Consider the following 57671-nt stretch of genomic DNA (forward strand, 5'->3'; position numbering starts at 1 on the left):
CACCGTTTCCGTCGAGAGACTGTCACCCCACCCCGTCTCATATTTCGCTGCGCTTCATATGAGCCGACCCACGGGCGAGCCACGCTCGTCCCGGACCCCTCCAGGGGAGGGTAAGAACAAAAAAATGTCCCCCGACCTCCACTTCATCCTCTTCCTTCTCTTGCGCATGGCGATCGCGGCGGCGTTCGTCGTGACGGCGTCTGTTATCACCGAGCGTTCGGGCCCCGTGATCGGTGCGCTGATCGCGACCTTGCCGGTGTCGGCCGGTCCCTCCTACGTCTTCCTCGCGATCGACCACGGCGCCGCCTTCATCGCGCAGGGCGCGCTGGCGAGCCTGCCGATCAACGCGGCGACGATTTTCATGTGTCTCACCTATGTCTTGCTGGCGCAGCGGCGCGGCATGCTGATGAGTTGCGCGAGCGCGTTTGCGGTCTGGATCGTTCTGGCCTCGATCATCCGCCAGTTCGACTGGTCGCTCACCGCCGGGCTCGCGGTCAATCTGATCGCGTTCGGCATCTGCATTCCGCTGCTCTCGGGCTATCGCCACGTCAAGATGCCGCTGGTGACACGCCGCTGGTACGACGTCCCGATGCGGGCCGTGCTGGTCGCAACGCTCGTCGCCATCGTGGTCTCGACCTCCAGCTGGGTCGGCCCCCGCATCAGCGGCATCATCGCGATCTTTCCGGTCGTGTTCTCCAGCATCATGGTGATCCTGCATCCGCGCATCGGCGGTCCACCGACGGCCGCCGTGCTCGCCAACTCCGCCTGGGGCCTGCTCGGATTCGGCATGGCGATTGCGGTGATGCACGCTGCGGTCGTGTGCTTCGGCTCCGTTATCGGGCTCTGGCTTGCGCTTGGCACTTGCGTGACCTGGAATCTGACGCTGTGGTGGATGGGCCGACGGAGGCCTAGAGGCAACGTGGCCTGACAGCATCGTCGCGCAAACTTTTCGCGGCGAGCCGCAGTACTACGGTGGTGCGCTCACGTGCGGCAGCGATGCGTCCGGCAGTGCACTTTTCGTCCTTGCCAGGCATGTTGCCCCGCTAAGTCATTGAATGATCATTCATCTGCGGATGCGTCGTCGCTGCGGTGCAGGTTGTTTCGAGCGTTTTTCGATCACTCGCGCATGCCGTTTATCGATAGTTTAGTTAGCGGTTTGTTTCTGCTTGCGCCTTATCTTTGGGCTCGTTGGCTTCCAGTTTAGCGTTCAACGCCATTTTTCGCGGCTATCGGTTCATGGCACCGAGCACAACCCAGATCAATTTGGAGAGACCATGTTCAAGCGCAAGTCGAATAGCGGTGCACTGGTTCTGACGGCAACCAAGGCTGTGAGCGCCAACCTGATGGTGGCCGACAACGACCTGAACATCGTCTATATGAATGACGCGGTGACAGACCTGCTGCGCGCGGCTGAGTCCGACCTCAAGAAGGAGCTGCCCCACTTCAACGTGGCTACGCTCGTTGGAACCAACATCGATGTGTTTCATAAAAATCCCCAGCATCAGCGCCAGATGCTGGCGAGCCTCAGCGCGGTGCATCGCGCGATGATCCAGGTTGGTGGCCACAAATTCGACCTCGTTGCGACACCGCTGAAGAACGAAGACGGCAGCCGCGCCGGAACCGTCGTGGAATGGTCCAATGCCTCGGTCCGCCTTCAGAACCTCGACTTCGGGGGGCAGGTTGCCGCTGCGAACCGTTCACAAGCGGTCATCGAATTCGCGATGAATGGCACGGTCCTCACCGCCAACGAAAATTTCTTGCGAACGCTCGACTACGCGTTGAATGAAATCCAGGGCAAGCATCACAGCATGTTCGTGCCACCAGCGGAACGCGACAGTGCGGCCTATCGCGATTTCTGGGCCGCGCTGAACCGCGGTGAATATCAAGCCGCGGAATACAAGCGCATCGGCAAGGCCGGCAAGGAAGTCTGGATCCAAGCCTCCTACAATCCTGTCTTCGACGAGAAGGGCAGGCCCAGCAAGGTAGTGAAGTTCGCAACTGACGTCACCGCACAGAAGCTCAGGAACGCCGACCTCGCCGGCCAGATCGCGGCGATCGACAAGGCGCAGGCCGTGATCGAGTTCAACATGGACGGCACCATCATCACCGCCAACGCGAATTTCCTCAGCGCGCTCGGCTATTCGCTGGCCGAGATCAAGGGCCATCATCACAGCATGTTCGTCGAGCCGTCGGAGCGCGACGGCGCCGGCTATCGCGAGTTCTGGGCGGCCCTCAATCGCGGCCAGTATCAGGCAGCCGAATACAAGCGCATCGGCAAGGGTGGCAAGGAGGTCTATATCCAGGCCTCCTACAACCCGATCATGGATCTGAACGGCAAGCCGTACAAGGTGGTGAAATACGCCACCGATGTCACGAGGCAGGTGCTGGTGCGCATGGGCAACGAGCGCGTCCGCGCGATGATGGAATCGGTCGCCGCCGGATCGGAGGAGCTGAACGCCTCGGTGCGGGAGATCTCCGAAGCCATGACCAAGTCGCGCCAGACCGCCAGCAGTGCGGTGGATCAGGTCGCGTCCGCCGACTCGCAGGCCCAGCGCCTCACGGAAGCGGCACTGGCCATGAGCGGGATCGTCGAGCTCATCAACAACATCACTGGGCAGATCAACCTGCTGGCACTTAACGCCACGATCGAATCGGCGCGCGCGGGCGAAGCCGGTCGCGGCTTTGCGGTGGTCGCCTCCGAGGTCAAGAGCCTTGCCAACCAGGCCAAGCAGGCCACCGACAAGATCGGCGCGGAGATCGCCAGTCTCAACGGCATCTCCGGTGACGTCGTCACCGCCCTGGCTTCGATCAAGACGGCCATCAACAACGTCAGCGAATATGTGACGTCGACGGCCGCCGCGATCGAGGAGCAGAGCACGGTGACCAACGAGATGTCGACGAGCATGCAGCGCGCGGCCGCCGAAGCCGCCGCCATGGCCGCTAGCGCGTAGCAACCCGCGCAGAAGCGTAGGGTGGGTTAGCGCCAGCGTAACCCACCAGCTTCGACATCGCGGCAAAAGAAGTGGTGGGTTACGCCTTCGGCCAACCCGCCCTACTGCACGGTCACGGCTTCGGCAGCTTGGCCCTTAACGCATACAGCGCATCAAGTGCCTCGCGCGGGGACATCTCGTCGGGGTGCAGCGCCTTCACCGCTTCCATCAACAGTTCGGCCTCGCTCGGCGGCGCAGCTTCGGCGGCCGCGCGCGAGGGGACGGCGAACAGCGGCAGGTCGTCGGCCAGCGCGCGTGCGGTCTGGCCGCGGTCCTGGGCCTCCAGTTTTGCCAACACTGATTTGGCGCGCGTGATCACGGCCGGCGGCAGGCCCGCGAGTTTGGCCACTTGAATGCCGTAAGAGCGATCCGCCGAGCCCGGCAGCACCTCGTGCAGGAACACGACATTGCCCTGCCATTCCTTCACCCGCACCGTCGCGTTGAACATCCGCGGCAGTTTTGCCGAGAGCGCGGTCAGCTCGTGATAATGCGTCGCGAACAGCGTGCGGCAGCGATTGCTTTCGTGCAGATGCTCGATCGCGGCCCAGGCGATCGAGAGGCCGTCAAAGGTCGCGGTGCCGCGGCCGATCTCGTCGAGGATCACCAGCGCGCGCTCGCCGGCCTGGTTGAGGATTGCAGCCGTCTCGACCATCTCCACCATGAAGGTGGAGCGGCCGCGGGCGAGATCGTCGGCGGCGCCGACGCGCGAGAACAGGCGGTCGATGATGCCGATCCGCGCGCGCGTGGCCGGCACGAAACTTCCGATTTGAGCAAGAAGAGCAATCAGCGCGTTCTGGCGCAGGAAGGTCGATTTACCGGCCATGTTCGGACCGGTCAGCAGCCAGAGCTGGCCGGACTTTTGCGCAGGTCCTGGCGACAGGTCGCAAGCATTGGCGATGAACGGTTCGCCGTTGCGCTTGAGCGCCTGCTCGACCACGGGATGGCGGCCAGCCTCGATGGCGAAGCCGAGGGAGTCATCCACGTCCGGCCGCACATAATTGTCGTCGACCGCGAGCTTGGCGAGCGAGGTCGCAACGTCGAGCAGCGCAAAGGCATGGGCGGCGGCGCGCAGATCGTCGCTGATATCAAGCGCCTTCGCGGAAAGCCGCTCGAAGATTTCGAGCTCGAGGCCGAGCGCGCGATCGCCGGCATTGGCGATCTTGGCCTCGATCTCGCCGAGCTCAGAGGTGGTGAAGCGCACCTGCCCCGCGAGCGTCTGGCGATGGATGAAGGTCGCGTTCAGCGGCGCGGACATCAGCTTGTCGCCGTGTTGCGCGGTGACCTCGACGAAATAGCCGAGCACGTTGTTGTGGCGGATCTTGAGGCCCTTGACGCCCGTATTGTCGGCGTAGCGCGCCTGCATCGAGGCGACCACCAGGCGCGAGGCGTCGCGCAGACTCCGCGTTTCGTCGAGCGCGGGCTCGTAGCCCTGGCGAACGAAGCCGCCATCGCGCTTGATCAGCGGCAGTTGCTCGTCGAGGGCGATAGCAAATTCTGCCGCGAGTTCGCGCGACGGTTTTTGCAGCGCCGCCATCACCGTTGTGATCTCGTACGGTGGCTGATCGAGCTCGCCGAGCCGCGCCAGCACCTGGTCGGCGGCGACGATGCCATCGCGTAAGCCCGCAAGGTCGCGCGGTCCGCCGCGGCCGACCGAGAGACGGGCCAGTGCACGCGACATGTCGGGCGCGCCGCGCAAAATGCTGCGGATGTCTTCGCGGGCAGCGGAATCGGCAACAAAGACGCTGACGGCATCGAGCCGCCGCGCGATCGCCGCCGCGTCTGTCAGCGGCGCCGCCAGCCGCTGCGTCAGCAGGCGTGAGCCGGCAGAGGTCACCGTGCAGTCGATGGCATCAAGCAGCGAGCCGCGGCGTTCGCCCGCAAGCGTCCGCGTCAGTTCGAGATTGGCGCGTGTGGCCGGGTCAATCGCCATGGTCGCGCCCGAAGCCTCGCGGGCCGGCGGCGACAGTGGCGGATGCTTGCCGACCTGGGTTCGATCGACATAGGTGACGGCGGCGGCAGCAGCCGTGGCTTCGAGGCGCGTCAGCTGCGCCAGCCCGTCCATGGTCGCAACGGCAAAGTAGTCGCAGAGGCGTTTTTCGGCGGTGGCGCCGTCGAAGACGTCGCGGGTCAGCGGCGTCACCGCCGGCAGCTCGCGCAAGGTCTGTCCGAGCTCGCTGTCGTTATAGAGTGCGTCGGCGACGATGGCTTCGTTCGGATTGATGCGCGCCAGCGTTGCGGCGAGCTCGCCGCTGGAGCATTCCAGCACGGTGAATTCGGCGGTCGAGATGTCGATCCAGGCGAGGCCGAAGCGGTCGCCGCCACCGGAGGCGCGGGCGCGCGCGATCGCCAGCAGATAATTGTTGGCGCGTGCGTCGAGCAGCGTGTCCTCAGTCAGCGTGCCCGGCGTGACCAGCCGCACCACGCCGCGGCGGACCACGCTCTTGTTGCCGCGGGCTTTCGCGGCTGCGGGATCCTCGGTCTGCTCGCACACCGCGACCCGGTGTCCGGCGATGATCAGGCGGTGCAGATAATCCTCGGAGCGCTCGACCGGCACGCCACACATCGGAATGTCGGCGCCCTGGTGCTTGCCGCGCTTGGTCAGGACGATGCCGAGCGTTTTCGAGGCGATCTCGGCGTCTTCGAAGAACAGCTCGTAGAAATCGCCCATCCGGTAGAAAAGCAGCAGGCCCTGATGCGCCGCCTTGATCTCGAGGTACTGTTCCATCATCGGCGTGACGCGCGCGATGGCCTCCGCTGGCTGTGCGGCTACTTCGTCGGGGGGCGGGACAGGTATCGGCTGTTGCATGGTCATGGGCGGCGCAACCTACAAAATTTCGGCACCTGCTCCTATCGCTTTGGCCGGGGAGGGGAGGTTTTCCACGTTGTCCGCACCGCGGCATGCGCCGGCGGTGTGCGCACCCCTCGGAACAGGCAAGAAACCGTCAATTGACCTGCCGCGGGCGCCCTCCTAAAACTCCGCCGACATCGAAGAAATTTGGAAGAATTTTCGCCGAACCGCGGCATTCAGGGAGAACAACGATGCGTGACGTCTTTATCTGCGATGCCGTGCGGACCCCGATCGGCCGTTTCGGCGGCTCGCTCGCCAAGGTGCGCGCCGACGATCTGGCCGCCGCGCCGATCAAGGCGCTGATGGCAAAACACCCCAATCTCGACTGGGCGCAGGTGGACGAAGTCTTCTTCGGCTGCGCCAACCAGGCCGGCGAGGACAACCGCAACGTCGCGCGCATGGCGCTGCTGCTGGCGGGCCTGCCGGATTCGGTTCCCGGCCAGACACTGAACCGGCTCTGCGCCTCCGGCCTCGATGCGGTCGGCGCGGCCGGTCGCGCGATCCGCTCCGGCGAAATCGAGCTTGCGATTGCCGGCGGCGTCGAATCCATGACCCGCGCGCCCTTCGTGATGGGCAAGGCGCAGGAGGCCTTCTCGCGCTCGGCTGAAATCTTCGACACCACGATCGGCTGGCGCTTCATCAATCCGCTGCTCAAGGCGCAGTACGGAGTTGATGCGATGCCCGAGACCGGCGAGAACGTCGCCGAGGAATTCCAGGTCTCGCGTGCCGACCAGGACGCCTTCGCGATCCGCTCGCAGCAGCGCGCCGGTGCGGCGATTGCGGCCGGCTATTTCGCGGAAGAAATCATCGCGATCACAATTCCTGGCGGCAAGGCCGGTCCCATCACGATCGACAAGGATGAGCATCCGCGCCCCGAGACCACGCTGGAAGCCCTCGCTAAGCTGAAGCCGATCGTGCGCAACCCCGGCACGGTCACCGCCGGTAATGCGTCGGGCGTCAATGACGGCGCCGCGGCGATGATCCTGGCGTCGGAAGCCGCGGTGAAGAAGCATGGCCTGACGCCCCGGGCGCGCATCCTTGGACTTGCCTCGGCCGGCGTGCCGCCGCGCATCATGGGCATCGGCCCGGTGCCGGCGACCCGCAAGCTGATGGAGCGGCTCGGCAAGAAGATCAGCGATTTCGACCTGATCGAGCTCAACGAAGCTTTCGCCTCGCAGGGCATCGCCTGCATGCGCCAGCTCGGCGTCGCCGATGATGCCGACTTCGTCAATCCGCACGGCGGCGCCATCGCGCTCGGTCATCCCCTCGGCATGAGCGGCGCGCGTCTCGCGCTCACCGCCGTCCACGGCATGGAAAAGCGCGGCGGCAAGCTGGCGCTGGCCACCATGTGCGTCGGCGTCGGCCAGGGTGTTGCGGTTGCGATCGAGAAGCTGAACTAAGCTCTCTCCCTCTCCTCGCCTGCGGGGAGAGGGCCTTCAGGGGCCGTGCCATGATCATCAAAAGCGAGCAGGACGTCACGGCCGCCGCGTTGGCGGTGATGGAGCAAACCTCCGATCCGCGGATGCGGCAGATCATGATCTCGCTGGTCAAGCATCTGCATGGCTTCGTTCGCGATGTCAGGCTGACCGAGAAGGAGTTTCGCGATGCCACGGCTGTTATCGCCGAGCTTGGGAAGCTCACGACCGACACGCATAACGAAGTCGTGCTGATGGCCGGATCGCTCGGCGTCTCGCCGCTGGTGTGCCTGCTCAACAATGGCGATCAGGGCAACACCGAAACCGATCAGTCGCTGCTCGGCCCGTTCTGGCGGCTGAACTCGCCGCGGGTGGAGAACGGTGGCTCGATCGTCCGCTCGGAAACGCCGGGTGCGCCGCTGTTCGTCAACGGCCACGTCGTCGACAAGGACGGCGGTCCCGTCGCCGGCGCGGAGATCGATGTCTGGCACGCTTCCCCGGTCGGCCTCTACGAGAACCAGGACCCCGAGCAGGCCGACATGAATCTGCGCGGCAAGTTCACGACCGATTCCGACGGGCGCTTCGCCTTCCGTTCGGTGATGATGGTCGGCTATCCCATTCCGACCAACGGCGTGGTTGGCCGCCTGCTCGAAGCGCAGAGCCGCCACCCCTATCGCCCGGCGCATCTGCATGCCTTGATCTTCAAGCCCGGCTTCAAGGTGCTGATCTCGCAGGTCTACGATCCCAACGATCCCCATATCGACAGCGACGTGCAGTTCGGGGTGACGCAGGCGCTGATCGGCAAGGTCCAGCGCCACGATGCGCCGCATCCGACCGCACGCGACGTCGCGATGCCCTGGTATTCGCTCGATCACACCTACCGGCTGGAAGCCGGCGACGCCGTGCTGCCGCGCGCGCCGATCAAATAGAACGCTCCTGCCGGGTTCGGGAAGGCCGCCAAACCCGCTTCCCTAGATTAGTTATATTCTATAATGATCGGGGGGAAGCGTTGACCGGCCGGACCAAAATGGCCGGGGAGGAGTTCGCCAATGACATTCATCTATCCCGTTGACAGCAACAAGGCGCATCCGCTGCCGCTGTCGCCCGAGTACAAGAGCTCGATCAAGCGCGCGCCGAACAAGCCGTTGATCCCGATGCGCCACACGCTGTCGGAATTGACCGGCCCGGTCTACGGCCACGAGACCGTGCGCGAGGGCGATGCCGATCTCACCACCCAGCACACCGGCGAGCCGATCGGCGAGCGCATCATCGTCCACGGCCATGTGCGCGACGAAGACGGACGCGGCGTGCCGAACTCGCTGGTCGAGATCTGGCAGGCCAATGCTTGCGGCCGCTATGTCCATGTCCGCGACCAGCATCCGGCGCCGCTCGATGCGAATTTCACCGGAGCAGGCCGCACAATGAGCGATGCCGCCGGCTACTACCGGTTCGTCACCATCAAGCCCGGCGCCTATCCCTGGGGCAATCACCACAACGCCTGGCGGCCCGCGCATATTCATCTCTCGGTGTTCGGCCATTCCTTCGTCACGCGGCTGGTGACGCAGATGTATTTCCCGGCCGACCCGCTGTTTCCGTTCGACCCGATCTTCAATTCGGTGCCGGACGAGAAGGCGCGGGCGCGGATGGTCTCGTCGTTCGATCTGGAGAACACCCAGCCCGAATGGGCGCTGTGCTACCGCTTCGACATCGTGCTGCGGGGCAAGAACGCCACGCCTATGGAGAACCACTAACGTGCAGGGAAGCGAGATGGACAACGGGATCACCCCATCGCAGACCGTCGGCCCGTTCTTCAAATACGGCATGACGCCGACTGGCGAATATGCCTGGAACGACGCGTTCACCAACTCGACATTGACGCCCGACGTCACCGGCGATCGCGTCCGCATCGAGGGCCGGGTGCTCGACGGCGACGGTGCCACCATGCCCGACGCCATGCTGGAGATCTGGCAGGCGGACGCGCAGGGGCGCTACGCCGACCCGCAGGACAAGCGCGCGCTGCCGAACGCCAGCTTCCGCGGCTTCGCCCGCTGCGGTACCGACAAGGACGGCAACTATTCCTTCGACACCATCAAGCCCGGCGTCGTGCCCGACCCCGACGGCAAGCCGCAGGCGCCGCACATCGTTCTGGCGGTGTTCGCGCGCGGCATGCTGCGGCATCTCTACACCCGGATCTATTTCAGCGACGAGGCCGGCAACGCCGCCGATCCCGTGCTGGCGCTGGTGCCGGCCGACCGCCGCGCCACGCTGATCGCAGTGCGCGAGGCCGGCAAGGCGGTCTATCGCCTCGACCTGCGTTTGCAGGGTGATAGCGAGACGGTGTTCTTCGATGTCTGAGACATGGGTGTGCCGGCGATACCAGTCGGCGGCACGCTTTTCTCACTGAGCGCATCGTCGACCGGGACGGCGCCGCATTTCCCGTAATTCTCCGGGATCTTCGCGTTGCAATTTCCGCGCGAAGAAAGTCCGTGTTTACCGTAGTCCTTTATGGTCCGGTTGGATTCGGCGCGGCCAACCGGACTGTTCCATGAAAATTCGTCTTTCGCTGTCTTCGGCGATCATTGCTTTCGGCATCGTGATCGCCATCGGCTTCACCGCGGTCGTCTCCACCAGCCTGTACGCGCTGCGCGAGCTCAAGGTCGGCGGTCCGCTCTATTCCGACATCAAGCTCGGCAACGACCTCATCGCGGACATCTTGCCGCCGCCGGAATATGTCATCGAGGCCTATCTCGAGGCGACGCTGGCCATGCGCGAACCGGACCAGCTGGCGGCCCATGGCGACCGGCTGGTCCAGCTCCGCAAGGATTACGACGAGCGCAAGGCGTTCTGGGTCGGCTCCAGCCTCTCGGCCGACCTGAAGACCGCGCTGGTGTCGAAGTCCGATGCCGAGGTCCAGAAGTTCTGGAAGCTCCTGTCCGACCAGCTCCTGCCGGCTCTCAAGGCCAAGGACATGGCCGCCGCCGAGCGCGCCTATGCGCAGCTCAAGGACGCCTACGCCGCGCATCGTGCCGTCATCGACAGCATCGTCGAGAGCGCCAACAAGCAGAACGCGGACATGGAGAAGCTGGCCGCGGATCGCGACAGTGCGATGCTCTATATCCTCCTCGGCGTCTCCGCCGCGGTCCTGGCTTTCATCGCCGCCGGCCTGCTTGGCGTCGCGCTCGGTGTGGTGCGCCCGATCGTGCGCATGACCGGGACGATGCAGAAGCTCGCCACCGGGGATCTCGCCGCCGATATTCCCTTCGCCAACCGGCAGGACGAGGTCGGCTCGATGGCGGGTGCCCTCTTGGTGTTCAAGCAGTCCGCGGTCGAGAATTCCCGCCTGCGCGAAGAGCAGTTGCGGACGGAGCGGGAGGCCGCGCTGGCCAAGCGCGGCGCACTGCACCAGATGGCCGAAACCGTTGAGCGCGAGACCGGCCGCTCGGTCGACACTGCGAGTGCGGCGACGCAAGGCGTGGAACGGGCCGCCGCCAGCCTGTCCGAGATTGCCCGATCGCTGTCCATGGAGTCGCAGGCGGTCGCCTCCGCATCCACCCAGGCGCTGGGCAGTTCGCAGGCCGTCTCGGCTGCGGCCCAGGAGCTGAGCGCCTCGATCCGGGAGATCGCGAGCCAGGTCGCGCGTACCAGCGCGGTAACCAAATCGGCGGTCGCCGGCCGCGAGCAGGCGCGTTCGACCATCCAGGCGCTGGCCGGATCAGTGAAGAAGATCGCCGAAGTCTCCGACCTCATCGGCGGCATCGCCGGCCAAACCAATCTCTTGGCGCTCAACGCCACGATCGAGGCGGCGCGCGCCGGTGAGGCCGGCCGCGGCTTCGCGGTGGTCGCCGCCGAAGTGAAATCCCTCTCCGATCAGACCGCCAAATCCACCGAGGAGATCACCCGGCTGATTGCCGAGATCCAGGCCTCGACGCAGGCCGCGGTCGATGCTGTCGAGACGATGGGGGGCCACATCGTCGAGATCGACGGCGTCGCAACCTCGGTCGCCGCGGCGATGGAAGAGCAGGACGCCGCGACGCGGGAGATCACGCGCTCGATCTCCGAATCAGCGTCTGCCGCGAAGGAGGTCTCGGCCAAGATCGGCCATGTCAGCCGCGACGCCGCCTCGGTGAACGAGCGCGCCGCGGAGGTCAGGCAGGCGATCGCAGGTATGGCGGCCAACCTAGAGCAGTTGCGGTCGGTCGTGGTCCGGACCGTGCGCGATTCGACTGCGGCAGCTTGAGCCGGGCATCAGGTCGGCCGCTGGTGCCCGCGGTGTTGATCGTGCAGTATGGCGCGGGACAGGGGCATCGTGGTCATGACACCTCCACAACTGCCGGCGGTCGTTGAGCCCGCCCGACTGACGGCGGCGCTGCGCAGGAGCGGCGCGCTGGACGCCGGTGCGGTGCGCGAGGTCAAGGTGCTGCACCAGCGCGACACCGTCGTGTCACACATCATCCGTCTTGGCCTGCGCTATGTCGGGGAATCCGCCGGTGCGCCGCAATCACTGATCCTGAAGACCGCGAATTCCGCTTTCGCAGAGACGCTTGCCAATGGTGGCCGGCATGAGGTTGCCTACTACACGCAGCTCGCGATGAAAATGCCGCCGGGACTGGTGCCGCGCCGCTTTGACGGACATTTCGACGAGGAGAGCCTTACCTGGCACCTGCTGCTCGAGGATCTCACCGATAGCCACGATGTCGCAACACAATGGCCGCTGCCGCCGTCACGCGAGCAAACGAGCGCGATCGTTACGACGCTCGCACGCTGGCACGCGGCGTGGTGGGATCATCCCGATCTTGGCGACACCGTCGGCAGCTGGGCGAGCACTGAAGACAGTGCGCAGCACATGGAGACCTTTGCCGGCCACTACGATCGCTTCGCGGACCTCCTCGGTGATCGCCTCAGCGAGGAGCGGCGCATTCTTTACCGTCGCCTCATCGATCAGTCGGCCCGATTATCCGAGCGCTATCATTCGCGCCGTCAGCTCAGCATCACCCATGGCGATGCCCATACCTGGAATTTCCTGCTGCCGCGCGCCGGCGTCGCCGATACCGTGCGCATCTTCGATTTCGATCTGTGGGGCATCAACGTCCCGACCAACGACCTCGCCTACATGATGGCGATGCAATGGTATCCGGAACGACGACAGGCGCTCGAACGCTCCATGCTCAACCTCTACCACGACACGCTGATCGAAAGCGGCATCACAGGCTACACGCGCGGGGCGCTCGATCGCGATTATCGCTGGTCGGTGCTCTGGCACATCACCAAGCCGGTCTGGCAATGGAGCATCAACATCCCCCCGGTGATCTGGTGGAATAATCTGGAGCGGGTGATGATGGCGGTCGAGGATTTGGGCTGCGAGGAGCTGTTGTAGTCGGTGTGTGTCCCGGGCGCGGCGCAGCGTGTAGCGCTGCGCCGCAGAACCGGGACCCATCGTGTCGTGGACATGGGCCCCGGCTCAGCAGCGCACCGCCGAAGAGGCGCTGCGCTGCGTCCGGGGCAGGAGAGACCTACTCCATCACCGCGTGTTCCGGCCCCGCCGACTGCTTGCGTAGCGTCGCCTTGGTCGAGCCGATCATCAGGGCGAGCGGGATGGTGCAGAGGATGAAGACCATCACCAGCATATAGTCGTGCGCAAACGCGATAATCTGCGCCTGCACGCTCACCATTCTGTCGGCCATGGCGCGGCCGGCGTCGGTGGAGAGGTTGATCAGGCCGCTGACGCTGGGCATCTGGAGCGCGTGGTTGAACGGGTTGATGTGCTCGGACAGGATCGCATAAGTCTTGCGCGTGCCCTGCGTCAGTTCCGCGACGACGATGGAAATGCCGACCGAACTCGCGACGTTGCGCATCAACGTCAGCATCGAGGTTCCGTCGGTGCGCAGATGGTTCGGCAGCGACAGGAACGCAACCGTCGAGAGCGGGACGAAGACGAGGCCGAAACCGAAGCCCTGGATCACGCTGACGATGACGATCTCCGGCACCTGGGTCTGGTCAGTCCAGCCGGTCATCTGGAACAGCGATGCCGCCGTCAGCGTCAGGCCGGTGATGATCAGCGTGCGCGCCTCAATGTAGCGCATGATGCGGCCGACCATCATCATGGCGAAGAAAGTCCCGAAGCCGCGGCTCGCGAGCAGGCCACCGGCGGTCATGATGGGATAGCCGACGACGTTCTGAAGATAGGGCGAGGCCAGCGCCATGGTGGAGTACAGCACGAGCCCCATCACCGTCATGAAAATGCAGCCGGTCAGGAAGTTGCGGTCTTTGAACAGCGCGAACTGGATGAACGGCCGTGTGGTTGTGAACGAGTGGGCGAAGAAATAGTAGAACGCTATCCCAGAGATGGCGAACTCGGTCACGATCTCGACCGATTGGAACCAGTCGAGCTGTTCGCCGCGGTCGAGCGCGAGTTGGAGTGCGCCGATCCCGATCGCCAGCGCGGCAAAGCCGAACCAATCGAATTTCAGGCTGAGATTCTTGTCGGTCTCATCCATGAAGATGCTGAGCCCGAGCACCGTGATCGCGCCGAACGGGATGTTGACGAAGAACACCCAGTGCCAGGAATAGCTCTCGGTCAGCCATGCACCTAACGAAGGTCCCATGATCGGGCCCATCATCACGCCCATGCCCCAGATCGACATTGCCGTGGCGCGCTCCTGGAGCGTGTAATAGTCGAGCATGACGGATTGCGACAACGGCACCAGCGCTGCGCCGAACACGCCCTGCAGCAGCCGGAACAGCACCATCTGGTTGATGTCCTGCGCGAGGCCGCACATTACCGAGGCGAAGGTGAAGCCGGCCGCGCAGATGATGAAGATGCGCTTGCGGCCGAAGCGGTTGGAGATCCAGCCCACCGGCGCCGTCATAATCGCGGCGGCGACGATGTAGGAGGTCAGCACCCAGTTGATCTGGTCCTGGGACGCCGACAGCGTGCCCTGCATGTAGGGCAGCGCGACGTTGGCGATGGTGGTGTCCAGCGCCTGCATGATGGTCGCAGTCATGGCGCAGATCGTCACCATGTTCCGGCGCAGGCCGGGGACCATCAGGGCGGGATTCGACTCCGCCATCGTCTCAGTCCTTGTCCTGATCTTTGTCTTGGCTCGCAGTCGCCGACAGGCCGAGCAGGCCGGCGAGCGAGCGCTGGTGGCCGGTGTCGATGGTGGCATAAACGCTCATGCCGGCCTTCAGCTTCCGCACGTATTTGTCGGTCTCGTCGAAATAGATGCGGATCGGCACGCGCTGCACGACCTTGACGAAATTGCCGGTCGCGTTCTGCGGCGGCAGGATCGCGAACTGCGCGCCGGTGCCGGGCGAGAGCGAGCCGATCTTGCCCTTGAAGACGTGGTTCGGGAACGCATCGACTTCGAGGGTAACGGCCTGTCCCTCAGTAACGTGGGTGAGGTCGCTTTCCTTCGGGTTGGCGTCGACCCAGGGATGGGCAACGTCGATGATGGAGAACACCGGTGTGCCGGCCGTGACGTAGCGGCCGAGCTGGATCTGCTCGACCTGAGTGGCAACGCCGCCCATCGGCGCGCGCAGCACCGCGTGATCGAGATTGCGCTGGGCCTCGTCGAGCTTCGCCTTCGCCTGGACGTAGGGCGGGAATTGTTCAAGCGGCAGATCGGGATTGCCGAGCAGCTGGGTCTTCGCATTGGACAGCTGCTGCTTGACGAACTGCGTTTGGGCGCCGGCGGTGACGAGCGCATTGGCGGCGTTGTCGAGGTCGAGCTGCGAGCCGAAATTGCTCTTCACCAGCGACCGCTTGCGCTCGACGTCGCGCTGCTTCAGGTCGACGCCCTGCTGCGCCAAATCGAGCATCTGCGCGTAGATCTTGATGTTGGCGATCAGATTGTCATAGGTCGTACGAGACTGGTCGAGCGCGGCCTTGGCCTGATCGACGGCAAGGCGGAACGGCACGGGATCAATCTCGAACAGCTCGTCGCCCTGCTTGACGATCTGGCCCTCCTTCACGACGACCTTCTCGATCTTGCCGGAAATGTCGGGCGTCACCAGCACCTTCTGTGCGCCGACATAGGCATCGTCGGTGCCAACATAGCGGCCACCGTTGAGATAGAAGGTGATGCCGGCGATGGCGACGACGATTGGCAGCACGACCATCAGCAGGAATCGCCGATAGCGGCGCAGGCCTGCCAGCAGGCGGCGGCGCGGATTGGTGCCGGCCTTCTTGGTGGGCTTGCCGCTGTCGATCTTCTGCTCGGGCTGGAACTTGAGAACCTGATCAGCCATAGCGCTGCTCCTTACGCGCTTGTTCCGCTCCGCTGGTCTGGATGGCGTTTCGCACGTTTTCCTTGATTGATTCGAGTTGGGTGAGAAGACGGTGGGCGTCCGCCGGGCTGATGCCCTCGAGCGCGTTGGCCGTAAGCTCCGACTTCAGGCCGCTCATCTTGCCGAGCAACGATCGTCCGGCCTTCTTGAGGTACAGGCGCTTGACGCGGCGGTCCGAGGCGTCGTTGCGGCGCTCGATCCAGTCGCTGTCGCAGAGCTTGTCGATCAGCCGCGTCAGTGTGATCGGCTGCATCTCCAGAAGTTCGGCGAGTTCCGACTGCTTCATGCCCTCGCTGCGCTCGACCTTTGACAGCACGGCCCATTGGGCGCGGGTGATGCCGAAGCGCGATGCCTCCTTGTCGGCGTAGACGCGGAGCAGGCGGTAGAGTTCACCGAGCGTGAACAGGAAGTTCTGGTCGACCGACCCGCGGGTCATAAACTTTGTCTCCAATGAGCTTGACTATGATAAGCAAGCTTATGATTATTTCATGGCGGCTTAACGGGACGCTGTCCCGCGGCAACAGCATGGCTGGCAGCCGTGCGGCCGGTCGCGCTTTGGGTTCCCTCGCCGAAATGCTAGAACGCCGATCCCATGACCTTCGCGAAGCCGGCATTTCCGACGCCTGACCATGATCACGGCCGCTGCACCGCGGACGCGCTGTCGCATGCCGAGGCGGTCTGCACGCAGCGGGCGCAGAAATTCACACCTATACGCCGCCAGGTGCTGGGGGCGTTACTCTCCAGCCATCGCCCGCTCGGCGCCTATGAGGTGATCGACGAATTGGCAAAATCGATGCCGCGGCCGGCGCCGATCACGGTCTATCGTGCTCTCGATTTCTTGATGGCCAACGGCCTCGTGCACCGCATCGAGAGCCGCAACGCCTATCTTGCCTGCGCCGCCCATGACCATGACGCGACTTCGGCGGTGGCGTTCCTGATCTGCGAGCGCTGTGGTTTGGTCGGCGAGATCCCGTCGACGTCCTTCGCCGGGGATCTCAACGCCGCGGCGCGAGCGTCAGGCTTCGCACCAAAGCTGTCCGTGGTGGAGATCACGGGCGTCTGCACCCATTGTCAGAAAGCTGCATAAGCAACAACGGCGGCCAAGCCGGTATCCGGGAAGACATGTCCTCACCTCAAATCAACCCATCCGCCGCGCGCCCTCTCAGTGCCGGCGCCATCGCCCTGATGCTGATGCTGTGCCTGACCTGGGGCTTCAACCAGATTGCGGTGAAGCTGGTGCTGCCGGAGATTCCGCCGATGCTCCAGGCCACGATCCGCTCGATCGGCGCGCTGCCGGTGTTGTTCATTATCGGCACGTTTCGCGGCGTCAAATTCTTCGAACGTGACGGCACCTGGAAGGCCGGGCTGATCGCCGGACTGATGTTCGGCATCGAGTTCGTGCTGATCTACCAGGGCCTGCGCTTCACGCCGGCGTCCCGCGCAGTGGTGTTCCTCTACACCGCGCCGTTCTTCGTCGCGCTCGGCGCCTACCAGGTGCTCGGCGAGCGACTCGGCGGCACGCAATGGCTGGGTCTGGCCGTGAGCTTTGCCGGCGTCGCGCTCGCGATCGGCGTGCCGCAGCCGGATGTCGATGCCAAGGTGCTGCTCGGCGACCTCATGATCGTCGGCGGTGCCGGGCTGTGGGCGGCGACCACGCTGGTCGCCAAGAGCACGCGGCTGCGCTTCATCGCGCCCGAGAAGGCGCTGGGCTATCAGGTCGCGACCTCGATCCCGATCCTGGGCCTTGCCGCCTGGCTGTTCGGCGAGACCATCCCCCACACGCCGTCGCCGCAGTCCATGGTGCTGGTGGCCTTCCAGGCGATCTGGGTGGTGGGAACCACGTTCACGCTTTGGTTCGCGCTGGTGAAGACCTATTCGGCCAGCAAATTGTCGGCTTTTACCTTCATCACCCCTTTGTTTGGCGTGGTGGGTAGCTATTTCATCATGCACGACACCCTGAGCCTGACATTCGGGGCCGCCGCGGTCCTTGTAATTGCTGGGCTTTTTCTGGTTAACCGTCCCAGCCAATCCGCTGCGGCGCCGCGCGATGCATTGCTGAACGTCACCAAAACCTGATATTTGGACCCCATGAACAAGTTCGAAAACCCCCTCGATTCCGACGTTGCGGGCCCGGCGCCCCGGCACCAGACCACCCAGGTGAAGGTTGGCGACGTCGCCGTTGGCGGCGGTGCGCCGATCGTCGTGCAGTCGATGACCAACACCGACACCGCCGATATCGACGGCACCATCGCCCAGGTCGCAGCGCTCGCGCGCGCCGGCTCTGAACTGGTCCGCATCACCGTCGATCGCGAGGAGGCGGCAGCCGCCGTTCCGCACATCCGCGACGGCCTGCTGAAGCTCGGTCTCACCACGCCCTTGATCGGCGACTTCCACTATATCGGCCACAAGCTGCTCGCGGCCTACCCGGCCTGCGCCGAGGCGCTCGCGAAGTACCGAATCAATCCCGGCAATGTCGGCTTCAAGGACAAGCGCGACACCCAGTTTGGCGACATCATCGAGATCGCCAACAAGAACAACAAGCCGGTCCGCATCGGCGCCAATTGGGGCTCGCTCGACCAGGAGCTGCTGACCAGGCTGATGGATGAGAACACCGCCTCGGCCAATCCGCGCGATGCGCGCGCGGTGATGCGCGAAGCCATGGTGCAGTCGGCCCTGCTCTCGGCCGCGCGCGCCGAAGAGCTCGGCATGCCCAAGGACCGCATCATCCTGTCGGCCAAGGTCTCGGCAGTGCAGGATCTGATCGCGGTCTACGAGGTTCTCGCCAGCCGTTCCGACTATGCCATCCATCTCGGCCTCACCGAGGCCGGCATGGGCACCAAGGGCATCGTTGCCTCCTCCGCCGCGCTCGGCATCCTGCTTCAACAGGGCATCGGCGACACCATCCGCATCTCGTTGACGCCGGAGCCCGGCGGCGACCGTACCCGCGAAGTGCAGGTCGGCCAGGAACTGCTACAGACCATGGGCTTCCGCACCTTCGTGCCGCTGGTTGCGGCCTGTCCCGGCTGCGGTCGCACCACCTCGACCACGTTCCAGGAGCTGGCCCAATCGATCCAGGGTTTCATCCGTGACGAGATGCCGGGCTGGAAGACAAAGTACCCGGGCGTCGAAGACCTCAACGTTGCCGTCATGGGCTGCATCGTCAACGGCCCCGGCGAATCCAAGCACGCCAATATCGGCATCTCCTTGCCCGGCACCGGCGAAGCGCCGGCCGCGCCGGTGTTTGTTGACGGCAAGAAGTTCCGCACGTTGCGCGGGCCCACGATCTCCGCCGACTTCAAGGCGCTGGTGATCGACTACATCGACCAGCGTTACGGCCAGGGCGCCAAGGTGCCGGTGACCGCGGCGGAGTAGGCGTCTCCCAAACATCGAATGCGTAGGGCGGGTTGGCGAAGCGTAACCCGCCTTATTTTTGCGTGTGCGAAGTGGCGGGTTACGCTTCGCCAACCCGCCCTATATTGCTACGATGGCTCCCAATCAAAATGATCGGGAGACACGCCATGAGCTCACTCGCCGGCAAGCAGGGTCCGCGTTACCGCCACACGGCGGAAGACGGCGCACCTTACGAGACCATCGCGGTCGAAAAGCTCACGCCCATCATCGGCGCGGAAATCTCCGGCGTCGACATCGGCAAGCTCGTCTCGGACGATGCCCGCTCCAACCAGCAGATGGATGAGATCCATCGTGCGCTGGCCGAGAACCTGGTCATATTCTTCCGCGACCAGGAGATCACGCCAAAGCAGCATCTTGCTTTCGGTCGCAAGTTCGGCGAGCTGCATTTTCATCCTGCCGCGCCGCACGAGGACGAAGACCCGGCGCTGATGAAGATCTACGCCGACAAGAACTCGCCGCGCGCCAATGGCGAGGGCTGGCATTCCGACGTGTCCTGCGATCTCGAACCGCCGATGGGCTCGATCCTCTACATCAAGCAGTGCCCGCCGCGTGGCGGCGACACGCTGTTCGCCAACATGTATGCCGCCTATGAGGCGCTGTCGGATCGCATGAAGGCTTATCTCGACGGACTGACCGCGCTGCACGACGGCGAGCCGATCTATCGCGGGCTCTACGCGAACTACGGCGTTGCCGACCGTCCGTCCTATCCCAGCGCCGAGCATCCGGTGGTGCGCACCCATCCGGTCACGGGCAGGAAGGCGCTCTACGTCAATCGTGGCTTCACCCGCCACATCAACGGCGTCCCGCGCGACGAGAGCGACGCGATGCTGGCCTATCTCTACCAGCACGCCGAGAACCCATTGTTCCAGTGCCGTTTCCGCTGGACCGAGAACGCCATCGCCTTCTGGGACAACCGCTGCGCCCAGCACCGCGCGATGTGGGATTACTGGCCGCACACGCGGTCGGGGACGCGGGTGACGGTGAAGGGGGAGCGGCCGGTGTGATTGGCGTAGGGCGGATTAGCGAAGCGTAATCCGCCACTTTTATCGCGGTGAGAGAAGTGGTGGGTTACGCCCAGCGAACTGCGCTTCGCGCATTCGCAAGGCTAATCCACCCTACGACAGCCGTTCTTGCGTTGACGTCCTCCCGCTCCCGCGCCAATCTTCCGGAAAACAAATTCGGGAGGATCAGCCATGCTCCGCGCCGAGGATAACAAATTCCTGACCGAGTCGGGCCCTGGGACAGGCATGGGCGAGTTGCTGCGCCGCTTCTGGATCCCGGTTCTGCTCTCGGAAGAACTCCCCGAGCCCGACGGCGAGCCCAAAAAGATCATCGTTCTCGACGAGGAGCTGCTCGCCTTTCGCGACTCGCGCGGGGTCGTCGGAATCATCGATCAATATTGCCCGCATCGCGGCGCCAATCTCTGGCTTGGGCGCAATGAGGAATGCGGCATCCGCTGCGTCTATCACGGCTGGAAGTTCGACACCGACGGCCGATGCGTCGATATGCCGACCTCCTATCCCGATCTCAATGCGAAAGACCTGATCCGCATCAAGTCCTATCCGGCGCGCGAATGGGGCGAAATGATCTGGGCCTATATGGGCCCGCTTGAGGCCATGCCCGAGCTGCCCGATCTCGAAATGGCGCTGCTGCCGGCCTCGCACCGCTACGTCAGCAAGAAATGGCAGGACTGCAACTGGGTGCAGGCGCTGGAAGGCTCGATCGACACCGCGCATTTCACCTTCGCCCATCTCTCCTTCGACAAGGAGGAGAACGAGATTCTGAATATCAAGAAGCACTTCGTGAATCCGATCGCGCGGATGTCGAGCGACCACATGCGCTGGATCGCCGAGGACCCGCGTCCCGTGATCAAGGTCGCCCCGCATGAGGCAGGGCTGACGATTGCCGGCGGCCGGCTCACCGGTGGAGACAACATCTACTGGCGCATCGCGCAATTCCTGATGCCGTTCCATGCCTATGCGCCGAGCGCGATGCCGGGCGAGAACATCTTTGGTCAGAGCTTCGTGCCCGTGACCGACACCAATTGCTGGATCTACACCTATGCCTGGAATCCGGAGCGGCCACTGACGCAAGCCGAGCGCGATGCCTTTGATCGCGGCAACGGCGTGATCGCGGAGGTCGACGACAATTACGTGCCGCTCCGTCACAAGGGCAACGATTACCTGATCGACCGCAAGCTCCAGCGGACCAGGAGCTATACCGGCATCAAGGGTGTCTCGGAGCAGGACGCGGCCGTGCAGGACAGTCAGGGCCCGATCGCCGACCGCACCCGCGAGCATCTCGGCCCGACCGATCTCGGCATCATGCATTTCCGGAAAGTCGTGATGGAGCTGGCGCGCGCGCTCCAGCAGGGCGAGCCGCCGCCGCAGGCCGCGCATCAGGACCGTTACGCGGTGCGCTCCGGCGCCTGCGTCACCAGCAAGGCCAAGGACCTGCCCGCGGTGATGCTGGAACGCTTTGGCGATGCCGCCGGCTTCGTCGGCCGGCCGCAGATTGCGGCAGCGGAGTAGCGCTTGGGGCAATCGCGCAGCATCATCGCAGTTCTCGCCGTGTCGCTCGTCGCGTCAATCCTGTTGTCGTCGGTTGCCTCCTTTAATGCCAGCCAAGCAGCTCCTGCGCGAAAGATTGCCAAGCACAGACCGAGGCCGCCAGAGCCGCCGCTCAAGTGCGAGAAGCCAAAATTTCGGATCGTCGTGGATGCCGGGCACACGCCGGATTCCTATGGCGCGTTGAGCGCGCGCAACGATCCGGAGTTCGGCTTCAATGTCCGTCTTGCGAGACTGATCACGACGAAACTCAAATCCGAAGGCTTTGCCGCAACCCGCCTGCTCGTCACGGATGGCAAGGCGCGGCCAAGCCTGCTCAAGCGGGTCAGCGCCGCGAATGACGGCCGGGCCGATCTATTCCTGTCGATCCATCACGATTCGGTGCCGGACAAGCTGCTTGAGACCTGGGAATTCGACGGTGCGCCAAGCTATTTCAGTGACCGGTTCTCAGGCCATTCGCTGTTCGTATCCGAACGCAATCCGCACTTCGCCACCAGCCTGATGCTGGCCCGGATGATCGGCCGGCAGTTGAGGGATCAGGGCCTGCATTATGCCAGCCAGTACACAATGCCGGTGATGGGCCGCTACCGGCGCCAATTGCTGGACAAGGATGTCGGCGTCTACCGCTATGACGGGCTCGTCGTGCTGTCGCAGACCCGAAGCGTTGCGGTGCTGCTCGAAGCCGGCTCCATCATCAACCGCGATGAGGAGATGACGATGAACTCGCCGGAACGGCAGGAGCTGATTGCGGGAGCAGTGGCGGCGGCGGTGGGGGAGTTTTGCGAGAGGCGGTAGATTGCGTCCCAACAAAGGGCGTCTATGGCCGATGTTCCTGAGCTCCGTGACGAACGTGTAGAATCACGCGTCTTCAGCAGGGTTGATCGCGTAAAATACGAGATAAGGGTAGCGAACGGTTGGGAACATACGAACACCGGGCTCATCGGTAAGGTGGCCAGCCTCGGGAAAATCCTGGAGTAGGCCAGCGACCGCCTTGATGCGTTCAATCACAGCAGTTGCGGCCGTACGATTGCGCTCGTGGATATAGGAAAATATCCCGTCGATGTCCGAAAGCGAGCTTTCGGACCAGCGCACCCTCATGCGCTATAGCGATTGAAGACAGCGGCGACAGCCTCGTCGCTCGCCAGCCGTCCCTCGCGCATATCCTGCAAACCCCGGCGTACGGCATTTCGTTCGTCGTCGCTGAGCCGATAGATGCCGAGATGCCTGTTCTCGATGTCGGTCAGCGATCGCATCAGTTCTTCCTGGGCCTCTTCGGGCCAGGCCGATACGCGTTCCAACAGGATTTCGAGCGCTTCCTTAGTCATCTCACGATATTAGCAGATAATGGGGGAACGTGCACGCCCTACAGCGGCCCCCCCCGATATTCCCTGTTCGCCAAGCTCGCTTCCTCCAGATCCAGATCCCGCTCGATCCGCCGCCGCGTCTCGTCCGTGATCTGGCCGTCGCGCAGGAGGTCGTGGATGAACTTGCGTTCGGCGGCGATCAGCTCGCGGGTCAGCGCGGTGCCGGCGGCGGAGACGTCATGGTTGGCGGGATCGAGCGAGTCCGGTAGCTGGTTGACGCGGATGTCGTGGCGGGCGCGCAGCAGCCCCATCACCTCGTTGGAGACTTCCTTTTCCGCGGTCAGCGCGTCCAGCGATTTCAGCGCGGCATCGAGCGCCTGGCGGCGCGCGGCGATCTCGGCCTCGTGCTCGGCGACATGCTCGTTGCGGCCGGCTTCCGCGACGCCGAGCCAGCGCACCACCGGCGGCAGCGTCAGTCCGACGCCGATCAGCGTAACGAAGATGACCCCGAACGCGACGAACAGGATCAGGTCGCGATAGGGAAAGGCATCGCCATCGGGCAGCGTGAACGGCAGCGCCAGCGCGGCCGCCAGTGACACCGCGCCGCGCACGCCGGTGAAGGCGAGCACGAACGGCCATTGCCAGGGCGGCGATGGATCGCGCTCGCGCAGCGACTTGCTGAGGATCCGCGGCAAATAGGTCGCGGGATAAAGCCAGACGAAACGCGCGATCACGATGATCGCCAGCACCACGGCGGTCGCGATCAGGATGTCGTCAAGCGGGAACGCCTTCGACTTCTCGTAGAGCGCCCGCATCTGGAAGCCGGTGAGCAGGAACAGCAGGCCCTCGATCAGGTAGATGATGAGGTCCCAGAAGAAGATGCCTTGCAGGCGCGTCGCCGACGAGATCAGGAGCGGGCCGTTCCAGCTGACATAGAGGCCACAGGCCACGGTTGCGATCACGCCGGAGCCGCCGACATGTTCGGGCAGCCAATAAGAGACGAAAGGCGTGATCAGCGACAGCGTCAGCTCGACCTGCTGATCCCGCGCCCATTTGCGCAGACGCAGGGAGAGCCAGCCGACGCCGATGCCGAAGGCAATCTCGCCGGCGACGATCAAGGCAAACTCGCCGGCCGCGAGCGGCAGCGAGAAATGACCGACCGTGATGGCAGCGAGCGCGAAGCGGTAGAGGATCAGCGCGGTGGCGTCATTGGCGAGCCCTTCGCCTTCGAGGATGACGAGGAGCCGGCGCGGCAAGTTGAGCCGGCGCGCGATCGCAAGCGGCGCCACCACGTCGGGCGGCGCGACGATGGCGCCGAGCAGGAAGCCGATGGTCCAGGGCAGGCCGATCAGATAATGCGTGGCCGCCGCCACCAGCGCCGCGGTGAAAATCACCGCGCCGACCGCGAGCAGCACGATCGGGCGCAGATTGTTCCTGAACTCCCGCCAACTCATGGCGACGCTCGCCGAGTAGATCAGTGGCGGCAGCACCATCAGCAGCACCAGCTCCGGCGGCAGTTCCACCGGCGGCATGCCCGGCACGAAGGCGAGGCCGACGCCGGCCAGCATCAGCAGAATGGCCGGCGCGACGCTGAAGCGGCGGGCGACAAGCGCGGTGCCCGCCAGGACAGTGAGCAGAATGAGAAAGGTCTGAAATTTCGCTGCGATCATGACCTGTCTTGGCCCGGAAGCAGCCAAGAGGTCAATGCGGCGCGCCTCATGCCAGATGGTCGGCCACCATGCGCCCGATGCGTGCGAATGCGGCCTCGATCTGTGCCGCACTCGGCGTGCCGCCCTGGGTATAGGCTGTGATCAGAATCGGCGTACCGGGCTTCGGCCAGACCACGGCGATATCGCCCGATGCGTCCTTGCCGTTGTTGCCGGTCTTGTCGCCGATGGTCCAGCCTGCCGGCAGGCCGCCGCGCAGACGGTTCGCGCCGGTCTTGCAGCCGACCAACCATTCGGTGAGCTGGGCACGCGAGGCCGCCGACAGCGCTTCGCCCGTCACCAGCCGCTTCAGATTGCTCGCCATCGCTGCTGGCGTCGTCGTGTCGTGGGGATCGCCGGGCGCCGAGCGATTGAGCTCGGGTTCGTTGTGGTCGAGCCGCGATGTGGTGTCGCCGAGCGATCGCCAGAATGCGGTGAGTGCGGCGGGGCCGCCGATCCGCGCCAGCAGCAGATTGGCGCAAGTGTTGTCGCTGAGCTCGACGATCGCCTTGCACATGTCGGTGACCGATATCGCGCCGGCCGAAAGATTCTGCTTCGCGACCGGTGCGTACTCCAGCAGGTCGGCCTTGCCGTAAGGGATCATGCTCGCAAGCTGCTCCTCGCCGCGATCGACCCGTGCCAGCACGCAGGCCGCGAGTGACGCCTTGAATGTCGAGCACATCACGAAGCGTTCGTCGGCACGCCATGCGAGCTTTGCGCCGGTTGCGAGATTCTCGGCATAGAGGCCGATCCGTCCGCCGCTTTCGCGTTCGTAGGTTTCGAGTTCAGGCGGCGCGTCTGCCGCGAGCGCGGGAGAGGCGGCCATCCAGCAGAGCGAGGCAAGCAGGGAGCGGCGGTCGAGCAGCATGGGGGACTTTCCTTTCTTCGCCTCTCCCCGCTTGCGGGGAGAGGCCGACGCGCGAAAGCGCGGCGGGTGAGGGGGACTCTCCGCGAGTCCAACTGTCACTGTGTTTGCGGAAGCAGCCCCTCACCCCAACCCTCTCCCCATAAGAACGGGGAGAGGGAGGCTAACGGAGCGCCCCCTCACTCCCTCAAATCATATCGATACGATTTCGACACGATCTGCCAGCCGTCAGCCAGCTTCATCGCCACCAGATAATCCGTGAAGAAACGTGGCGGCAACTGGCACCGAACCTTGATGAAGGCGGTCTTGTCGTCGGAACGGTCGATGGTGACGATGAAATCCTCGCGCGGCTTGCCTTCGGCCTTGCCGGAGGGGCGCTTGCGCACGCGGTCGAGCCAATCGGGTACGGTCAGTACCTGAAGCTCGCCCTTCTCGACCCAGCGCAGATCGGCAGAGGGATGGAAGATGGCGCCGAGCTTTTCGGCGTCGCCCTCGTAGAGCCCGTCGAAATAGGATTGCACGACGGCTTCGACGCTCGAACGGTTCTGGCTCATGGGTCATCCCTTTGCATGATGGCGCGGGTGGAACTTAGTCGTACACATCGAAATGCGCTATGGGTGTGCCAGCCATTTGCGCGAAGGCTTTGCCATGACCGGATCAGAAAATTCGAACGCTCGTATCCTCACCGGCGAATGCTATTGCCGCGCCGTGCGCTACGAGGTGGCGGATGAGTTCTCCTATGCGATGAACTGCCACTGCTCGAACTGCCGCCGCACCACCGGCTCCGCCTTCAAGCCGTTCGCCGGGATCCCGCAGGACAAGCTCCGTATCGTCCATGGTGAGGATCAGCGCCTCATCTACGGCGACGACACCACCCATGACGCGCACTGCGCCCGCTGCGGCTCGCTGCTTTATTCCCGGGTGCGCGAGGGAAAATGGGTCCATGTCGCCATGGGAACCCTGGTCGAAGCCCCCTCGATCCGGCCGAGTGCCCATATTTTCGTGGGCTCGAAGGCGCCCTGGCACGAGATCGCGGACAATCTGCCGCAGCACCGGGGGCATGTCGGGGATACCTAGGGGAATCCGGTCCGGCCCCGCCTTTGCCGGCGAACCGCGGCCGTTCTGGTGCGACATACAAAAGGGGGCTTTCGGCTGGTCGCCGGCGCCCCTTGGTGACCTCCATCACAAGCGCCGCTGGCCGGTCCTGCTAAAGCTGCTCAAAGAATTTTCGGAAATCGTGTCATGCGCAATTTATTCAGACTTTGCCCGCTTCTCCTCGCCGCCGCGCTGCTGTTCGGCGCCGGGCCCGCATTCGCAGGAAAGCGCGTCGCGCTGGTGATCGCCAACTCGGCCTATCAGCACGCGCCGTCGCTGACGAACCCCGTCAACGACGGCTCGGTGATGGCGAAGACGCTGAAGGATGCCGGCTTCGACATTGTCGATTCCCGGCACGATCTGTCGGCCCTGGATACGCGGCGCGTGCTGCGCGAATTCGCCGATACAACCCGCGATGCCGACATCGCGGTGGTCTACTATGCCGGCCACGGCATCGAGGTCGAAGGCTCTAACTATCTGATCCCTGTCGACGCCAAGCTCGAGCGCGACACCGACGTATATGACGAGGCGCTTTCCCTTGATCGCGTCCTGGTCGCGGTCGAGCCGGCAAAACAGCTTCGCCTGGTGATCCTCGATGCCTGCCGTGACAATCCGTTCGGCCGAACCATGAAGCGCACGCTTGCCTCGCGCGGCATCGGCCGTGGTCTGGCCCAGGTCGAGCCGACCAGCTCCAACACGCTGATTGCCTATTCGGCCAAGGCCGGCTTCACGGCGCAGGATGGCGACGGCGCCAACAGCCCGTTCACGATCGCGCTGTCGAAGCATCTGACGACACCGGGTCTCGACGTCCGCCGCGCCTTCGGTTTCGTGCGCGACGACGTGCTCAAATCGACCGCCAACAAGCAGGAGCCGTTCGTGTACGGCTCGCTCGGCGGCGAAGACGTCCCGCTGGTGCCGGTCAAAATGGTGGCTGCAGCACCAGTGGCGCCAGTGGCGAACCCGCAGGCCGATATCCGCCGCGACTACGAGCTCGCGCTTCAGGTCGGCAACAGGGCGGCGTGGGATGCGTTCCTCGCCCAGCATCCCGACGGTTTCTATGCGAGCCTTGCCAAGCTTCAGGTCGAAAAAATCGGCGCCGAGCAGGCCCACGCTGTGGCGACGGAGAAGGCGAAACAGGCCGAGGCCGAGCGAGATCGTCTCGCCGCGGTCGGCGCGCAGAAGGATGCCCAGGCCAAGGCTGCAGCCGATGCGAAAGCCGCCGAACAGGTGCAGGTTGCCGCGCAGAAGGCCAAGGAGCAGGCGCAGCAGCAGGCGGCTGCCGCCGAACAGCAGCGCGTCAATCTCGCCGCCGCCGCACCGAGCACTGCGCCGGCTAGCACGGCGAGCCCCGCCAGCACCAACGTCGCGTCGCTGACGCCGGCCACTGCGCCGGCCGATCTCAGCCGCTCGATGCAGACTGAGCTCAGTCGCGTCGGCTGCTTCTCAGGGCAGGCAGACGGTAACTGGAATACATCCTCGCAGCGGTCGCTGTCACAGTTTAACCGCTATGCCGGCACCAAGCTCGACGTGAAGGTCGCGAGCACCGACGCGCTCGATGCGGTCAAGGCCAAGCCGTCACGCGTCTGCCCCCTGGTTTGCGAGCACGGCTTCAAGGCTGACGGTGACAAGTGCAGCAAGATCGTCTGCCGTGATGGCTACGCGATCAACGACGACAATGAGTGCGAAAAGCAGCGTGCGGCCAAGCCGGCGAAGCCTGCGACTGCGAAACGTGACGATAGCGAGGACCGTCCTGCACGGCAGCGCCGTCAGGCTGGCGGCGCGGCAGGTGGTTATGGCGCCGCTGCCGGCATTGCTGCCGCCGCGGGCGTCAGTCGGCCTTCGGGCGGAGGGCAGCTGTTCTGCAACAGCGCCGGCTGCCGTCCGGTCAACCGCGGTTGCCATCTCGAATTTCGCGGCGGCGGCGGCCCCGGCAATGATGCCAATGCCGAGGTGTGTCACTAGGCCCGGGACCGCAGATTAGTTCGAAATCGCGCTCGCAGCGATGTTCACGGTCAGCGCCAGCAAGGCCGTGTTGTAGATGAAGGACACGATGCCGTGCGCCGTTGCCGTGCGGCGGATGATTTTGTCGGAGATGCCGACATCGGAGACCTGCGCGGTCATGCCGATCACGAACGAGAAATAGACGAAGTCCCAATAGTCGCAGTGATCTTCCTTGTCGCCGCTCGGGAACTGCAATCCGCCGGTCGGGTCGCGGTAATAATCATGGGCGTAATTCAGCGCGAAAGTCGTGTGCACGGCAGCCCAGGATAGCGCGATGGTGGTTATGGCGATGGTCAGTTCCGCGGCGCCGCGGTGAGCGCCAAGCTCCGAGACGATCGCTGCGATACTCGCAAACGCGCCGATCGCCGTCACCAGCAGGATCACGAAGCGGCCGTCGTCCTGCATCGCGGCTGCGCGGCGGATGTGATGGTGGTCGTTGCACAGCATCATCGTGTAGACCAGCACGAGATAGACCGCGATCAGGGCGTCCCAGCCGAACAAGAGCCGGGTCACCAGCCGGTGCGAGCCGGGGACGAGCAGGCAGACCAGGATGCCGGCGCCGAGCGAGATAAACGTCCGCGGCCGGGCGTAAATCAGCCGCACCGGCCGCGACATCTTGCGGAAGCGGGCGAGGGCAGGATCTTCTTTGTCGCCGCCCGCCATCGCGCGGCTAGTTCTTCCGTTCGGCGACAAACCGCGCTGCGGCCTGCAGCACGACGGCGCGGTCGCCGAAGATCGACACTGCGCTGTCGGCGCGCGCGAGCAGGTCGCGCACGCGCTGCTTGGCGCCGTCGATGCCGAGCTGGGTGACGAAGGTGGTCTTGCCGAGCGCTGCATCGGCGCCGGCCGGCTTGCCGAGGGCTGCCGCATCGCCTTCGACGTCGAGCAGATCGTCGGCGATCTGGAAGGCTTCGCCGAGCGCGCGGCCGTAATCGTCGAGCGCCTGATATTCCTTTTGCGAGGCCTGGCCGAGGATCGCGCCGGCGATGCAGCCGTAGCGCAGCAGCGCGCCGGTCTTCATCTGCTGAATACGGGCGACATCGATCGGCTCGTTGCCACCAAAACGGCCCTCGCCGGCGAGATCGAGGATCTGGCCGCCCACCATGCCGCCGATGCCGGCGCAGCGCGCCAGCGCGCGCGTCAGCAGCAGCCGCACATTGGCGTCGCGATGGATCTCGTCGCGGGTGATGATGTCGAAGGCGAGCGTCAGAAGGCCGTCGCCCGCGAGGATCGCGGTCGCGTCGTCGGTCTTCTTGTGCAGGGTGGGGCGGCCGCGACGCAGGTCCGAATTGTCCATCGCCGGCAGGTCGTCATGGATCAGCGAGTAGCAGTGGATGCATTCGAGCGCCGCACCAGCAAGCAGCGCAGCTTCGCGCGACACGCCGAACACGGCCGCACTCTCGACCACCAGGAACGGCCGCAGGCGCTTGCCGCCGTTCAGGCTCGAATAGCGCATTGCGTCCATCAGTCGCTTGGGCCGGGCGATCTCATCGTGCAGGATGTCGTCCGACAGCAGGCGGCCAAGCAGGGCCTCGGTGTCATCAGCGGTCTTGTCCAGACGTTTGGCGAAATCGGACGGGGACGTGCCGGTCATCAAGAAGGGCTCCAGAACTAAAATTCGGCGGGACAATCCTTTATGCGCCCGTCCCAGTCAATCGTTTGGAAGGCCTAAAAAGTGCTGGAAAAGGCCCGAATTATCACAGACTTAATGGCCCAGCCCGTGGCCGCATTTCATTTTGCGCCGGAAAGGTTGATTTGCGGATCGTCAAAACCCTTCTCCTGGTATTCGCGGTTGCGCTGCTCGCGCCTTACGTGATTGCGCCGTTCTACCGCACCGGCCATCCGGTTTCGACGCTGATGGCCTGGCGTAGCTTGCGGGGCGCGCCGATGCAGCGGGAATGGATCGATCTGGCGGCGATGTCGCCTTATCTGCCGCGCTCGGTGGTGGCGGCCGAGGACGCCCATTTCTGCAAGCATCATGGCATCGACTGGGGCGCACTGCGCGAGGCCATCGACGACGCCAAGGAGGACGGCACCGCCTTCCGGGGCGCCTCCACCATCACCCAGCAGGTGGCGAAAAACCTGTTCCTCTGGCAGGGCCGGGATTTCGTCCGCAAGGCTCTGGAATTCCCGCTGGCGCTGTGGATCGACTTCGTCCTGCCGAAGGCGCGGATCCTGGAAATTTACCTCAACATCGCCGAACTCGGCCCGCAGGGCCAGTTTGGCGTCGAGGCAGCCAGCGCCTATGCCTTCGGCAAATCGGCCGAGGACCTCTCGCCCCGGGAAGCGGCACTTTTAGCCTCGATCCTGCCGAATCCGGTCAAACGCAGCGCCCGGACCCCGGGGCCGGGCGTCCGGCGGCTGGCCGGGACCTATGTGGCAAGGGCGCAGGCCACCTCGCTTTCGACCTGCTGGCGGGAAAATCGCTGATTTCGGGTCCTTTTCGGGCGTATTTTCCGGCCCAGAACCCTAGATTTAAGGTCTGCCTTCCTCTATAAGCCCGGCCTTGACTGGCATTCAGCTCGCCTCGGTTTGCGGGTGCTGAGCCGTCCCTTTGCGGACGATGCCCCGAAACACCAATCCCTAGAGGATATTGAAATGGCCGTTCCGAGAAGAAAAACCTCGCCGTCGCGTCGTGGCATGCGCCGCTCGGCAGACGCCATCAAGAAGCCGACCTATGTGGAAGACAAGGACTCCGGCGAGCTCCGTCGTCCGCACCATCTCGACCTCAAGACCGGCATGTACAAGGGCCGTCAGGTCCTGAAGAAGAAAGAGTCCTGAGTTTTAGGACCTTATTCTTTGGGCAGGATGATTTCGCCTGCCTGATTTCGGCCACCCTATGAGATATGACAGTGACGGCGGCGGAGCCAATGCTTCGCTGCCGCATTGTCCTGTCCGGATATCTTGATCGAGAAGGCATTTCGCCGATGGTCGGTTTCCCGCTGCTTTTGATTCCGCTCGCGGTCTACAACATCATCGCCTTCCTGATGCCGAGCGTGTCCTTTACGGACGTGCTGTTCAAGGTGCCGATGATTACGGGCGAGACCTGGCCGGTCACGCTCGCCGACTTGATGCTCGCCCTTGGCGTCGTGCTGCTGCTGCTCGAGGTGGTCAAAGGCGCGCGGCCCGGCGCGAAATTCCTGATGGATCATCTGTTGTCGCTGATCCTGTTCGGCGCAGCCGCGGCCGAATTCGTGATGTGGCCCAAATTCGGCAACTCCACTTTTTTCCTGCTGGTGCTGCTCGCGATGGCCGATTTCCTCGGCGGTATTGCCCAGCGCACGCGCCGCCGTGTCACCTATGTCGCCGAGACAACAGTGCCGGCACCGCGCAAGGCCAAGCGCCAGGCCGAGCCACCGGCCGATGAAGTCGCGGCCGAGCCCAGGTTCGAGCCGGTGACCGCGCCAGCACCGGTCGCGCCACCCGCGCCTACTGCGCAGTCGGTTGCCGAATCCGTGCTGATGGATCATCCCGCGCCGAAGCCGCTGATCCCACCCTCGCCGGAAATTCCTTCACCGGATTTGCAGCCGGGCAACGGCACGCCGTCCTCGCCCGATACGCTGCGCTGATTGACTTCAAGCCACCTGCCGCGTGCGCGCGGTAACGCTCGGCAGAGGGCGTTTGCCGCCATAGGCCATTTGCGCATCTTCCGAGGACGCCCGCCGGAGCCGGCTGGTCTGGGGCAGCTGCTCGGCATTGGCGATGAGCTGGGTGACGAAGCTCGGATCCGGGCGCGGCAGTGGGGCCTTGTTGACCCACTGCAATGTCGGGATCATCGGCACCAGGGCCGTGCCCGTGCCGTTCGCCGCCTCGTCCAATCGATCAGTACTCAACATCGCTATCACCGTTGATCCGGTGAGCCTGTCGCGTTTCGGGACGCGGGCGCCGGGTGCGTGTCAGTACTCGCAAGGCCTATGCCGGACGGGCCGGTTTGGTTCCCTTGCCCCTTCACAACGTGGTTTCCAAATTGTTTATGAACTTTGCCTAGGGTCGGAGGCGAATCTGGCCGTATTCTGTGCCGGCTCAGGACTACCCGCTGTCCCGAAACGAGGCGATTTTGACCCCTGCATTGCCGCAAGCCTCCGACATCCTCGCTGCCCTCGGCCAGGCCGTTTTCGTCTGGGACATCGCCAACGACGCCATCGTGTGGGGCGACCAGGTTACTAGCGTCTTCCCCGGCATCCCCGCCGAGCGGCTCGCGACCGGCGCCGAATTCGCCAAGCTGATCGAGCCCGTGCAAACGCTCCGAACCGCCGCGCTGGCGCAGACCTCCCCCGTGCACGGTGCCGACGGCACGCCTTACCGGGTCGAGTACGGCGTGCGCATGAGCGCCGCCGATCCCGTGGTCTGGATCGAGGAGACCGGCCGCTGGTTTGCCGGTCCCGACGGCCGCCCTACGCGTGCGATTGGCTCCGTTCGCATCAACAATGAGCGTCATGCCCGCGACGAAGAGCTGACGAAGCTCGCCCGGCTCGATCCTCTCACCGGCGAGCTCAACCGCTCGCATCTGATTGCGGCGCTGGCCGAGGCGATCGAGGAGACGACCCGCTTCCGCTCGACAGCAGCCTTCATGCTGGTCGGCATCGATCACCTCGCCCGCGTCAACGACGCCTTCGGCTTCGACGTCGCCGACGCCGTGATTCTCGACATCGGCAAACGCATCCGCGCGCGCCTGCGCGGCGGCGACGTACTCGGGCGCTTTTCCGGCAACAAGTTTGGCCTGATCCTGAAGAACTGCACCATTGACGACATGAACGTCGCCGCTGAGCGTTTCCTTGCCGGCATCCGCGACGAGGTGGTGCCGACGAAATCCGGTCCGGTCTCGGTCACGGCCTCGATCGGCGCGGTCAGCCTGCCGCGCTACGCCCGCAACACCGACGAGGCGGTCAACCGTGCCCATGAGACGTTGGACGCCGCCAAGCGCCGCCGCGCCGGCTCGTTTGCGACCTGGCGTCCGGATGCCACGCGCGATGCGCAGCGCCGCGTCAACATCCGCGTCACCGACGAGATCGTCACCGCGCTGAACGAGCGCCGCATCAAGCTCGCCTATGAGCCGGTGGTTGCGGCCGCCTCACGCGAGCGCGCGTTCCATGAATGCCTGGTGCGGATGGACCAGGGCGACGGCCAGGTGCTGCTCGCGCCCGACATCGTGCCGGTCGCCGAACGGCTCGGCCTGATCCGCCTCGTCGATCACCGCGTGCTCGAGCTCGTGGTTGCCGAGCTCGCGGCCGCGCCCGACATCCGCCTCAGCCTCAACATCTCGCCTGATACGACCATGGATCCGGATTGGTGGGCGGGCATCGAATCGCTGATGCAGGCCCATCCCGGCGTCGCCGAGCGGCTGATCGTCGAGATCACCGAGACGGTTGCGATCCAGGACATCGACGACGTGCGCGGCTTCGTCACGCGGCTGAAGAACTTCGGCAGCCGCATCGCCATCGACGATTTCGGCGCCGGCTACACCTCGTTCCGCAATCTGCGCAAGCTCGGCGTCGACATCGTCAAGATCGACGGCGCTTTCGTGCAGAACATCACCCGTTCCGCCGACGACCGCGCCTTCGTGCAGACCCTGATCGACCTCGCCCGCCGCCTCGACATCAAGACGGTCGCCGAATGGGTGCAGGACGAGGAGGCCGCAAACATGCTGCGCGACTGGGGCTGCGACTACATCCAGGGCAGGTTGATCGGGCTGGCCTCAGCCGAGCGCCCATGGGCCGCGGTGTCGGATAGTGTGTTTCCGGCGGCGGGGTAGGGCTTCGTCGCCGCATCGGTGAGAGACTTTACCGGCCTGCCAAAATTCCCTTTGAAATCAACCCCCTCTCTACTGTGCATGGGGTTGTTTTCGTGAAACCTCACGAGGGGAGCGGGAACAGCCGGATTACGCCACCCTTCGAACCGCGTTCAGCGTCTCGATGGTGCGCCCCACCTCGGCCGCCGGGCAGGGCCTGCCGAAATAATATCCCTGCACCGCGGTACAGCCGCATTCGCGGACGAAGTCGAGCTGCTCGATCGTCTCGACACCCTCCGCCGTGGTCTCGACGCCGAGCACGGAGCCGAGGCTGGCAATGGTGCGAACGATGGCGACACTCTCCGGGCTTTCGCCGAGCGTGCCGACAAAGGAGCGGTCGATCTTGATGCGGTCGAACGGAAATTTGCGCAGATAGCTGAGCGAGGAATAGCCGACGCCGAAATCGTCGAGGCTGACGCGCACCCCTAGCGCGCGGAGCTGATGCAGGATCTCGATCGTGGCCTCGCTGTCGTCGAGCAGCGCAGTCTCGGTGACCTCGAGCTCGAGCCGCCGCGGCGGTAGCCCCGCTTCGGCAAGCGCGCTCGTCACCATCGTCACCAGCCCGCGCGCGCGGAATTGCACCGGCGACAGGTTCACCGCGACGGTGACATCCGGCCACGAGGCGGCGGTCGCGCAGGCCGTGCGCAGCACCCATTCGCCGATCGGAACGATCAGCCCGTTTTCTTCGGCGATCGGAATGAATTCCGCCGGCGAGACCAAGCCACGCGAGGGATGTTTCCAGCGCAGCAGCGCCTCGAAGCCGGTGAGCTCGGTGGTGTCGAGCCGCACCTGCGGCTGGAACACCAGGTGGAATTCATTGGCCTCCAGCGCGCCGCGCAGATCGTACTCCAGCGCGTGCCGACTGCGCGCATGTTCCTCCATCTCGGGCTCGAACAGCTGATAGGCGCCGCGTCCCTTGGCCTTGGTCTGGTACAGCGCGAGGTCCGCGCATTTCATCAGCTCGTCGGCATCGAGCCCGTGGTCGGGCGCGATCGCGATGCCGACGGAGACGCCGACGTGGATCGATTGGCTTTCCAGTGGCGGCGGATGGCCGATGATCTCGACCAGGCGGCGAGCGAGCCGTTCGGCCGATTGCGGCTGCGGTCCGCGCTGGAGCACAGCGAACTCGTCGCCGCCGAGGCGCGCAACGGTGTCGTGCTCGCCGACATTCTCCTTCAGGCGCGCGGCGACCCAGCGCAGCAGCCGGTCGCCGGCGGCGTGGCCGAGGCGGTCGTTGACGGTCTTGAAATTGTCGAGGTCGAAGCACAGCACGGCCATGGCGCCGCCGGCGATCGCGACCTGGTTCAGCCCCTCGCCCATCTTCTCGCGGAACAGCGTGCGGTTGGGCAAGTCAGTCAGGGAGTCGTGCCGCGCCATGTGCGCGACGCGGGCCTGCGCCTTGTGGCGCTCGGTGACGTCCTCATAGGTGACGACCCAGCCACCGAGCTCCATCCGCTTGTGATTGAGCTTGATGATGCGGCCGTCGGTCAGATGGCGGTGCAGCGTGTGCTCGCCCTCGCGTAACCGCTCGACATAGTCGGCGTAGATCTTCGCGCCCGTCATGTTCGGATGGATGCCGAGATCGCAGCTGTGCTCCATGATCTCGCGCATCGAGACGCCCGGCTTCACGATGTCGGGCGACAGGCCGTACATCTCGATATAGCGGCGATTGCAGACGATCACGCGCAGGCTCGAATCGAGCATGCAGAGGCCCTGGCTCATGTTGTTCAGCGCCGCGTCGAAGCGCCGGTACTGCTCGCTCAGTTCCTCGACTGCGTGCTCGCGCTCGGTGATGTCTTCGTAGGTCGCGACGAAGCCGCCTTCGGGCAGCGCGCAGTAACGCACCGAGATGATGGTGCCATTCGTCATGCTTCGGCGCATCGCGGAGGAATCGCGGTCCGCGATCCGCGCGCTGGCGGCTTCCAGGACCTGCTGCGGGGTGTATTCCGAAGAGAACGCGCCGTTCGTCATCGATCGCTCGATCAGCTCGCCGAGATGCGTGCCGGGCCTGGTCTCTTCCGGCGACAGCCGGTAGATCTTGCGGTAGGTGTTGTTGCAGACGCGCAGGCGCATGTCGCTGTCGTAGAAGGCGAGCCCGTGCGCCATGTTCTCCAGCGCGGCGTCGAGCATGAAATTCTGCTGCCTCAGCGTCTCCTCGTATTGCAGCCGTTCGGTGACGTCTTCATGCACGGTGACCCAGCCGCCGTCGGGCAGGAAGCGGGAGACCGCCTGTACCATCCGCCCGTCGTAGCGCATCACCAGCAGGGTCTTTGCCTTCCTGCTGCGCACGTCCTCCAGGCGCGTGTCGTGGAACTCGTCGGCCGACATGCCCGGCATGTTGCCGCGCGAGAGCCAATGGTCGATGGTCGTGTCGTGGGCGACGCCCGGCTTCACGATGTCGGGGTCTAGGTCGTAGAGGTTCAGGAAGCGCTCGTTGCAGACGACGATGCGGCTGTCGGAATCATACATGATGAGACCGTGCGACATGTTGGCGAGTGCATGCTGGCTGCGCTCGGTCTGCACGCTCAATTCCGCCTCGAGCCGGGCGAGGCGGCTGACGTCGTCGCAGATCGTCATCCAGCCGCCGCCGGGAAGCGGCTTCAGCTCGAGCGTGATGACAAGGCCGCTTGCGAGCGTCTGTCGGGTGCGGAATGGCTCTCCGGCCGCGATCAAGGCAATGCGCTTGGCGTAGAGCGCATCGACTTCCCCTGCGGGGATGTTGCCGAGCGCGACGCTGTGACCGAGTACGTCACGATAGCGGGTCCCGACCCGCACTATCTCGGCCGACATGTTGAACAGCGTGAAGTAGCGCTGGTTGACCAGTACGATCCGGTTGTCGGCGTCGTAGACGCAGACACCCTGCTCCATATGGTCGAGCGCAAGCTGGCTCAGTCCGACGAGGGCCTGCGGGCCTTCTTCGCGGCGTGCACCAAGCTCGTTGTCGCTGGTCGACGTCATGGGATCGGCGGTGTCTCGGCGGGCAATAGACTTAACCCAACGTAATTCAGCCACCGAGCGTAGCGAAGAGGCCGGAAAATTCCCTTAAGCGCAGTAGTTTACGGAGGGTGACCGACGGTGGAGAGATGCGTGCGTCGGCGCGCAAGTGTCAGAGTGTCTGCAAGCCAGAGTTGGTCCGGGCTACAAGTGGGCCGCTACGGCCCGTACAGCACGAGCTCGGTATCGGTGAGGTCGGCGAGCCGCGGCCGGTGCGGGCCCTTGAAATATTTGCGGCCGCGCCGCTCGGTATAAATGCCGACGAGGCCGGGAATCGGGCCGTTGGCGTCGATCGCCACCGAGATCTTGCCGAGCCGCAGCAGCAACCGGCCGATGCGGCCGGCGCAGGCGGTGTATTCGGCGGCGCTACGGCAGTAGATCAGCTTCATTGCAGGCGGTGCAATGAAACCGCGGCGGATGCGCACTGGTTGCAGGATGAAGGGAAACGTACCCTTCGGCGTACGGCAGACCAGGCTGAGGCAATTGTAGCGCGCGTGCCGCGTCAGCAGCTCGGTCTCGGCTTCGGAGAGCCCCTCGATCGTCTTGGCGTGGGGTGAGATCACCTCGATCTTGCTCCAGCGCGGGGCGCGCGCCAGCGCAGGCACCGAGAAGAAGATGCCGCGGCAATAGGCGCGAAAACCCTGGGTCTCGATGATCGGCCAGGTCCACGTCGCCGGGCTGATGTTGAGGTAGGTGACGTCCTTGTGCCGCTGCGCGATCTTGGTCAGCAACGGCGCATAGTTGCGATAGGCCGGATCGACATACCAGCTCGACAAATTGCAATGGATGGCGGTCTCTTCGCCGTCCTTTCGCGCCGTGTAGATCAGCAGCAGCACGCCGACCGGCGTGCCGTCATTGTCGAGCATGTAGCCGAAGCGCGGATAGCCCTCCGGCACGGGCCGGAAAGCCTGCCGGCGTAGGCCCTGGATCCAATAGTTGCGCGAGCGGCCCACGAAGCCGCGCGTCAACAGGTCCGCGACCGCATCGACGTCGGCTTCGGTGATCTCGCGGCATCGGACCTTGGTGTGGATCACGCTCGTCTTGCCCGTAGAAATGGTCGGCCTCTTATCTTAGCGCCAGCCTTCGCCGTGAGCTTCAGTCGCGATCTGCGGCTGTAGGCCCATGATCTCCCGCACCTTGGCGGGCCAGGCGGAGACATCAGTGCCGTGGGTGTGGAACATGGCGACCGCAAGCCGGTCCATGCCGAAGGCGACGCAGCCGGTGTGCGCCGGCTCGCCATTGGCGTCCTTGATGTCCCAGGTGATGCCGAAATGCTCGCGGTGATAGTTGAAGCTCATGCAGGCGGTCGGCTGCTCTTCCGAGCGCAGCGGGATCAGCAGCTCGAACTTGAGCTGCTGCTGCTTCTGGCTCACCGCCTTCATCTGACCGACGCGCCCAAAGAAGGGGTCACTGGCATAGTCGACGCGGAAGGTGAGGCCGAGATCGGTCGCGATCGCCTGCGCGCGCACCATCCAGCGATCACGGAAATCGGACACATCGTCGGGACTGCCGATGCAGACATATTCGCGCATGCGGAACGATTGCAGCCGGTCGAGATGCTTTGACGGCTCGCGGCGGAAGCAGTCGGCGGCGACGTCGAAGCGCAGGCCGCCCTTCGGCAGTTGGCCGCGGCTCGCCGCGATCGGATAGACCGGATAACAGGCGGCGGGCGACAGCACGAGATCGGCCGGCGAGAGTGATGAGGTCCAGTCACCGCCGGCATCGAAGCGGCTTACCGCGGCGTTGATCTCGCGTTCGGTGCCGTGCAGGCCGCAGACGCAGCCGAGCAGGTTCGGAAAGCTCTTGAGGTAGCCGGATTTCTCCAGCTGGGAGCGGCTCATCACCGGCGGAAAGCGCATCACCTCGGTGCCGGCCTCGCGGTTGCTGGTGATCAGCGCGGCAAGCTTCTCGACGACGCCTTCATAAAGCGCGGTGCGGGCATAGACGCCGTCGGCGCCCATGCGGTGGAACAGCTTGTCGGCGAGATGATCCAGCGGATCTGCGATTTGCGGCGCGGTCTCGGGCGAATCGGGGAGGACGGCAATGTTCATGGTTCGATGTCCTGCTATTTCAAAATTGTTCTTGTTGGTCGCCAAGGCACGTTCGTCGCCAAGCACTTAGTCGCGAAGGCTCGTCGGCACGCCGCTCATCAGGGTTGAGGTTGCGGCGTTGGCCAGAATGCGGTCGTTGTTGATCATGATCGGCGACGACAGCACGTCGCGCAGATGGCGGCCCATGGTGAACTCGCCGTCGTTGCGGTAGCCGGAAAGGCCCGCAGTGCGCATCGCATGCATCACGGTTTCGACCGCGAGTTCGGAGGCCTGCACCTTCAGAAGGGTGATCGACGACTGGAAATCGAGCGAGCCGAGCGCACGCTCGTCATGCTCGGCGCGGGCGAAGGCGTCGATATTGGCCGATATCAGCGCGCGGAGTTTTGCGAGCGACATTTTTGCGGCGGTGAAATGTGCGGCCGCCGGCGGCATCTGGCCACCAGAGGTGCGCGCCGCCTTGCGGACGAAGGCCTGTGCGCGCGTCACCGCAGCAGCGGCAATGCCCGCCCAGGCCGACGACCAGCACAGATGCGCGAACGGCGTCATGGTCTGGGCGTGGATCTTGTCATAGGCCTCAGGGAAGACACGGTCGGCGGGGCAGTCGACCTTCAGCTCGAAACCCGTCGAGCAGGTGCCGCGCATGCCGAGCGTCTCCCAGCCCAGCGTCCGCTTCAGCGAATAATCGTCCTTGGCGAGCGCCAGCAGCACCTGGTCGGAGGCAGCCGCCTCGGTGGCGCGGCGGGCGATCGTGACGAGACCGTCCGCCTCGGCGCCGTAGGAGATCACGGTGGCGTCGCGCGTGAGCGAGACGGTATCGCCGGCGTGGTCGACCGCGGCCGCGCTGGCGCGGACGTTGCCGCCGTTCTGGCCTTCGGTGGTGGAGGAGGCGAGCAGCCATTGGTCGCGGGCGACCCGGCGCATCATGGTTTCCATCCAGGGAATGCCGTGGCCGTGTCTGACGACGCAGGCGACCTTTGTCGTGTGCATCGCATAGACCATCGCGGTCGAGGCGCAAGCGCGCCCGAGCGTGTAGCAGATGTCGGTAACGTCGTGGATCGAGGCACCGAAGCCGCCGAACTCGACCGGGATCATCACACCGAGCAATTTCTGCTCACGCGCGACGTTGAAAGCTTTATGTGGGAAGCGGGCGTCGCGATCGACGCCGTCGGCGTCGGCTGCCGCCGCAGCGGCGGTTTGGGCGGCGCGCTCGATCAAAGAGGGACCTTGCTCGAGGAAGCTTGATTGCGTCTCGTCGACAGTGAGGACCGCTTCACGCACGTTCATGCTCGTCCGCCTCCGTTTCGCCGTTCGAGATCGAGAGCATCATTCGCGATGCCGTCCACGATCATCCGGCAATTCTAGCTTGCGGCTGGAGGCTACGGATTTAATTCAAATTCGTCGATGAAATAGAGGGTAAACGAAGTCCAATTCCCAACGAACAGTTAAGGCCCGGTTGTTTGCATCCCCCGGATTTCCGCGATCCCGTTAGGGATCTGGAAGAAGCCAAAAATTCCAGACAATCTGAGTCATCGTTTACTAAGAAACGCGAAGTAATGGTGTCGCCCATTGCGGGATCGGCCGTCCCTGCCCATCGTAGCCCGCAGACCGGTCCGATCTTTTTATCCAGATGGAATTTAACCATGCAGGCCTTCGACACCGACGTGCGCAATCGCATCATCAAGCTGGTGAAGGGCATCCTCGAGCAGAACTCGCTCACGGCTGACGTCACGCCATCGACGAAACTCGTCGACGCCGGCTTGACCTCGATGGACATGGTCAATTTGATGCTCGGCGTCGAAGCCGAGTTCGACTTCACCATCCCGCAAGTCGAGATCACCCCGGAGAATTTCCAGTCGGTCGAGACGCTGGAGCGCATGGTCGCGACCCAGTTGCAGCCGGCGACAGCGGCCTAATCAGGCGCGCCTCACCTCCCGGCAAGATCTCACCACCCCGTTCCAAAACCGCCGCAAAACTGGCATAGCTTAACCATGTCGCACGTAGCTGACAGGGTGGAGCAGGCATGACGCAGGCGGTATTGGGCATCATCGGTGGCTCCGGCATCTACGATCTGCCGGGTCTCGAAGGCGCGCACGAAGAGGTGATCAAGAGCCCCTGGGGCGAGCCGTCGGCGCCACTGCGGCGCGGCTCCATTGCCGGCCTGCCGATCGTGTTCCTGCCGCGGCACGACAAGGGCCATCGGCTGCCGCCCTCCGACATCAACTATCGCGCCAATATCGACGTGCTGAAGCGGGCCGGCGTCACCGATCTGATCTCGCTCTCGGCCTGCGGTTCCTTCAAGGACGAGATGCCGCCGGGCACCTTCGTGCTCGTCGATCAATTCGTGGATCGCACCCACAAGCGCGAGAGCTCGTTCTTCGGCCGGGGCTGCGTCGCGCATGTGTCGATGGCGCACCCGGTCTCGCCGCGCTTGCGTATTCATCTTGCTGCTGCCGCCGAAGCCGAAGGTCTCGCGATCGCGCGCGGCGGCACTTATGTCTGCATGGAGGGGCCGCAATTCTCGACCTATGCGGAGAGCATGACCTACAAGACGCTGGGCTATTCCGTGATCGGCATGACCAACATGCCCGAAGCAAAACTCGCCCGCGAGGCCGAGATTTGCTACGCCACCGTCGCAATGGTGACGGATTTCGATTGCTGGCATCCCGATCACGACGCCGTCACGGTGCAGGACATCATCCGCGTGCTGACTTCCAACGCCGACAAGGCCAAGGCCCTGGTGGCTCGGCTGGCCAAGGATTTCCCGCGCGAGCATGAGCCATGCCCGATCGGCTCGGACCGCGCGCTCGACACCGCGCTGATCACAGCACCCGAGGCGCGCGATCCGGAGCTACTGAAGAAGCTCGACGCGGTGGCCGGGCGCATCCTGCGGGCGTGATACGAAAGGCAAAATGCCATGAACGTCGACGGCAAGCATTTCCGCAGCATCTGGCGCGAGCGCGACGGATGGTCGGTCGGCGCGATCGACCAGCGCAGGCTGCCGCATGAGTTCGTCGTTGCAAAGCTGACCTCGTGCGAGGACGCGGCCGTGGCGATCCGTGACATGCTGGTGCGTGGTGCGCCGCTGATCGGCGCCACCGCAGCCTATGGCATGGCGCTTGCGATGCGCGAGGATTCTTCCAATGCCGGTCTGAAGCGCGCTTATGACACGCTGGTCGTGGCGCGGCCAACGGCGATCAACCTGAAATGGGCGCTCGACGAGATGCGTGCGACGCTCGTGCCGATCGATCCGCTTGAGCGGGCGGAAGCTGCCTACGCGCGCGCCGACGAGATCGTCGAGCAAGACGTCGAGATCAACCGCGGCATCGCCGCCAACGGCCTGAAGCTGATCGAGGCGATTGCCGCGAAGAAGCCGGGCGAGACCGTCAATTTGCTGACCCATTGCAACGCCGGCTGGCTCGCCACCGTCGATTGGGGCACGGCTACGGCGCCGATTTATCTGGCGCATGAGCGCGGCATCAAGGTCCATGTCTGGGTCGACGAGACCCGTCCGCGCAACCAGGGCGCCTCCCTCACGGCGTGGGAGCTCGGCCATCACGGCGTGCCGCATACGGTCATCCCGGACAATACCGGCGGGCATCTGATGCAGCACGGCATGGTCGATCTCGCCATCGTCGGCACCGATCGTGTCGCCGCCAATGGCGATGTCTGCAACAAGATCGGGACCTATCTGAAGGCGCTGGCCGCGCACGACAACAACGTGCCGTTCTACGTCGCGCTGCCTTCGCCGACGATCGATTTTGCCGTCGACGACGGCATCCGCGATATCCCGATCGAGCAGAGAAGCGGCACTGAAGTCACCGACATGACCGGCCGTACCGCGGACGGAAGGCTGGAGACGGTGCGCATCGTGCCTGACGGCTCGCCGGTCGCGAACTACGCGTTCGACGTGACGCCGGCACGGCTTGTGACGGGCCTCATCACCGAGCGCGGCGTGCTGAAGCCGGATCGCGCTTCGCTGGCGGCGGCGTTCCCGGAGCGGATTGCCGCTGCGGCGGAGTAGTTAACTAGCCGAGCTTCAGCCCCGTCGTCGCCTCGAGCTCTGCAATCGCCTGCGCGCCATTGACCACCTTGATCGTGGTCATGCCCATCTCGCGCGCGGGTTTCAGATTGACGCCGAGATCGTCGAGATAAACGCACTTTTTCGGATCGACCTTCAGCGTTTCGACCATCAGCTGGTAGATGCGCGGGTCGGGCTTGCGCAGGCCAATCTTGGCGGATTCGATGACGTGGTCGAACAGCACCATCACCTCCGCGACATAGAGTGACCGCCCGGTCATGCTGCCGATCACGTTGGCTGGCAGATTGTTGGTGATGCAGCCGGTCTTGAACTTCGCCTTGATGCGTTTCAGGGCTTCGACCATCTCGGGGCGCAGATCGCCCTGCAGCAGCGGCAGCACCTCGCGGCCGCGCACCTCGGCGCCGAGCGCAAGTGACTCCGCGGCAAACAGCTTGTCGAATGCGTCGATATCGACCTCGGCGCGCTCGAACTTGGCCCAGGCATTCTCCAGATGGTTGGCGGCGTTGGTGCGCCGGATGATGTCGACGGGCAGGCCGCGCTCGGTCTCGAACCGCGTAAATGCCTCGAACGGCGAGCTGGTCAGCACGCCGCCAAAATCAAAGATCACAGCCTCGATCGCCACTATCCTGCCCTCGTCAATTCCTTTCCAAGACGGCTAGCATGCGCTATCGGCAAGGACCAGTCCGAAGCAATCCCGTGCCTCCAGTGATGCTGACGCCAAAGCATGTTCCCATGAAGAAGCTTGCAACTCTCGTCGCAGCCGCGCTGCTGCTCGCCACGCCCGCCGACGCCATCGTCGGCGGCGGCACGCCGCAGACGGATGGCGTTGCGCGCGCGATCGTCACCATCGTCGGATCGCGCGGCAATTTCTGCACCGGCAGCCTGATCGCACCAAAACTGGTGCTGACGGTTGCCCACTGCGTGCAGCCGGGTGCGGACTACAAGATCGTCGATCGTGGCGCCGACGGCCAGCCGCAATTGCTGAACGTGCGCACCGTCGCGATCCATCCCAACTTCAACATGCAGGCGATGCAGGCGCACCGCGCTACTGCGGACGTGGCATTGCTGCAACTGGAAATTCCACTCAAGGGAAAATCGACGGTGCCGGTCGGTGCGCCGAATATTCCGATCCAGGTCGGCGGCCGCTTCGTCATCGCCGGAATCGGTGTCACCGTGCGCGGTGACGGCAAGAGCGGCGGCGCGACGCGTGTCGCCGGCCTCGTCGCCACGGGCCAGCCCGGCACGCTCCAGATCCGGCTGGTTGATCCCGTAACCAACGGTGTTCGCGACGGAATTGGCGCCTGCACCGGCGATTCCGGAGGTCCCGTGTTCGAGGACAAGCCGAACGGTCCCATGCTCGTCGGCGTCATCAGCTGGTCGACGGGGCCGAACGGCGCCGCCGGCTGCGGCGGATTGACGGGGGTCACGCCGCTCACGCTCTATCGCGACTGGATCTTGCAGACCGCGCGGGGCTGGGGCGCGGCGTTGTAGTTTGATCGCGACTTGATCTATGTCATTTTGGTGCGGAAGCGCGATGGGCAACAATGCCCGTCGCGGAGGAAACGCGTCGCCAATCAATGGCGGCCTGAAAAAGACAAGGCATAGAAGCAACAATGAATGTCGCTGTTCGCAGTCACGCCACGGCCAAACAGGCCTCGGAGCATTTCGACGTGCTGATCGTCGGCGCCGGCATCTCCGGCATCGGCAGCGCCTATCACATGACGAAGCAGCTTCCGGGCGCGAGCTTCGTCATCCTGGAAACGCAGGCGACGTTCGGCGGCACCTGGATCACGCATCGCTATCCCGGAATTCGTTCGGACAGCGACCTCCACACCTTCGGCTACAGCTTCAAGCCATGGGTCGGGCCGCCGATCGCGAGCGCCGAAGAGATCCTCAGCTATATGAACGAGGTGATCGACGACAACGATATCGCCCGGCACATCCGCTACAAGCACAAGATCAATTCCGCGAGCTGGTCGAGCGAGCAGAACCTCTGGACCATCGAGGCGGTCGTAACCGACACCGGTGAGCCCAAGACGTTCACCGCGAACTTCCTCTGGATGTGCCAGGGCTATTACCGCCATTCCGAAGGCTACACGCCAGAATGGAAGGGCACGGAGCGCTTCAAGGGCCGCATCGTCCATCCGCAGACCTGGCCGGATGATATCGACCTCGCGGGCAAGAAAGTCGTCGTGATCGGCTCGGGCGCGACCGCAGCGACACTGGTGCCGAACATCGCCGACCAATGCGCGCATGTCACCATGCTCCAGCGCTCGCCGACCTATTTCCGGCTCGGGCGCAATGCGATCGAGATCGCGGAGGAGCTGCGCAGGCTTCAGGTCGACGAAGAATGGATTCACGAGATCGTCCGCCGCAAGATCCTGTTCGAGCAGGATGCCTTTACGAAGCTCTGCCTGTCCAAGCCGGAGCAGGTGAAGAAGGAGCTGATCGGCCAGATCAGCGCGGTCCTCGGTCCGGATTACGACGTCGAGACGCACTTCACGCCGACGTACCGGCCGTGGCGGCAGCGCATCGCCTTCGTGCCGGATGCCGATCTGTTCAAGGGCATCGCCAGCGGCAAGGCCTCCGTCGTCACCGACGAGATCGAATGTTTCGCCGAGAACGGCATCGAGCTCAAATCAGGCAAGCTGCTCGAAGCGGATGTCATCGTCACCGCGACCGGCTTCAATCTCGCGGCGCTCGGCGATATCGCCTTCGAGATCGACGGCAAGCCGCTCGCCTTCGGAGACACCGTCACCTATCGCGGCATGATGTTTACGGGCGTGCCGAACATGGTCTGGGTGTTCGGCTATTTCCGCGCGAGCTGGACGCTGCGCGTCGATCTCGTCGCGGACTTCGTCTGCCGGCTGCTCGGCCACATGAAGGCGAAGGGTACGAAGAAGGTCGAGGTCAAGCTGCGCGCCGAAGACCACAACATGCCGATCCTGCCCTGGATCGATCCGGAAAACTTCAATCCCGGCTACATCATGCGCGACATGAACCTGCTGCCCAAGCGCGGCGACAAGCCGGAATGGCAGCACAGCCAGGATTACTGGACCGAGAAAGACGAGATCCCGAAGACGGATCTGGATGACGGGGCGTTTGTGTACGGGTGAGGGGGCGCTGGCGTAAGGGGCGGTCGCGATCGCCTCTTACTCCGCTGTCGTCCCCGCGAAGGCGGGGACCCATAACCCCAGAGAGTAGTTGCGGAGCGAGATGGTCACTCCGAGCCTTCCCTAAACTGCTCCCTGTGGTTATGGGTCCCGGATCTGCGCTTCGCTTCGCTGCGCTTGTCCGGGACGACACCGGTTGTTGGCCGAATGGCGTGTCAGCTCATTCGCGCTGCCGCTACGAATTCCGCCTCGTCGCATTCGTGGCGATCGCCGCCGCCGCCGTCCGGTTTTCCACGCCGAGCTTGGCGTAAATCTGCTCCAGATGCTTGTCGACCGTGCGCGGGCTGAGGCCCAGGATCTGCGCGATATCGCGGTTGGTCTTGCCTTTGCTGAGCCAGACCAGCACCTCGCCCTCGCGCGTGGTGAGGCCGAGCTCGCCGATGAATTCGGGTGGCAGCGAGGTGCCGGACTCCCTGGACAACCGCAGCAGGAACTCGTTCGGCGCGGTTTCGCCCATGTAATAGAAGCGGAGTTGCGGATTGTCGGGCAGTGTCGCGGCTTGCGACTTCGCGCTGCCCTTGCCCTTGGCCAGCTCGAGCCATTGCAGCAGTGACGGTGGCAGGACGAAGTCGTCGGCCTGTGCGCCGTGATGATCGGCCAGCAGCTTTTGCGCCTGCGGCGTCGCCCAGAGGAGATTGCCCTGGCGGTTGACCGCGAACAGGAAGCGCCCGGAGACGTCGAGCGCAGCGCGCGCGCTCTGGGTCAGCCGGGCATTGCCGAGATGGACGCGGATGCGCGCCAGCATCTCCTCGATCACGATCGGCTTGGTCACGTAGTCGACGCCACCGGCGTCCAACCCGCGCACGATGTGCTCGGTCTCGGCAAGGCCTGTCATGAAGATCACGGGGACATTGGCAAGGCCCGCATCGCGCTTGAGCCGGCGGCAGGTCTCGAATCCGTCAATGCCGGGCATCACGGCGTCGAGCAACACGATGTCGGGCGTGATCTGGTCGACGATGCGCATCGCGGCCGCGCCGTCGAGCGCCACCATCACCGTCATCCCCGCGCCGTCGAGCGCGTCGGTCAACAGCCGCAACGTCTCCGGCGAGTCGTCGACAACGAGCGCGACGTCACGCTTTTTCGACTCAGTGTTCATACGCATGCAATGTTTTCAATGTGGCCATGTACTGGTCGAGATCGAAGCGGTCGACCAGCGATCGCATCTGTGCGACGAAGTCGGCATGCTCAGGGTGCTCGCTGCCGATCTCGTCCAGCTTCAATTGGATGCCCTTGACGTAGCCGATCTGGCCGAGCCCGATCAGCGCCTCGATGTGCCGCACCGGCGGCCGCACGCCGCTCTCGGGCTGCCACAGCGGCACGACGATCTCGTCCGAGCCGTATTGCCATTCAAGCTTGAGGAGCTGACGGACCGTTTCCAGCAGCCGCGGAATGTCGATCGGCTTCATCAGATAGCCGTCGTGGAAGGGCTGCGCCAGCGGCGTTCCGTGAGCCTCAAGCGCGCTGGCCGACACCATCAGGATGCGTGCCTGATGATGGCCGTTCGCGCGCAGCGTTTCCGCAACCGTCCAGCCGTCCATGCCTGGCATGGAAATGTCGAGCAGGAACAGATCGGGCCGGCAGTGCTGCGCCAGCGCCAGGCAGCCCGGCCCGTCGGGCGCGCTGAGCAGGATGAAGCCGAGCGGGGTCAGCACTTCGCGCAAGAGGTCACGATGCACGGGGTCGTCGTCGGTGATCAGGATGGTCTTGCGCGCGCCGTGATAGCCGGAGACCGGCGCCTCCACCGGCGCGATGCGCTGCGGATTGGTGACCTCCGACAGCAGCATCTTGACCTTGAAGGTGCTGCCGCGGCCAACCGTGCTGGCGACCTTGATATCGCCGCCCATTACGCCGGCGAGCAATCGACTGATGGTCAGGCCAAGGCCCGTTCCGGTCTGCGGCTGCGAGACACCGAGCGCACCGCGCTCGAACGGCGCAAAGATGCGTTCGAGATCGTCGCCCTGGATGCCGGGGCCGGTGTCGACCACCTCGAACTCGGCCACAGGGCTGCGATAATGCACGACGAAATGCACGCTGCCGGTCTGGGTGAACTTGATGGCGTTGGAGAGCAGATTGATCAGCACCTGGCGCAGCCGCTTCTCGTCGGCATAGACCACGACCGGCAGATGCGCCGGCCGCCTGAACACGAAGTCGACGCCCTTGGCTGCGGCCTGAAGACGGAACATGCCGACGAGCTGGTCGAGGAATTCGCTCAGGCGCACCTCGTCGCGCGACAGATACAGCCGCCCCGCCTCGATCTTGGAGATATCCAGAATGCCGTCGATCAGGCCGGAGAGGTGATCGGCGCTGCGGCGGACGACGCGAACCTGGTCCCGCGGCTTGGTGCTGAGCGTCGCATCCTGCTCGAGCAGCTGCGCATAGCCGCTGATCGCGTTCAGCGGCGAGCGCAGCTCGTGGCTGAGGCCCACGACATAGCGGCTTTTGGCGAGATTGGCGGATTCGGCGACTTCCTTGGCACGCTGCAGTTCGGCGTCGGTGCGCTTGTGCGCGTCGATCTCCTGGATCAGCAGCGTGGTTTGCCGTTTTGTCTCGGCCTCCGCCGCGCGGCGGCTCTGCTGCGCCAGCACGAACAGCCAGGCGACCACGCCGATAATGATGCTGAGCGAAAAGAACACCTTCCAGAGCACGTTGGAGACGAGCGTGTTCTCACCATGCACGCTCGCCGAGGTCTGGAGATAGATCAGTCCGAGCACCAGCGCGACGAGGCCGGCGGAGACGACGAACACGCCAATGTAATGCCCGAACTGCGAGTTGATCCGCTGATAGATCGTTTGCGGCAAAATCCTGCTGAGCGCGTCAGCGAACTGCACTTGCGCGCGCGCATGCGGCTTGCAGAGATCATGGCAGCGCGCGTCGAGCGAGCAGCACAGCGAGCAGATCGGGCCGGCATAGGCGGGGCAGGACGTCATGTCCTCCGGTTCGAAACTGTGCTCGCAGATACAGCACTGGATCGCCTCGATATTGGCCCAGCTCCGCTTCGGCTTGCGCGCGATGTAGTATTTTCCGCCGGTGAGCCAGGCGATAACAGGCGCGGTGACGAAGGCGACCGTCAGCGCGACGAAGGCGGCGAGCGCCTTCATGGTCGGGCCGAACAGCCCGTAGAACGCCGCGATCGAGACGATGATCGCGAGCGTCATCGCGCCGACGCCGACCGGGTTGATGTCGTAGAGATGGGCGCGCTTGAATTCCATCTGCGGCGGACGGAGCCCAAGCGGCTTGTTGACGACGAGATCGGACACCAGCGCACCGACCCAGGCAATCGCGACGTTGGAGTAGAGCGCGAGTGTTTGCTCCAGCGCCTTGTAGACGCCGATCTCCATCAGGAGCAGCGCCACCATCACGTTGAACACCAGCCAGACGACGCGCCCGGGATGGCTGTGCGTCAGGCGCGAGAAGAAGTTCGACCAGGCGATCGAGCCGGCATAGGCGTTGGTGACATTGATCTTGAGCTGCGACAGCACGACGAAGAAGCCGGTCAACGCCAGCGCGAGGTCCGGCTCCGACAGCACGTATCGAAATGCCACGAGATACATATGCGCGGGCTCGGCGGCCTCTTCGGGCGGCACGCCGTGGCTGAGCGCAAAGAAGGCGAGGAACGAGCCGGCCAGCAGTTTTAGCGCCCCGAGCACGATCCAGCCGGGACCGGCGCTCATCAGGGCGATCCACCACGACGTTCTGGAGGTGCGGCGGTCGCGCGGCAGAAACCGCAGGAAGTCGACTTGCTCGCCGATCTGCGCCACCAGCGAGAACACGACCGAGGATGCGACGCCGAACAGCAGCAGATCGAAATGGCCGCCGAGGTCGCCGTGCTCGCCGGCGAATTTGTGCCATTCCGTGAAGGAGTGGGGGTTGGCCCACGCGATCGCGGCAAAGGGCAGGATATGGAGGACGATCCAGAGCGGCTGCGTCCAGAGTTGGAAGCGGCTGATCAGGGTGATGCCGTAGGTCACGAGCGGAATGATCGCGACAGCGCTGATGAGGTAGCCGATCGGGCGCGGGATGCCCAAACACATCTCCAGCGCGGTCGCCAGGATCACCGCCTCGATCGCAAAAAAAATGAAGGTGAAGGAGGCGTAGATCAGCGAGGTGACGGTCGAGCCGATATAGCCGAAGCCGGCGCCGCGGGTGAGGAGGTCAATGTCGATGCCGCATTTGGCGGCATAATAGGCAATCGGCACGCCACAGCAGAAGATGATGGCGGAGACGACGAGGATGGCGGCGGCGGCGTTGGTGACACCGTAATTGAGGGTGATGGTGCCGCCGATCGCTTCAAGTACCAGGAAGGAGATCGCGCCGATCGCGGTGTTGGCGACGCGGGCGGCAGACCAGCGGCGCGCGCTTTTGGCGGTGAAGCGCAGCGCGTAGTCTTCCAGCGTCTGGTTGGCGACCCATTGATTGTACTGGCGCCTGACGCGGTCTATTCGCTGCCGCCCTGCCACTCGAACCCCACTCCCGAAGTCGTCAAAACCTCTCGTGAACTCGCAATTCCCGTACCAAAGCCTACGTCGGCATTTTGCGGTGCAGTATACGCGATCTTGCGTATGCTTGCGCTGCACAAATTCGAGCCATCCTCACGAGACCAAGCGTGTGTCTCGAAAAAAAGGTGGGGTGCTCATGTCAGACGAACCAAACAAGGGCCTATTGTCGCCGTTACGGCGCAAACTATTGATGGGAATGGCCGCCTTGCCGGCCATCACGATGCTGCCGAAGGCGTCGTTTGCGCAAGCGCCGGCGACCTCGGCGGTCAACACCACGGGTTTAGCCGTCACCGATACCGAGGTCACGGTCGGCATCCTGCACTCGGCGACCGGCACCATGGCGATCTCCGAGACCGGCTCGATCGAAGCCGAAAAGCTCGCCATCGAGCAGATCAACGCGATGGGCGGCGTGCTCGGACGCAAGATCAAGTTCATCCAGGAAGACGGCGCCAGCGACTGGCCGACGTTTGCTGAAAAGGCCAAGAAGCTGCTCGTCAACGACAAGGTCGCGGCAATCATGGGCTGCTGGACCTCGGCCTCGCGCAAGGCGGTGCTGCCGGTCATGGAGCAGTACAACGGCATGCTCTACTACCCGACCTTCTACGAAGGCCTCGAGCAGTCCAAAAACGTGATCTACACCGGCCAGGAAGCGACCCAGCAGATTCTCGCCGGCCTGAACTGGATCGCCAAGGAAAAGGGCGCCAAGTCGTTCTTCTTCGTCGGCTCCGACTACATCTGGCCGCGCACCTCGAACAAGATCGCGCGCAAGCACGTCGAAAACGTTCTCAAGGGTAAGGTCGTCGGCGAGGAGTATTATCCGCTCGGCAACACCCAGTTCAACTCGGTCATCAACAAGATCAAGCTGACCAAGCCCGACGTGATCTTCACCGACGTCGTCGGCGGCTCGAACGTCGCCTTCTACAAGCAGCTCAAGGCGGCCGGCATCGACCTCTCCAAGCAGGCGCTGCTGACGATCTCGGTGACCGAGGACGAAATCGACGGCATCGGCGGCGAGAACATCGCGGGCGCCTACGCCTGCATGAAGTACTTCCAGTCGCTCGACAATCCGAACAACAAGACCTTCGTGCCCGCGTTCAAGAAGATGTGGGGCGAAAAGACCGTGATCGGAGACGTCACCCAGGCTGCCTATCTCGGCCCGTGGTTGTGGAAGTTGACGGTCGAGAAAGCCGGCTCCTTCGACGTCGACAAGATCGCGGCGGCCTCGCCGGGTGTCGAGTTCAAGGGCGCGCCGGAAGGCTATGTGCGCATCCACGAAAACCATCACCTCTGGTCGAAGACCCGGGTGGGACGCGCCAAGCTCGATGGTCAGTTCGAGCTGATCTTCGAGACCGCCGATCTCGTCGAGCCGGATCCGTTCCCCAAGGGCTACCAGTAAGACCGGCTACCAGTAGGACGCGCGGCGCTCTTCGCCGTTTCCCTGAAGACCAAGCAGCTCCCTGGCGTGGACCGCAAATCCATGCCCAAGACCCCCGCGTCGCGAACCTGCTCGCGACGCGGGACCTTATCCCGACGGAGGACATCGATGTTCGGCGACTATTCGATTGGTGACCTTGGCTCCATCTTCGTCATGCAGGGCTTTGCAGGACTGATTCTGTTTTCGGTCTACGTGCTGATGGCGCTCGGACTTGCCATCATCTTCGGCCAGATGGGCGTCATCAACATGGCCCACGGCGAGTTCATGATCCTTGGTGCCTACGTCACCTGGATGACCTCGAATCTGTTCCAGACCTATTTGCCCAGCTTGTTCAGCGGCTACTTCTTCCTCGCGATGATCCTGGCCTTTGTCGCCTCCGGTGCGCTGGGAATGCTGGTGGAATGGGTGCTGATCCGGCACCTCTACAAGCGCCCGCTCGACACCCTGCTCGCGACCTGGGGCCTCAGCCTGATCCTGCAACAGGCCTTTCGCTCCGTGTTCGGTGCGCGTGAGGTCGGCGTCGACCTGCCGCAATGGATGCTCGGCTCGCTCCACGTCACCGAGAGCATCGAAGTGCCGATCAACGGCGTCTTCGTGATGTGCCTCACCGTCCTGATCACCGTCGGTGTCGCCTATGTCATGTACAAATCGCGCTGGGGCCGCCAGGTTCGCGCCGTCGTGCAGAACCGCATCATGGCCGGCGCGGTCGGCATCAACACCGAAAAGGTCGACCGCTACACCTACGGCCTCGGCTGCGGCATCGCCGGCGTCGCCGGCAGCGCCTTCACGATGATCGGCTCGACAGGGCCGACCTCCGGTCAGCTTTACATCGTCGATACGTTCCTGGTGGTCGTGTTCGGCGGCGCCGCGAGTCTGCTCGGCACCATCGCCTCAGCCTTCTCGATCTCGCAGACGCAATCCACCCTCGAGTTCTTCATGTCGGGCTCGATGGCCAAGGTGCTGACGCTGCTCGCCGTTGTCGGAATCCTGATGCTGCGGCCGCAGGGGCTGTTCGCCCTCAAGGTTCGGAAGTGAGAAACGGAAGGCTGATGCAATGACCGACAATCGTTTCTTCAATCGATCGGAGTTCATCGGAATTCTGTTGCTCGCGGTTTTCCTGGTGGTGGTGCTGCCGCTCACGCTCGACGTCTTCAGGCTCAACCTGGTCGCAAAATACCTGACCTATGCCTTCGTCGCGCTGGGGCTGGTGGTCTGCTGGGGGTATGGCGGCATTCTCAGCCTCGGTCAGGGCGTGTTCTTCGGCCTCGGCGGCTATTGCATGGCGATGTTCCTCAAGCTCGAGGCATCGAGCGTCGAGAACACCAAGATCCAGTCGACCCCCGGCATTCCTGATTTCATGGACTGGAATCAGATCACGTCGCTGCCGCTGTTCTGGAAGCCCTTCAGCAGCCTCACCTTCACGATCGCCGCCATCATTCTGGTACCCGGCATCTTCGCCTGGATCATCGGCACTGCAATGTTCAAACGCCGGGTCGGCGGCACTTACTTCGCCATCATCACCCAGGCGGTCGCGGCCATCCTCACCATCCTGATCGTGGGACAGCAGGGCTATACCGGCGGCATCAACGGCATGACCGACCTTCGCACGCTGAAGGGGTGGGACATCCGGCCCGATCACGCCAAGGTGGTGCTGTACTTCTTCGAGGTCGGATGCCTGTTCGTCTGCATCATGATCGCGCAGTTCGTGCGGCACTCCAAGCTCGGGCGCATCCTGGTCGCGATGCGTGAGAAGGAGGACCGCGTCCGGTTCTCCGGCTACAGCGTCGCGAATTTCAAGATCTTCGCCTTCTGCATCGCCGCGGTGTTCGCCGCGATCGGCGGCGCGATGTTTGCGCTCAATGTCGGGTTCATGTCGCCGTCCTTCGTCGGCATCGTGCCCTCGATCGAGATGGTGATCTACACCGCGGTCGGCGGCCGGTTGTCCATCCTCGGCGCGGTCTACGGCACGCTACTGGTCAATTTCGCCAAGACCAGCCTGTCTGAGACCTTCCCCGAATTGTGGCTGTTCGGACTGGGTGGCTTGTTCATCGCAGTGGTTCTCGCCTTCCCCAACGGCCTTGCCGGGATCTGGGGCGACTATGTGCAGCCGCGCATCGATCGCCTGATCCCGTCGCGCAAACCAAAACCCGAAGGCTGGACCGACAGCTCGGTCGCCGACGGCGCCCCGGCCGAGTGAGGAGATCATCATGCTCGTAGGTCATCACGATGCCGATGCCGCGCTGGCAGTGAGGAGATAGATCATGCTCGTCGGTCATCAGCCCAAGGAATTCCTGCTCGCGGTCGAAGCCCTCACGGTGTCGTTCGACGGGTTCAAGGCGGTCAACGATCTTTCTTTCTACGTCGACGAGAACGAGATCCGCGTCATCATCGGTCCGAACGGCGCCGGCAAGACCACCGTGCTCGACCTGATCTGCGGCAAGACCAAAGCAACATCAGGCTCGATCCAGTTTCGCGGCAAGGAGCTGACCCGGATGAGGGAGAACGAGATCGTCAAGACCGGGGTCGGGCGCAAATTCCAGAACCCGTCGATCTACGACGATCTCACGGTGTTCGAGAATCTGGAAATCTCTTATCCGCGCGGCCGCTCCGTGTTCGGCGCGCTGACCTTCACGCGCGACGCCGCCGTGCGCGACCGGGTGCACGAAGTCGCCGAGATGATCTTCCTGAAGGATCGCCTGAACATGAACGCCGATCTGCTCAGTCACGGCCAGAAGCAGTGGCTCGAGATCGGCATGCTGCTGATCCAGGATCCCGACCTGTTGATGCTGGACGAGCCCGTCGCCGGCATGAGCGTCTCGGAGCGCGCCAAGACCGCCGAGCTGCTCAACCGCATCATCAAGAACCGCTCGGTGCTGGTGATCGAGCACGACATGAAGTTCGTCGAGGACATCGCTCACAAGGTCACCGTGCTCCACCAGGGTCAGATCCTCTCCGAGGGCACCATGGAGAAGGTGAAGAACGATCCCAAGGTCATCGAAGTTTATTTGGGCCACTGACGGATGGCGAAGGTGAATGAAGCAACTGCGGCTTGGACGGTGCACCTCTCCCCTTGCGGGAGAGGTCGGATCGCATCGTCAGATGCGATCCGGGTGAGGGGTATCTCTCCGCGCGTCAAACTGCCTCGTGCATCCGCGGATGCAGACCCCTCATCCGTCGCGGACTGCGTCCGCGCCACCTTCTCCCACAAGGGGGGAAGGAAGGTGTTCGTGCCCCAAATGTCACGCTGAACCAGGAACACGCTGATGCTGGCAATTTCAGACCTCCACGTCGCCTACGGCCAGAGCGAGGTGCTGCACGGGCTCAACGTCAAGGTCGCCGCGAACGAGATCGTGGCGATCATGGGCCGCAACGGCATGGGCAAGACCACGCTGATGAAGTCGCTGATGGGCATTTTGCCTACGAAAAGCGGCTCGGTGACCATGGACGGCGCCGAGCTTGGTGCCTTGCCGAGCTACGATCGCGTGGCCAAGGGCCTCGCCTATGTACCGCAGGGCCGCATGATCTTCTCGACCATGACGGTGAAGGAGAACATCGAGACTGGTCTGGTCGTCTCCGGCGGGACCGAGGTGCCGGCTGATATCTACGAATTGTTTCCGGTGCTGCTGGAGATGAAGGACCGCCGCGGCGGCAATCTCTCCGGAGGTCAGCAGCAGCAGCTCGCGATTGCGCGCGCGCTCGCGACCAAGCCGAAAGTGCTGCTGCTGGACGAGCCGACCGAAGGTATCCAGCCGTCGATCATCAAGGAGATGGCGCGCACCCTGAAGCGCATCCGCGACGAAAAGGGGCTCTCGATCGTCGTGTCCGAGCAGGTCCTGAGTTTTGCGCTCGATATCGCCGACCGTGTGTTGGTGATCGAGAACGGCGAGATCGTGCGCGACGACCCGCGCGACGCCGTCGATGCCGCGCAGGTCTCGAAATATCTGTCCGTCTAACCAACCGTGTAAAAGGGGAGCTTCTCGATGCCAGAGACACTGATCAAGGTCGATCTCACCAAGTCGGCTTACGAAAATGACATGGTGCATAATCGCTGGCACCCCGACATCCCGATCGTGGCCTGGGTCAGTCCGGGCGACGACTTCATCATCGAGACCTATGACTGGACCGGCGGCTTCATCAAGAACAACGATTCCTCCGACGATGTGCGCGACATCGACCTCTCGATCGTGCATTTCCTGTCCGGTCCGATCGGCGTCAAAGGCGCCGAGCCCGGCGATCTGCTGGTCGTTGATCTTCTCGACGTCGGTCCGCTCAAGGAGAGCCTCTGGGGCTTCAACGGCTTCTTCTCCAAGCAGAATGGCGGCGGCTTCCTCACCGACCATTTCCCGCTGGCGCAGAAGTCGATCTGGGACATCAAGGGCCTCTACACCTCGTCGCGTCACATTCCCGGCGTCAACTTCGCCGGCCTGATCCATCCCGGCCTGATCGGCTGTCTGCCCGATCCGAAGATGCTGGACACCTGGAACAAGCGCGAGGCCGAGCTGATCGCGACCAACCCGACCCGCGTGCCCGGCTTGGCCAATCCGCCGTTCGCGCCGACCTCTCATGGCGGCCGCGCCAAGGGCGACGTCAAGGACAAGATCGGTGCGGAAGGCGCGCGCACCGTGCCGCCGCGCGAGCATGGCGGCAATTGCGACATCAAGGATCTCTCGCGCGGCTCGAAGATCTACTTCCCGGTCTATGTGCCCGGCGCCGGTCTCTCGATGGGCGATCTGCACTTCAGTCAGGGCGACGGCGAAATCACCTTCTGCGGTGCGATCGAGATGGCCGGCTGGCTGCATCTGAAGGTCGAGGTCATCAAGGACGGCATGGCCAAGTACGGCGTCAAGAATCCGATCTTCAAACCGTCGCCGATCACGCCGAACTACAAGGACTATCTGATCTTCGAAGGCATCTCGGTCGACGAGCAGGGCAAGCAGCACTATCTCGACGTCACCATCGCCTATCGCCAAGCCTGCCTGAATGCGATCGAGTACCTCAAGAAGTTCGGCTACTCCGGCGCCCAGGCCTATTCGATCCTCGGCACCGCGCCGGTTCAGGGCCACATCTCCGGCGTGGTCGACGTGCCCAACGCCTGCGCCACACTGTGGCTGCCGACGGAGATTTTCGACTTCGACGTGATGCCGTCGGCGGCAGGGCCCATCAAGCACATCACCGGCGATATCCAGATGCCGATCTCGCCGGACAAA

At 64.0% G+C, this 57671-nt stretch carries 50 protein-coding genes (1 of these 50 cut by a window edge); 31 read left to right on the plus strand and 19 right to left on the minus strand.

What is annotated here, in order from left to right:
* Positions 1-124: 124 nt before the first annotated feature.
* Positions 125-928 (plus strand): hypothetical protein, encoded by an 804-nt coding sequence (locus IVB29_RS21545; RefSeq protein ID WP_247505395.1) that lies wholly within the window; start codon positions 125-127, stop codon positions 926-928.
* 346 nt (positions 929-1274) lie between these two features.
* Positions 1275-2951, plus strand: coding sequence for a PAS domain-containing methyl-accepting chemotaxis protein (locus tag IVB29_RS21550; protein ID WP_247505396.1), 1677 nt, complete (start codon positions 1275-1277; stop codon positions 2949-2951).
* A 112-nt stretch (positions 2952-3063) separates the two neighbouring features.
* On the opposite strand, the gene mutS is transcribed toward IVB29_RS21550, so the two are convergent.
* A complete protein-coding gene (gene mutS, locus IVB29_RS21555; RefSeq protein WP_247505397.1) occupies positions 3064-5802 on the minus strand; it encodes a DNA mismatch repair protein MutS in 2739 nt (912 codons plus the stop codon).
* Positions 5803-6029: 227 nt separating this feature from the next.
* Between mutS and pcaF the strand changes: the two genes are divergently transcribed.
* The 6 genes from pcaF (at position 6030) to IVB29_RS21585 (ending at position 12627) form a co-directional block, all read left to right on the plus strand.
* Entirely contained in the window at positions 6030-7238 is a 1209-nt protein-coding gene (gene pcaF / locus IVB29_RS21560) for a 3-oxoadipyl-CoA thiolase (protein ID WP_247505398.1), read from the plus strand.
* Positions 7239-7288: 50 nt separating this feature from the next.
* A complete protein-coding gene (locus tag IVB29_RS21565; RefSeq protein WP_247505399.1) occupies positions 7289-8182 on the plus strand; it encodes a dioxygenase in 894 nt (297 codons plus the stop codon).
* 120 nt (positions 8183-8302) lie between these two features.
* Positions 8303-9004, plus strand: coding sequence for a protocatechuate 3,4-dioxygenase subunit beta (gene pcaH / locus IVB29_RS21570; RefSeq protein ID WP_247505400.1), 702 nt, complete (start codon positions 8303-8305; stop codon positions 9002-9004).
* Positions 9005-9020: 16 nt separating this feature from the next.
* Positions 9021-9608 carry a protocatechuate 3,4-dioxygenase subunit alpha gene (pcaG, locus tag IVB29_RS21575; protein WP_247505401.1) on the plus strand — a complete coding sequence of 196 codons (588 nt, stop codon included), beginning with the start codon at positions 9021-9023 and terminating at the stop codon, positions 9606-9608.
* Between the two features lie 190 nt (positions 9609-9798).
* Positions 9799-11490: a methyl-accepting chemotaxis protein gene (locus IVB29_RS21580; protein WP_247505402.1), complete on the plus strand. Its 1692-nt coding sequence runs from the start codon at positions 9799-9801 to the stop codon at positions 11488-11490.
* 48 nt (positions 11491-11538) lie between these two features.
* Positions 11539-12627, plus strand: a complete 1089-nt coding sequence (locus IVB29_RS21585; protein ID WP_247505403.1) for an ecdysteroid 22-kinase family protein — start codon at positions 11539-11541, stop codon at positions 12625-12627.
* Positions 12628-12763: 136 nt separating this feature from the next.
* On the opposite strand, the gene IVB29_RS21590 is transcribed toward IVB29_RS21585, so the two are convergent.
* From IVB29_RS21590 to IVB29_RS21600, 3 genes are read right to left on the minus strand one after another with little or no spacing between them, the layout of a single operon-like run.
* On the minus strand, positions 12764-14320 hold the full coding sequence (locus tag IVB29_RS21590; RefSeq protein ID WP_247505404.1) for an MDR family MFS transporter: 1557 nt from the start codon (positions 14318-14320) through the stop codon (positions 12764-12766).
* Positions 14321-14324: 4 nt separating this feature from the next.
* The gene (locus IVB29_RS21595; protein WP_247505405.1) at positions 14325-15500 is read right to left on the minus strand and encodes an HlyD family secretion protein; all 1176 of its coding nucleotides are present in this window, start codon (positions 15498-15500) and stop codon (positions 14325-14327) included.
* Positions 15493-15975 (minus strand): MarR family transcriptional regulator, encoded by a 483-nt coding sequence (locus IVB29_RS21600; RefSeq protein WP_247505406.1) that lies wholly within the window; start codon positions 15973-15975, stop codon positions 15493-15495. Before IVB29_RS21600 ends, IVB29_RS21595 begins: the two co-directional genes overlap by 8 nt.
* 156 nt (positions 15976-16131) lie before the next feature.
* On the opposite strand from IVB29_RS21600, the gene IVB29_RS21605 reads away from it, so the two are divergent.
* The 6 genes from IVB29_RS21605 to IVB29_RS21630 all read left to right on the plus strand — a co-directional run bounded on the left by IVB29_RS21605 (position 16132) and on the right by IVB29_RS21630 (position 22312).
* A complete protein-coding gene (locus IVB29_RS21605; protein ID WP_247505407.1) occupies positions 16132-16626 on the plus strand; it encodes a transcriptional repressor in 495 nt (164 codons plus the stop codon).
* Positions 16627-16661: 35 nt separating this feature from the next.
* Positions 16662-17615, plus strand: a complete 954-nt coding sequence (locus IVB29_RS21610; RefSeq protein WP_247505408.1) for a DMT family transporter — start codon at positions 16662-16664, stop codon at positions 17613-17615.
* Between the two features lie 12 nt (positions 17616-17627).
* A complete protein-coding gene (gene ispG / locus IVB29_RS21615) occupies positions 17628-18911 on the plus strand; it encodes a flavodoxin-dependent (E)-4-hydroxy-3-methylbut-2-enyl-diphosphate synthase (RefSeq protein ID WP_247505409.1) in 1284 nt (427 codons plus the stop codon).
* Positions 18912-19057: 146 nt separating this feature from the next.
* Positions 19058-19954 (plus strand): TauD/TfdA family dioxygenase, encoded by an 897-nt coding sequence (locus IVB29_RS21620; protein ID WP_247505410.1) that lies wholly within the window; start codon positions 19058-19060, stop codon positions 19952-19954.
* A gap of 189 nt (positions 19955-20143) precedes the next feature.
* Positions 20144-21481 (plus strand): Rieske 2Fe-2S domain-containing protein, encoded by a 1338-nt coding sequence (locus IVB29_RS21625; RefSeq protein WP_247505411.1) that lies wholly within the window; start codon positions 20144-20146, stop codon positions 21479-21481.
* A gap of 3 nt (positions 21482-21484) precedes the next feature.
* Positions 21485-22312 carry an N-acetylmuramoyl-L-alanine amidase gene (locus IVB29_RS21630; protein WP_247505412.1) on the plus strand — a complete coding sequence of 276 codons (828 nt, stop codon included), beginning with the start codon at positions 21485-21487 and terminating at the stop codon, positions 22310-22312.
* A 63-nt stretch (positions 22313-22375) separates the two neighbouring features.
* Here IVB29_RS21630 and IVB29_RS21635 read toward each other — a convergent pair whose 3' ends face one another.
* From IVB29_RS21635 to IVB29_RS21655, 5 genes are all read right to left on the minus strand, one after another.
* Complete coding sequence (locus tag IVB29_RS21635; RefSeq protein ID WP_247505413.1) at positions 22376-22615, minus strand: type II toxin-antitoxin system RelE/ParE family toxin; 240 nt, start codon at positions 22613-22615, stop codon at positions 22376-22378.
* Positions 22612-22842 (minus strand): hypothetical protein, encoded by a 231-nt coding sequence (locus IVB29_RS21640; RefSeq protein ID WP_247505414.1) that lies wholly within the window; start codon positions 22840-22842, stop codon positions 22612-22614. Before IVB29_RS21640 ends, IVB29_RS21635 begins: the two co-directional genes overlap by 4 nt.
* Before the next feature lie 38 nt (positions 22843-22880).
* Positions 22881-24491, minus strand: coding sequence for a Na+/H+ antiporter (locus IVB29_RS21645; RefSeq protein WP_247505415.1), 1611 nt, complete (start codon positions 24489-24491; stop codon positions 22881-22883).
* Positions 24492-24537: 46 nt separating this feature from the next.
* The gene (gene bla / locus IVB29_RS21650) at positions 24538-25395 is read right to left on the minus strand and encodes a class A beta-lactamase (RefSeq protein ID WP_247505416.1); all 858 of its coding nucleotides are present in this window, start codon (positions 25393-25395) and stop codon (positions 24538-24540) included.
* Between the two features lie 176 nt (positions 25396-25571).
* A complete protein-coding gene (locus IVB29_RS21655; RefSeq protein WP_007598116.1) occupies positions 25572-25946 on the minus strand; it encodes a nuclear transport factor 2 family protein in 375 nt (124 codons plus the stop codon).
* A 94-nt stretch (positions 25947-26040) separates the two neighbouring features.
* On the opposite strand from IVB29_RS21655, the gene IVB29_RS21660 reads away from it, so the two are divergent.
* Together IVB29_RS21660 and IVB29_RS21665 are read left to right on the plus strand one after the other, a co-directional pair.
* Positions 26041-26469 carry a GFA family protein gene (locus IVB29_RS21660; protein WP_247505417.1) on the plus strand — a complete coding sequence of 143 codons (429 nt, stop codon included), beginning with the start codon at positions 26041-26043 and terminating at the stop codon, positions 26467-26469.
* A gap of 165 nt (positions 26470-26634) precedes the next feature.
* Positions 26635-28449 carry a caspase family protein gene (locus IVB29_RS21665; RefSeq protein ID WP_247505418.1) on the plus strand — a complete coding sequence of 605 codons (1815 nt, stop codon included), beginning with the start codon at positions 26635-26637 and terminating at the stop codon, positions 28447-28449.
* A gap of 15 nt (positions 28450-28464) precedes the next feature.
* On the opposite strand, the gene IVB29_RS21670 is transcribed toward IVB29_RS21665, so the two are convergent.
* Positions 28465-29151 carry a DUF1345 domain-containing protein gene (locus tag IVB29_RS21670; RefSeq protein WP_247505419.1) on the minus strand — a complete coding sequence of 229 codons (687 nt, stop codon included), beginning with the start codon at positions 29149-29151 and terminating at the stop codon, positions 28465-28467.
* 7 nt (positions 29152-29158) lie between these two features.
* Positions 29159-30082, minus strand: a complete 924-nt coding sequence (locus tag IVB29_RS21675) for a polyprenyl synthetase family protein (RefSeq protein WP_247505420.1) — start codon at positions 30080-30082, stop codon at positions 29159-29161.
* Positions 30083-30243: 161 nt separating this feature from the next.
* Here IVB29_RS21675 and mtgA point away from each other — a divergent pair, with 161 nt between their 5' ends.
* The 3 genes from mtgA to IVB29_RS21690 all read left to right on the plus strand — a co-directional run bounded on the left by mtgA (position 30244) and on the right by IVB29_RS21690 (position 32057).
* Entirely contained in the window at positions 30244-30918 is a 675-nt protein-coding gene (gene mtgA / locus IVB29_RS21680; RefSeq protein ID WP_247505421.1) for a monofunctional biosynthetic peptidoglycan transglycosylase, read from the plus strand.
* Between the two features lie 168 nt (positions 30919-31086).
* Positions 31087-31269 carry a 50S ribosomal protein L32 gene (gene rpmF / locus IVB29_RS21685; protein ID WP_007598106.1) on the plus strand — a complete coding sequence of 61 codons (183 nt, stop codon included), beginning with the start codon at positions 31087-31089 and terminating at the stop codon, positions 31267-31269.
* A gap of 146 nt (positions 31270-31415) precedes the next feature.
* Positions 31416-32057, plus strand: a complete 642-nt coding sequence (locus IVB29_RS21690; protein ID WP_247505422.1) for a hypothetical protein — start codon at positions 31416-31418, stop codon at positions 32055-32057.
* Between the two features lie 6 nt (positions 32058-32063).
* On the opposite strand, the gene IVB29_RS21695 is transcribed toward IVB29_RS21690, so the two are convergent.
* Positions 32064-32324, minus strand: a complete 261-nt coding sequence (locus IVB29_RS21695) for a hypothetical protein (RefSeq protein WP_247505423.1) — start codon at positions 32322-32324, stop codon at positions 32064-32066.
* A gap of 221 nt (positions 32325-32545) precedes the next feature.
* On the opposite strand from IVB29_RS21695, the gene IVB29_RS21700 reads away from it, so the two are divergent.
* Complete coding sequence (locus tag IVB29_RS21700) at positions 32546-34240, plus strand: bifunctional diguanylate cyclase/phosphodiesterase (RefSeq protein WP_247505424.1); 1695 nt, start codon at positions 32546-32548, stop codon at positions 34238-34240.
* Between the two features lie 126 nt (positions 34241-34366).
* Here the strand turns inward: IVB29_RS21700 and IVB29_RS21705 are convergent, their stop codons facing one another.
* The 4 genes from IVB29_RS21705 to IVB29_RS21720 form a co-directional block, all read right to left on the minus strand.
* Positions 34367-37234 (minus strand): PAS-domain containing protein, encoded by a 2868-nt coding sequence (locus IVB29_RS21705; protein ID WP_247505425.1) that lies wholly within the window; start codon positions 37232-37234, stop codon positions 34367-34369.
* A 194-nt stretch (positions 37235-37428) separates the two neighbouring features.
* Positions 37429-38304: an acyl-CoA acyltransferase gene (locus IVB29_RS21710; protein WP_247505426.1), complete on the minus strand. Its 876-nt coding sequence runs from the start codon at positions 38302-38304 to the stop codon at positions 37429-37431.
* A 36-nt stretch (positions 38305-38340) separates the two neighbouring features.
* On the minus strand, positions 38341-39321 hold the full coding sequence (locus IVB29_RS21715) for an amino acid--[acyl-carrier-protein] ligase (protein ID WP_247505427.1): 981 nt from the start codon (positions 39319-39321) through the stop codon (positions 38341-38343).
* 66 nt (positions 39322-39387) lie between these two features.
* Complete coding sequence (locus IVB29_RS21720) at positions 39388-40605, minus strand: acyl-CoA dehydrogenase family protein (protein WP_247505428.1); 1218 nt, start codon at positions 40603-40605, stop codon at positions 39388-39390.
* 356 nt (positions 40606-40961) lie between these two features.
* Between IVB29_RS21720 and IVB29_RS21725 the strand changes: the two genes are divergently transcribed.
* From IVB29_RS21725 to mtnA, 3 genes are all read left to right on the plus strand, one after another.
* Positions 40962-41234 (plus strand): phosphopantetheine-binding protein, encoded by a 273-nt coding sequence (locus tag IVB29_RS21725; RefSeq protein WP_247505429.1) that lies wholly within the window; start codon positions 40962-40964, stop codon positions 41232-41234.
* 107 nt (positions 41235-41341) lie between these two features.
* Complete coding sequence (locus IVB29_RS21730; RefSeq protein ID WP_247505430.1) at positions 41342-42217, plus strand: S-methyl-5'-thioadenosine phosphorylase; 876 nt, start codon at positions 41342-41344, stop codon at positions 42215-42217.
* Positions 42218-42235: 18 nt separating this feature from the next.
* A complete protein-coding gene (mtnA, locus tag IVB29_RS21735; protein WP_247505431.1) occupies positions 42236-43342 on the plus strand; it encodes an S-methyl-5-thioribose-1-phosphate isomerase in 1107 nt (368 codons plus the stop codon).
* A 4-nt stretch (positions 43343-43346) separates the two neighbouring features.
* Here mtnA and IVB29_RS21740 read toward each other — a convergent pair whose 3' ends face one another.
* Positions 43347-43982, minus strand: a complete 636-nt coding sequence (locus IVB29_RS21740) for an HAD-IA family hydrolase (RefSeq protein ID WP_247505432.1) — start codon at positions 43980-43982, stop codon at positions 43347-43349.
* A gap of 110 nt (positions 43983-44092) precedes the next feature.
* Between IVB29_RS21740 and IVB29_RS21745 the strand changes: the two genes are divergently transcribed.
* Entirely contained in the window at positions 44093-44851 is a 759-nt protein-coding gene (locus tag IVB29_RS21745; protein WP_247505433.1) for a trypsin-like serine protease, read from the plus strand.
* 122 nt (positions 44852-44973) lie between these two features.
* Positions 44974-46476 (plus strand): NAD(P)/FAD-dependent oxidoreductase, encoded by a 1503-nt coding sequence (locus IVB29_RS21750; protein ID WP_247505434.1) that lies wholly within the window; start codon positions 44974-44976, stop codon positions 46474-46476.
* 232 nt (positions 46477-46708) lie between these two features.
* On the opposite strand, the gene IVB29_RS21755 is transcribed toward IVB29_RS21750, so the two are convergent.
* Both IVB29_RS21755 and IVB29_RS21760 read right to left on the minus strand, forming a co-directional pair.
* On the minus strand, positions 46709-47635 hold the full coding sequence (locus IVB29_RS21755) for a response regulator (protein ID WP_247505435.1): 927 nt from the start codon (positions 47633-47635) through the stop codon (positions 46709-46711).
* Positions 47619-50990 (minus strand): ATP-binding protein, encoded by a 3372-nt coding sequence (locus tag IVB29_RS21760; protein ID WP_247505436.1) that lies wholly within the window; start codon positions 50988-50990, stop codon positions 47619-47621. The genes IVB29_RS21755 and IVB29_RS21760 overlap by 17 nt, the downstream gene beginning before the upstream one ends.
* Before the next feature lie 175 nt (positions 50991-51165).
* Between IVB29_RS21760 and urtA the strand changes: the two genes are divergently transcribed.
* The 6 genes from urtA to fmdA form a co-directional block, all read left to right on the plus strand.
* Positions 51166-52425 (plus strand): urea ABC transporter substrate-binding protein, encoded by a 1260-nt coding sequence (gene urtA / locus IVB29_RS21765; RefSeq protein ID WP_247505437.1) that lies wholly within the window; start codon positions 51166-51168, stop codon positions 52423-52425.
* A 147-nt stretch (positions 52426-52572) separates the two neighbouring features.
* Positions 52573-53499, plus strand: a complete 927-nt coding sequence (urtB, locus tag IVB29_RS21770; protein ID WP_247505438.1) for an urea ABC transporter permease subunit UrtB — start codon at positions 52573-52575, stop codon at positions 53497-53499.
* 19 nt (positions 53500-53518) lie between these two features.
* Positions 53519-54661 (plus strand): urea ABC transporter permease subunit UrtC, encoded by a 1143-nt coding sequence (urtC, locus tag IVB29_RS21775; RefSeq protein ID WP_247505439.1) that lies wholly within the window; start codon positions 53519-53521, stop codon positions 54659-54661.
* Positions 54662-54725: 64 nt separating this feature from the next.
* Positions 54726-55481 carry an urea ABC transporter ATP-binding protein UrtD gene (gene urtD, locus IVB29_RS21780; RefSeq protein ID WP_247505440.1) on the plus strand — a complete coding sequence of 252 codons (756 nt, stop codon included), beginning with the start codon at positions 54726-54728 and terminating at the stop codon, positions 55479-55481.
* Between the two features lie 246 nt (positions 55482-55727).
* The gene (gene urtE / locus IVB29_RS21785; RefSeq protein WP_247505441.1) at positions 55728-56417 is read left to right on the plus strand and encodes an urea ABC transporter ATP-binding subunit UrtE; all 690 of its coding nucleotides are present in this window, start codon (positions 55728-55730) and stop codon (positions 56415-56417) included.
* A 27-nt stretch (positions 56418-56444) separates the two neighbouring features.
* Positions 56445-57671, plus strand: partial view of a formamidase gene (fmdA, locus tag IVB29_RS21790; protein ID WP_247505442.1) — the 5' portion only. It continues 3 nt past the right edge of the window; 1227 of the gene's 1230 nt are visible here — the first part of the coding sequence; the start codon lies at positions 56445-56447; the stop codon falls past the right edge of the window.

It is taken from the genome of Bradyrhizobium sp. 1, assembly GCF_023073315.1.
Lineage (GTDB): Bacteria > Pseudomonadota > Alphaproteobacteria > Rhizobiales > Xanthobacteraceae > Bradyrhizobium.

Excerpts from the sequence above, each read along its gene's own strand:
- urtA (WP_247505437.1), top strand. The coding sequence starts at position 51,166 with ATGTCAGACGAACCAAACAAGGGCCTATTGTCGCCGTTACGGCGCAAA.
- IVB29_RS21640 (WP_247505414.1), bottom strand. The coding sequence starts at position 22,842 with ATGACTAAGGAAGCGCTCGAAATCCTGTTGGAACGCGTATCGGCCTGG.
- IVB29_RS21730 (WP_247505430.1), top strand. The coding sequence starts at position 41,342 with ATGACGCAGGCGGTATTGGGCATCATCGGTGGCTCCGGCATCTACGAT.
- IVB29_RS21600 (WP_247505406.1), bottom strand. The coding sequence starts at position 15,975 with ATGACCCGCGGGTCGGTCGACCAGAACTTCCTGTTCACGCTCGGTGAA.
- IVB29_RS21705 (WP_247505425.1), bottom strand. The coding sequence starts at position 37,234 with ATGACGTCGACCAGCGACAACGAGCTTGGTGCACGCCGCGAAGAAGGC.
- urtD (WP_247505440.1), top strand. The coding sequence starts at position 54,726 with ATGCTCGTCGGTCATCAGCCCAAGGAATTCCTGCTCGCGGTCGAAGCC.
- pcaG (WP_247505401.1), top strand. The coding sequence starts at position 9,021 with ATGGACAACGGGATCACCCCATCGCAGACCGTCGGCCCGTTCTTCAAA.
- bla (WP_247505416.1), bottom strand. The coding sequence starts at position 25,395 with ATGCTGCTCGACCGCCGCTCCCTGCTTGCCTCGCTCTGCTGGATGGCC.
- IVB29_RS21585 (WP_247505403.1), top strand. The coding sequence starts at position 11,539 with ATGGCGCGGGACAGGGGCATCGTGGTCATGACACCTCCACAACTGCCG.
- IVB29_RS21720 (WP_247505428.1), bottom strand. The coding sequence starts at position 40,605 with ATGAACGTGCGTGAAGCGGTCCTCACTGTCGACGAGACGCAATCAAGC.
- IVB29_RS21635 (WP_247505413.1), bottom strand. The coding sequence starts at position 22,615 with ATGAGGGTGCGCTGGTCCGAAAGCTCGCTTTCGGACATCGACGGGATA.
- IVB29_RS21545 (WP_247505395.1), top strand. The coding sequence starts at position 125 with ATGTCCCCCGACCTCCACTTCATCCTCTTCCTTCTCTTGCGCATGGCG.
- IVB29_RS21755 (WP_247505435.1), bottom strand. The coding sequence starts at position 47,635 with ATGCGTATGAACACTGAGTCGAAAAAGCGTGACGTCGCGCTCGTTGTC.
- pcaF (WP_247505398.1), top strand. The coding sequence starts at position 6,030 with ATGCGTGACGTCTTTATCTGCGATGCCGTGCGGACCCCGATCGGCCGT.
- IVB29_RS21620 (WP_247505410.1), top strand. The coding sequence starts at position 19,058 with ATGAGCTCACTCGCCGGCAAGCAGGGTCCGCGTTACCGCCACACGGCG.
- IVB29_RS21690 (WP_247505422.1), top strand. The coding sequence starts at position 31,416 with ATGGTCGGTTTCCCGCTGCTTTTGATTCCGCTCGCGGTCTACAACATC.
- IVB29_RS21625 (WP_247505411.1), top strand. The coding sequence starts at position 20,144 with ATGCTCCGCGCCGAGGATAACAAATTCCTGACCGAGTCGGGCCCTGGG.
- IVB29_RS21580 (WP_247505402.1), top strand. The coding sequence starts at position 9,799 with ATGAAAATTCGTCTTTCGCTGTCTTCGGCGATCATTGCTTTCGGCATC.
- IVB29_RS21745 (WP_247505433.1), top strand. The coding sequence starts at position 44,093 with ATGAAGAAGCTTGCAACTCTCGTCGCAGCCGCGCTGCTGCTCGCCACG.
- IVB29_RS21725 (WP_247505429.1), top strand. The coding sequence starts at position 40,962 with ATGCAGGCCTTCGACACCGACGTGCGCAATCGCATCATCAAGCTGGTG.
- mutS (WP_247505397.1), bottom strand. The coding sequence starts at position 5,802 with ATGACCATGCAACAGCCGATACCTGTCCCGCCCCCCGACGAAGTAGCC.
- rpmF (WP_007598106.1), top strand. The coding sequence starts at position 31,087 with ATGGCCGTTCCGAGAAGAAAAACCTCGCCGTCGCGTCGTGGCATGCGC.
- IVB29_RS21670 (WP_247505419.1), bottom strand. The coding sequence starts at position 29,151 with ATGGCGGGCGGCGACAAAGAAGATCCTGCCCTCGCCCGCTTCCGCAAG.
- mtnA (WP_247505431.1), top strand. The coding sequence starts at position 42,236 with ATGAACGTCGACGGCAAGCATTTCCGCAGCATCTGGCGCGAGCGCGAC.
- IVB29_RS21665 (WP_247505418.1), top strand. The coding sequence starts at position 26,635 with ATGCGCAATTTATTCAGACTTTGCCCGCTTCTCCTCGCCGCCGCGCTG.
- urtC (WP_247505439.1), top strand. The coding sequence starts at position 53,519 with ATGACCGACAATCGTTTCTTCAATCGATCGGAGTTCATCGGAATTCTG.
- IVB29_RS21605 (WP_247505407.1), top strand. The coding sequence starts at position 16,132 with ATGACCTTCGCGAAGCCGGCATTTCCGACGCCTGACCATGATCACGGC.
- IVB29_RS21610 (WP_247505408.1), top strand. The coding sequence starts at position 16,662 with ATGTCCTCACCTCAAATCAACCCATCCGCCGCGCGCCCTCTCAGTGCC.
- IVB29_RS21645 (WP_247505415.1), bottom strand. The coding sequence starts at position 24,491 with ATGATCGCAGCGAAATTTCAGACCTTTCTCATTCTGCTCACTGTCCTG.
- urtB (WP_247505438.1), top strand. The coding sequence starts at position 52,573 with ATGTTCGGCGACTATTCGATTGGTGACCTTGGCTCCATCTTCGTCATG.
- urtE (WP_247505441.1), top strand. The coding sequence starts at position 55,728 with ATGCTGGCAATTTCAGACCTCCACGTCGCCTACGGCCAGAGCGAGGTG.
- IVB29_RS21550 (WP_247505396.1), top strand. The coding sequence starts at position 1,275 with ATGTTCAAGCGCAAGTCGAATAGCGGTGCACTGGTTCTGACGGCAACC.
- IVB29_RS21655 (WP_007598116.1), bottom strand. The coding sequence starts at position 25,946 with ATGAGCCAGAACCGTTCGAGCGTCGAAGCCGTCGTGCAATCCTATTTC.
- ispG (WP_247505409.1), top strand. The coding sequence starts at position 17,628 with ATGAACAAGTTCGAAAACCCCCTCGATTCCGACGTTGCGGGCCCGGCG.
- IVB29_RS21590 (WP_247505404.1), bottom strand. The coding sequence starts at position 14,320 with ATGGCGGAGTCGAATCCCGCCCTGATGGTCCCCGGCCTGCGCCGGAAC.
- IVB29_RS21695 (WP_247505423.1), bottom strand. The coding sequence starts at position 32,324 with ATGTTGAGTACTGATCGATTGGACGAGGCGGCGAACGGCACGGGCACG.
- IVB29_RS21660 (WP_247505417.1), top strand. The coding sequence starts at position 26,041 with ATGACCGGATCAGAAAATTCGAACGCTCGTATCCTCACCGGCGAATGC.
- pcaH (WP_247505400.1), top strand. The coding sequence starts at position 8,303 with ATGACATTCATCTATCCCGTTGACAGCAACAAGGCGCATCCGCTGCCG.
- IVB29_RS21595 (WP_247505405.1), bottom strand. The coding sequence starts at position 15,500 with ATGGCTGATCAGGTTCTCAAGTTCCAGCCCGAGCAGAAGATCGACAGC.
- IVB29_RS21750 (WP_247505434.1), top strand. The coding sequence starts at position 44,974 with ATGAATGTCGCTGTTCGCAGTCACGCCACGGCCAAACAGGCCTCGGAG.
- IVB29_RS21715 (WP_247505427.1), bottom strand. The coding sequence starts at position 39,321 with ATGAACATTGCCGTCCTCCCCGATTCGCCCGAGACCGCGCCGCAAATC.
- IVB29_RS21675 (WP_247505420.1), bottom strand. The coding sequence starts at position 30,082 with ATGACCGGCACGTCCCCGTCCGATTTCGCCAAACGTCTGGACAAGACC.
- IVB29_RS21565 (WP_247505399.1), top strand. The coding sequence starts at position 7,289 with ATGATCATCAAAAGCGAGCAGGACGTCACGGCCGCCGCGTTGGCGGTG.